The sequence below is a fragment of the Fibrobacter sp. UWB4 genome (assembly GCF_002210345.1).
Taxonomy (GTDB): Bacteria; Fibrobacterota; Fibrobacteria; order Fibrobacterales; family Fibrobacteraceae; genus Fibrobacter.
Genome location: NZ_MWQI01000001.1, coordinates 57,672 through 115,342 on the forward strand (window position 1 = coordinate 57,672; position 57,671 = coordinate 115,342).

The following is a 57,671-nucleotide window of genomic DNA, read 5'->3' on the forward strand; positions in this document are numbered from 1 at the left end:
TAAGGTTTTGCGCTTCTTTAGGATCGTTGGCCGCTATACGGGCATTACCCAGTGTATCAGGGCGGCTTGTTGGTTGTTCGGTAAACTCAAGAAGAGGTTCGGATGAAATTTTCTAGATACCTTGTCTGGAATTTCCTGAAGATGTTCCTCATCGTGGTGTGCGGGGCTATTCTCATATTTGTCGTAATTGACTTTGTCGGTAACATCAAGACGTGGCTTGCCCGTGACATGAAGTCGGTGAGCGATTATTACTTGAGCTATCTTCCGTATATCTTGTACTTGATTACTCCGGTAGCCTTGTTTATTGCGGTTCTTGCCTCGGTGGGCAATATGGCGCGTCATCTCGAAATGAGTGCCATGCAGAGTTCCGGGCAAAGCCCGTTCAAGACTCTTCTCCCGATATTCTTCCTGGGCGTCCTCATGTCGATTGGTTCGTACGAAATGAGCGAACACTGGCTGCCGGATGCAAACCACAAGCGTTTTGAAATCATGGAAACCAATGCCCAAAAACGTAAGAACCCGCGCATCAAGGAAAAGCAGGACTTCACGTTTATTGATAGCGAAAAGAATAGCTGGTATTTTAAGCATTATTCAGGCAAAAGTAAAATTGGCCGTGATGTTGTCCTCCTGGTCCGCGATCGAGGACGCTTGGTTGAACGTTACGATGTCCGTATTATCCGCTGGATTGACCAGGATTCTGTTGCTGGTACGGGGTACTGGAAATTTGAAAGCGGCTTCCAGCGCATTTTCAAGAAGGATGGCTCTGTCGAAGTCGTTCCTATCCGTCAGAAAAACATGAAGGGGAGGGTGTCTACTCACCCGAATGACTTGATCAACGAACGCCAGCTTGCCGACGAGATGGATTCCAAGATGGTCAAGGCTCGAATCAATGTGTTGCGACGATCCGGTGAAGATACCCGCGCCATGGAAACGGCCCTCCAGTTTAAGTATTCCGCTCACTGGATGAACTTGATTGTCCTTTTGATCGGGGCGGCCCTTTGTCACCGGTATAGCCGTTCTGGAGGGCTGTCGCAGAAATTTGGTGTTGGCCTGTTGCTTGTTTTTAGCTATTATATTTTGGAGAGAATCGGGCTTAAAATGGGTGAAAATGGGGCTTTGTCGCCGTTCTGGGCGGCGTGGAACAGTCACTTCATTTATGCGAGTCTCGCGTTTGTCATGCTATATCGATCGTTCCGCTTGTAGAGGGTTTAAATGTCCGTATCTGAAATATTGTTTGTAGTTGCTGGTGCATTGTTGGGGCTTGCTTTTCAGGGGGGCATGTTCCTTTTCCTTATTCCGTTTGCGGTAGTTGCGTTTTCACTTGCGGTCATGAACCGCCCGAACAGTCCGAATACATCCGTGATTCCTGTTATTAAGAGGGACAAGCGTTCAACGGCTCTTACGCCGGTTGTTTCTCCGGATATCCGCAATGAATTTACGAATGACGTAAAGCTGGAGACGAATGAACCCAATTCTTCGCTCCGTGTGAATCAAATCTGGTCCCGTGCGAATTCGGATGTCGATAAAACATTCGGTGATATTTTGCGTTGCCTTAGGCTGCTTATGCCTGATGCGAACACGTTCACGATTTTTACGAATGGCGGAAGCCCAAACGAATTTCGCTTAAGGGCGTTCCAGAGCGATGTCCAGAATTTTATTGATTCGAGCGCAAAGATTACCGAGAATACCGGCATCCTGAGTCAGCTTTTGCGCCCAGGCGTTTCCCGTATTCTGGAAGGGGACCTGCTTGTCAGTAAGCGACTCCCGTATTACATCGAAAATAGAAGGATTCGCTCGCTGATTGGCGTTCCGCTGCTTGATCGAGACGAACGTCGTCTGGGGGCGATTCTCGTGGATTCCCTGCGCCCGAATGCATTTAAGGAACCCGAAGCCCAGGCGCTCACGTTCATGTCCCATGTGATGTACATGCTGAGCTTTAAGAGCTTTGTTTCGGCACAGAACTATATTGAACAGCAGCAGTTCAGTGTGCTTTACCGTTACCAGCGCAAGTTCTTCCAGACGATGACGGTGAAGGACATTTATAAACAAATGTTTGAATACGTCAAGGAGAACATGCCGTTTGACCGCTTGACGATTCTTGCGCTCGACAACCCGAAGGAATGTTCCGGGCGAGTTGTTTATTGCGTCGGTATGGATTCTGAACAGTTTGTCGATAAGAAATTTACGTTGTCCGACAAGGGCATCTTTGTGCTTGCACTTATGAGGAACCGCCCTGTGTTCCGATCGTTCACTTCGGGCTATGCCGATTACGTGCCGCGCTTGAACGATTCCGAAAAGCGCAACATGGAACTGCGCCAGTTGTTTGTAATGCCTGTCGCTTCGGAACCTGATGCGAAGACTGCTGAACTTGCCATTTGCCTTGAAAGCCGCTATACGAACCGCTATCAGGATCACGAAAAGAAGCTGCTCAAGGCGTTTGCCGGTGTTGCCGGTTTTGCTTATGCCCGTGCTCGCCAGGTCGAAAAGGACAAGGACCTTGCCACGCGTGACGGCCTTACGGGACTCATGAACCACCGTTCTCTGCAAGAAGCGCTCCGCACGGAAAAGGTACGCGCCGACCGCAAGAAGTACAACATCGGCGTGTTGATGATGGACATCGACCATTTCAAGAGCGTGAACGATACTTACGGTCACCCGGTTGGCGATGAAGTCATCAAGGGAATTGCAACGGCAATCAGCGGTGAAATCCGCAAGGAAATTGACGTCGTGGCGCGCTACGGCGGTGAAGAATTTGTGGTGGCTCTCGTCGATACGACTCCGGAAGGCATGATTGAAACGGCTGAACGCATCCGCAAGGCGGTGGGCAAGCTCGAATTCAACGTGCATTTGACGGACCCGCTCCGCGTGACGGTAAGTATTGGCGCCTTCCTAGTGAAACCGGAATTCTCGGACATGAAGAAGGCCGTGAACAATGCTGACCAGGCTCTCTACAAGGCGAAGGATGGCGGCCGTAACCAGGTTGTCCGTTTTGAAACCGTAGAAACTGGAACGGTGGGAGATTAGTAGACGGTAGGCAGTAGACAGTAGGAAGGGTTGCAAAATGAAAAAGTCTTTTCTTACTTGACGAATTTAGACGCAAAAACGTCGTTGCTCACTTACTGCCAAACATCTAACCATCAACCACTAACCACTTCCTACTTCCTACTTCTAACTTCCTACTAACCTATGTTCACTGCTCTCGATTGGTTTGTCTTATTTGCTTACTTGCTCCTCTCACTTGCCATTGGCTTGTGGGTTTCCCGTGGCAACAAGAACCTCAAGGAATACATGTTCGGCGGCGGCTCGATGCCGTGGGTGGCCGTGGGCATTAGCCTTATCGCGACTTCCGTGAGCGCGACGACGTTCCTTGGTGCGCCTGCCGATGTCTTCGGCGACGACATGACTTTTTTGATGTTCCAGATCGGAGCCTTGCTTAGCATTGTGGTCGTGGGCTTTGTGTTTATCCCGAGGTTCCGCACGTCGGGCATTTCGAGCGCTTATGAACTTTTCGAAGTGCGTTTCGGGAGCCGCTCGGTGCGCCGTTTGGCTGCAGTCTTTTACTGCTTGCATCTGCTCCTCCGCACAGGCATTTTGCTTTACGCGCCCTCGCTAGTGCTTGCGCAGATTTTGCACATCGACTTGAAATTGGCCATTATCGTCTCGGCGGCGATTGCAATTTTCTACACGTGGTTTGGCGGCATCAAGGCGGTCATCTGGACCGACGTGATGCAGTTCTGCGTGTTCTTTGGCGGTGGCGTTCTCGTGCTCTTGATTATTGCAAGTCAAGTGGGCGGCTTTGGAGAAATGGCGACACTCGCAAGCGAAGCGGGCAAGACGCGTTGGTGGAATCCGTCGATGGACATTTCCGATGCGCGTACGCTTATTTCGGCTGGCTTTGCATATGCAATTCTTGAAATTGCGATTCGCGGTTGCGACCAGCAGTTTGTACAGCGCTACCTCAGCTGCAAGGACGTGAAGGCGGCGAACCGTTCAAGCGTGCTTTCGATGGTGCTTGGCTGCGCGGTCTCGATTCTCTTTTACTGGGTGGGTGCAGCACTCTTTGTGTTTTACAAAAAGGCTCAAGTCGCAACGCTCCCGGAAGGTCTCGGGCAGAATGACGTGTTCCCGTACTTTATCGTAAATGCGCTCCCGTCTGGAGTGACGGGCTTGATTGTCGCTGCCATTTGCGCGGCGGCGATGAGCAGCCTTTCGGGCGCCATCAATTCTCTCAGCAATACGTCTGAACGCGACTTTCTCGGCTGGGACGAATCTACGGGAATGGGCGGGCTTAAACGCGCGAAAATCTGGACGGCTGTCTGGGGTGTACTCGGCGTGTTCTTTGCTCTCTTTGCCGCGACACAGCAGGGGAGCCTTCTCAAGAACGCCCTCTTCTTTACAGGACTTTTCACAGGGCCGCTTCTTGGCATGTTCCTCCTCGCGTTCTTTGCAGACAAGATTTTTGGAACGGCAGAAAAAGCGTTACGCGCCTGGGTTGTGATTGTCGCCGTCCTTTGCGGTATGGCTAGCCTCGTCTTGATCCAGGGAATCCCTGCGTTTGGCGTGAAAGCAGTCTTCGATGGCATCTTTAGCTGGCCGTGGATGCCTTTCATCAGCATGACCACGACGATTGTCGTAGCGATTGTCGTGAACTTCGTGGCTAATCTTGTTTGCGCAAACCGCCTTTAATTTTGCGTTTTCTTGCTAAGGGGTGCTGGCGTTCGCTATCACAACAGTTTTTCGTTATTATAACAGGAAAATGATTGGGAATTATGGCTCCTCTTATGAATGGTAGGGCAGAATGTTTATAAAAAAATTGTTTTTACTTCTTGTTGTTTTGTTATTTTGGGGCTGCTATCATCAATGTAAAAGCCGCAGATTTGTTGCTGATGATCCGTGGATTAAAATTGCTGAAAATTGGGAGGTCGGTTTTTCGGTATTCAATTGGGATCCTTGCGAGAACGGTGATTATTTTGAATGTGCTACAGTATTTCATCTGGAACAAAATTTTTTAGATAAAGATTCTTTGAAAAATATGTCTATACATATAGATTCATTATATCTTGAAGTTGGTGATAGAGTGTATAAACGTATAAATGAAAATAAAAACTTTGATCGAGCCATTCGTGCGAATGAAAACAACCCGCCATATTTACAGCTATACATTAATTCATTAAGTATTGTTAGTCGGGATTCTGTGAAAACAGGAAAAGAATGGCCGTTAATCCCCCGAAAAATAAAAAAGGTGATTGCAACTGCTTATGTTTCGTTCAAGTATCCTGATGACGATCGTGTTGAATCAATGATGATAAAGAAAGAGCTTCACGAAAAAAATGAGTCTGTTTATGTTGATGGGTGCATGATGCATTGATTAAGATTTTGTGGTGAAAAGTTTTAAAATGTTTATAATGAATACGAAAAAATTTATTTTTATTGTTTTTATCCTGCTGTTATCAGGGTGCTATTGTAAAACTCGTTTTTTCGAGGCTGATACTACATGGACTACCATTGCTGAAAAATGGAAGGTCGGTTTTCTTGTCAAAGATACGGAAAAATGTGGTAACTCAGATCGTTGTTTTTGTTCTGTTGTGTTTCGCATTGATGAAAAATATTTAGAGAAAGATTCTCTAAAAAATATGTCTATTCACATAGATTCTCTGTATTTAGCTGTTGATAATGAAATATACAAGCGTTTAAATACTCAAGTTGAGTTCAAACGGGCGTTGAGGCAAAATGAAATGAATCCTCCTGAGTTACGTGATTACATGGTTTCTTTGGATATCGTTAATTGGGATACTGTAAAAACTGGAGATGAATGGCCTTTAATTCCAAGGAATATTAAAAATATAACGGTGACCGCTTATGTTTCGTTTAGGTATCCTGATGATGACCGTGTGGAAACATTTGAGGTAAAAAAGGTACTTCATGAAGAAAATGAGGTTAATTGGATTCGTTGGTGGCTGTTTGTTCATTGATAGTTTTTTGAGTATATTAAATTTTAATAATGGATAAAACTATCAGAGAATAAAAATTTTCCAATTGCATAGGTGTTCGTTATCGAGGTTTGCATGGTAAGGTTTTTCTTGTTTGCAACATTTTGTCTAGTACTTTGCTGCTGTTATAGGAATATTGATGGCTATCGTGTAAATGCGTTTCATAATTACGAGAATCTTTGGGAACATCCTGTTGATTTAGATTCTGATGAAGAACAAATTATAGATGTTCCTTTTGTCAAGTTTGGCTATTATTTTTCATTATGTTTTGATCGTGAACGGGAAAATCCTGTAACTTTGCCTGATAGCGAATTATATCTTGAACATGATTCACTTGAAGTTTCGTTTCATATTGCTGATACTGTTTTTTGGGGTGGGGCAATTTCTTCGTCTTTACCTGATTATAACTGCCCGATAAATGGGCGTGATCTACTCTTTTTTTCAGTACCAAAAAATTTTAATCGTGAACAAGGGGGGCAATTACGAATTAGGGTTCGTAAACGCCATTACCTAAAAAATATTCCGAATGCTAGAGTTGTTCTTGGTTGGGGACGAGGCTCTGGGAAATGATTTCCCTGACGAAAAATATTTTGTTAAAAATCTCGTATTTTTGTTTTTTAACGTTAAAAAAAGTATTTTAAATCCATAACATTAAAAAAGGGGTAAAAAACGATGATGCAAAAATTGCTCAATATCATCTATCTCATCGTACTTGTTGTGTGCGTGTGCGTTCTCATCCGCGTCGTGAAGGCGGAACCGGCTGCTGTTCCTGTGGCTACGTCCAATGGCTCGGTTGCGCTCGAGGTCCCGCGCATCGAAGTTTCGGCATCTGAAACCAAGAAGTTTGCCGCCGACAAGTTCGAAATGGGCTTTAGCCTCGAAATCCGCGGCAAGGACAAGGAATCGGTTTCCAAGCGCTTGGCTGAACGCCGTTCCGTGATTTTTGAAAATGTGAAATCGCTTGAAATTCCGCAGTCCAACGTGGAACAGAACAGTGTAGAAATCCACAAGGAATGGTCTTATCGCAATAGCAAGCGTGAACTCGTCGGTTACGTGGCCACGCAGAGCTTTGTGATTACGGTGAACCGTAAGATTGATGCTGCCGCTCTCGTTCAGGCGCTTTCTTCGGAGCCGGATGTCGAAATCCAGCGTACGTCTGCCCAGCTCAAGGATGTGGACGCCGTGCAGTCTACGGTCATCAAGGCGGCTGGCAAAAAGGCAACTGCAAAGGCTAATGATTATGCCGCAGGCGTTGGCGCCAAGCTCGGTCGCGTTCTCCAGATCAATGGCGAAGGTGGCGGAGTTGTCTACAGCCAGTACAACCGCGTCTACCGTGCCAAGGCTGTCATGCTTGCGGCAAATAGCATGATTGATGCCGCGCCTGCTCCCGACGAAACGGCGATTGCCGACTCCGTCGAGGTGAGCGCTTCGGTCCACGTCGTTTATGAACTAAAATAGTTCTAACAAACTTTCTTCATATTCCTTGGCCGCCTTTTCGAGGGCGGCTTTTGTCATATCCGGACTGCAACCGTAGAATCCGAGCGGCTTAAACCACTTCATGCCTGCTGCGTTTGCGGTCATCTCGAACGGGATGAGCATTTCGTCGGCGGTGTAGCGGTTGAGTCCTTCGTGGGTGTAGTGCTCTGCGGCGGCGCCCGCCGTAAATACGACACGTACGGGCATTCCCTTCAGGAAGTTGTCGGCGCTGTACACGATCGGGCTCATGACCTGGTCTTGCCAGTCGCGCAGGCTAGCCGGGCTGTTGTACCAATATATAGGGAACTGCCACACAATGGCCCTGGACTGCCTCAACAATTTTTTTTCGGCTTCCAGGTCGAAATAGCCATTAACCCGGTTTTTGTCAAGGTGGTGGAGCACAAAATTGGGATTTTTTCTGTTGATATCCACTAAGTGCTTGTTGAACATTGAGTTAGAAATGTTCGGATGCGATAGAAGAATTGTGATTTGATTGTTCATTATTTTTTCTTGTTGATAAGTTGAGGATATATTACAAAAAAATTACATCTTACGTGCAAAAAGTCTTCCAAAATGGACTAGGATTTATTATACTTGTAGTGAGGCTGACCTACATCTTGTGGGTGTGGTTCGACTTCGGACACAAGATATAGTAAAAACGATGAGTTTTGACTATATTTGAGGAAACGGGAATTGAAGGTTTTTTTTAGATGATTTTTACTGTCAAAAAGCGCGACGGCCGCGAGATGCCGTTCAACATCGAGAAGATTGCAGACGCCGTAATCAAGGCTTTTAGAGCCTCCGGCGAATTGGATGAACAGATCAAGGCTGCCCAAGCTCAGATGAATTTGCTTGGAAACGATGACCTTCTGACAAATGTCGCTCTCAAGGTTGCTGCCGAAGCTGTTGGACACTTGGAAGCCGAAAATAAGACCAAGCCGGACATCGAAGAAATTCAGGATGCTGTTGAAAAGGCTTTGACCGAAGGTGGTTACGCCGATACCGCCAAGAGCTATATCTTGTACCGTGCCGAACGTACCCGCGTCCGTGAAGTCAACACTCGCCTCATGCAGACGCTTCATGACATTACGTTCAGCTCAGCCAAGGAATCCGACCTCAAGCGCGAAAATGCCAATATCGATGGCGATACTGCCATGGGTACCATGCTCAAGTACGGGAGCGAATCCGCTAAGCACTTCTACACGATGATGATGCTCAAGCCGGAACACAGCCGCGCCCACATGGATGGTGACATTCACATTCATGACCTTGACTTCTATTCTCTTACGATGACCTGCTGCCAGATTGACCTCATTAAGTTGTTCAAGAACGGCTTCAACACGGGTCACGGTCATTTGCGCGAACCGAAGGATATCCGCAGCTACGCCGCCTTGGCCGCTATCGCTATTCAGAGTAACCAGAACGACCAGCACGGTGGACAGTCCGTGCCGAACTTCGATTACGCCATGGCAAACGGTGTTCGCATCACGTACCGCAAGGCTTACCTTTCGAACATGGTCAAGGCTCTCATGCTCTTGACGGGCAAGACCGAAGAAGAAATCCAGCCGGTGGTGAAGAAGCTCCACGGCGAAATGGCTGAAATGGGCATGGTCGCAACGCTCGTGCCGAATGAAAAGTTCCAGACAACTGAAGTTCACGAACTTTCCAAGACTTTTGACGCCGAAACGGTGAAGAATGCCCAGAAGTTTGCCGAAAAGATGGCTTACGAAGAAACCGACAAGGCAACGTTCCAGGCCATGGAAGCTTTTGTCCACAACTTGAACTCCATGCACAGCCGCGCTGGTGCCCAGACTCCGTTTAGCAGCATCAACTATGGTATGTGCACGGAACCGGAAGCCCGCATGGTCATGAAGAACTTGCTCCTCACGACCGAAGATGGCCTCGGCGGTGGCGAAACGGCTATCTTCCCGATCCAGATTTTCCGCGTCAAGGACGGCATCAACCTCAATCCGGGCGAACCGAACTACGACTTGTTCAAGCTCGCCTGCCGCGTGAGTGCAAAGCGCCTGTTCCCGAACTTTAGCTTCCAGGACGCTCCGTACAACCTGCAGTACTACAAGCCGGGTCATCCGGAAACCGAAATTTCGTACATGGGCTGCCGTACCCGCGTGATTGGCAACCATTACGACCCGAGCCGTGAAATCTCTTACGGCCGTGGCAACTTGAGCTTTACCTCGATTAACCTCCCGCGTATTGCTATCAAGATGAAGTCTGTGGACCTGTTCTTCAAGGAACTCGACCGCATGCTTCAGCTCGTGAGCGACCAGCTCATGGAACGCTTTGCCGTGCAGAGCCGCCGCAAGGTTAAGAACTTCCCGTTCCTCATGGGACAGGGTGTGTGGATTGATTCCGACAAACTCGGCTGGGAAGATACCGTGGGCGAAGTCATCAAGCACGGTACGCTCTCCATTGGCTTTATCGGCCTTGCTGAAACATTGGTGATGCTCACGGGCAAGCACCATGGCGAATCCGAAGCTTCCCAGGAACTCGGCCTCAAGATTATCGGCCACATGCGCGAATTCTGCGACAAGGAATCCGAACGCCTTGGCCTCAACTTCAGCTTGCTTGCAACGCCGGCTGAAGGCCTCTCGGGCCGCTTTGTGCGCATGGACAAGAAGAAGTTTGGCATTATCCCGGGCGTTACCGACCGCGATTACTACACGAACTCTTTCCACGTGCCGGTCTACTACAAGATTTCTGCTTTCAAGAAGCTCTCGCTCGAAGCCCCGTACCACGCGCTTACGAACGCTGGTCACATCAGCTACATCGAACTTGATGGCGACCCGACGCAGAACCTGGACGCTTTTGAAAAGATTGTGAAGCACATGGCAAAGGTCGGTATCGGTTATGGTTCCATCAACCATCCGGTGGACCGCGACCCGGTTTGCGGATTTGTGGGTGTGATTGGCGATGTGTGCCCGCGCTGCGGACGTAGTGAAGGCCATGCGATTTCGTGCGAAAAGCTCGAAGAACTTAGAAAGAAATTCCCAGGAATGCCCGCATTCAGAGGGATTAGGTAAATGAGCTAGTGGGGTTGTGAGGTCGGCTCTTCGAGCCTTTGGGGTATGAGGAATATGCTCAAAGGGACCGTAAGGGACCGAGCCCATACCTCAGAGCAACGAAGTTGCGACCCCATAGCTAGCGTAAACAAATAAAGTTTTTATTAAGGAGTGCAAAAAATGTCTGAAAAAGAAATGTCTCAATATGGCGAAGGGATCGGATTCGAACGTATCCGCCGCATCACGGGTTACCTCGTTGGTACAATTGACCGTTTCAACAACGCCAAGCGCGCTGAAGTCAACGATCGCGTAAAGCACGGCGTATAAGATGGATGAATATCCTCCACTGCGGATTGCAGGGATTGAACCCGAATCATTCGTGGACGGTCCCGGAATCCGCCTGACTGTGTTTACCCAGGGCTGTCACCACAACTGCCCGGGTTGCCAGAATCCGCAGACTCATGATTTTGAGGGCGGGCACTTTATCGAGCGCGAAGCGATCATCACGATGATCAAGGAGAATCCGCTGCTCGATGGAGTGACGTTTAGCGGAGGCGATCCGATGGATCAGGCGGCGGCGCTTATTCCGCTTGCCCGCGAAATCAAGGAACGCGGTCTCAATCTCGTGATTTTCACGGGATATACGTACGAACAGCTGATGAAGCTTACGTCCGAAAAGCCGGAGCTTTTTGAACTGCTCACGTTTGCGGACATCCTGATTGACGGTCCGTTTGTCATGGCGAAAAAATCCCTGGATATCAAGTTCAGAGGATCCTGGAACCAGCGCATTATCGATGTGCAAAAGAGCCTTGTCGAAGGCCATGTGGTCATCCACCAGATTCAACTGGACGAGATGGCGGAACACCCCGACAGGGAATACAATACGTAAGTGCGGTAAATGCCTGCGAAAATTGCGAAAGCAAAAAGGACGAGTTTGAACTCGTCCTTTTGTGTTAGTGTGTAAATATTTTTTATAACAAAATAAAAGAGTAATGCTTTGCCATCCTGTAATTAATAAATAGAAAGGCCTTAAAGCCTTGATTGCTATTAAATTACAAGGAGAAAATGAAATGGCAGATAATGCAGCTCAAAAAATCGTTCCTGGTGGATGGATTGTCCATGTCATCACTGAAAATTTCCCAGAAGCATTTAAACTAGCTTTTTTAAAACTAAACAGAGATAACCATTATGAATACACGCCAATAGCCCTGTTGGCAACTCAGCTTGTCAATGGTGAAAATTACGTTGCTCTCGCCGAGCAAAAAATTTATGGCAATCCAATCATCAAAAACTATGTTCGTATAATATTTTACGCAAAGTTTGATGCAAAAGAACTTTCTGATGTTGAAATAAGTTCCATTACTCCGCTTCCTCATGATTGCGTATGGGTAATGATTCCAGATGGACAAAGGGTATATGTCGCCGACATCATCAGGGAATACGAAAAATCACAGCAAAATAGCAACCAGGCAATTGCAGACGAATGGGAAAAGGATGCTATTGTCGCAGATTGGCCAAAGGACATTGATGACGCCATAGCTGTATTGAACGAGCGCCTGGGATTATCTTATAAAATGATAGCCTGTGTTGGCAAACGTGTTTTAAATGGTGTCGATTATGCCATTGTCGCAGAACAGTCGGTAATGAGATGTCCGGATGAAAAGAATGTCGTTTTTGTACAGTTCCATGCTTTCGAAGGAAAAATTACAATTTATTCCGTAGAACTCATTCTTGAAGGTCATGCAAAGCCAATACCTGGCGGAATAGTAATAGAACCCTGCGCAGGACTTCCCAAGGATGTACAAGAAGAATTCGATTCCGTCATGAAACACTGTGGAGGCATGGACGTCAAGCCGTTCGCTTACCTCGGGTATCAGGTTGTAAATGGAACGAACCGATTTATCGTAGCCGAAGTAACGCCAAAGTACATGTGGGCGAAGAAGCGAATCTCGCTTGTTACCATTAACGCCCAGGATAATTCAATCAAATTCGTTGACATCCATTAAAATCATCAAAAAGGAGCTAACAAAATGCCAGAAACAAGAAAATGTGGTGGATGGATATTCCAAATAAGTCTGGATTCCATGCCTGAAAAAGTCGCTACAGCTTTCGGTGAATTAAACAAACTGAAAGGCGTAAGATACAAACCTGTAGCTTATCTCGGTTCCCAAGTCGTTAACGGAACAAATTATGCCGTTCTCGCCGAACAGGTTATCTTCGATGCTGAAAACACCAAGAACCTCGTTCTCATCGTTTTTAACGTCGCCCCAAATGCGCCAGAAGCAACTGTCGTCTATATCAAGCCCGTTCTTGACGGCTTTTCGCAAGAATTTGGCGGAATCGTCTTCCTTGACGATTTCAAGATTACCGAAGACGCTCAGAAGGATTTCGATTCTGTCCAAAAAGAATTTGTCGGATCGAATGTTGAACCGTTCGCACTCGTTGCAAAACAAATTGCAAAGGGCGTCAATTACTACTTCGTGGCCATTGTCACCCCGCTTTATCCTGGTGCAGAACCAAGTGTTGACTTAGTCATTATCAATGCCATGTGCTATACTATTGAATTTAAGAAGATTCTTTAGAATAGAACATAAATAAAGCGATAAGCCGTTTGATGCAAGTCAAGCGGCTTTTTTTACGGTTCCGGTTGTGATTTATCACGTCAACTCTCTTTCTTGAATTATATTTACTTCATGGTTATGAATATGTTTGGGAAGATTGTTTTGACGGCTACGGTTGTAGCAGCTTCGGCGTTTGCGGCGGGCAAGGTCGCTTGCGTTGGCAATAGCATCACATACGGTTACGGGATTGAATCCTGGCCTGACCAGACGAGCTATCCGCATCATTTGCAGGGGATGCTTCGCGAGAATGCGCCGAGCGATACGGTCGAGAATTTTGGCGTGAGCGGGCTTACGGTCCGCAAGGACGATCAGGCATCGTACTGGAAGGGTTACCGCTTTGCGCCGGCGATTGAATTTGCGGCGGATACGGTTATCATCGAGCTGGGTACGAACGATTCGAAGGCATACACGACTTGGAATACTCTGGCGCAGGATGCGGCGGTAGATTCTGCAATCACGGCGGATTTTGAAGCGCTAATCGATACGTTCCAGGTGAAGTCGAAGCCGCATGTTTTCATTTGCTTGGCGCCTTACGTGAACAACGTCGAATGGAATATCCTTGATACGGCGGTCGTGAATCGCGTGAACCCGGCGATTTTGCGGGCGGGGCTTGAAAAGGGCGTGAACGTGATCGACTTGCATTCACGTTTTAGTGCTCTTGAAAATCCGAGCTGGTATTTAGAAGACATGGTGCATCCGAGCGTCGAGGGCGCAAAGCACTTGGCAGAAATTGTGTACGCCCATTTGCAGATGGATACGTTGCATGTAACGCAGGACGGTACGACGCTCAAGGCTCCGAAGGGCTTTGGTTATCAGTGGTACAAGGACGGGAACCTCCTCGAAGGCGAAACGCTTGAAACGCTTGCGGTTACGGGCGAGGGCGAGTACAAGGTCTCTGTGAAGGTGGATGAGAATACGCTTTCGCGGATTGTGACTTCTCCGTTGAAAGTCGAAAAGACGACTGCCTTGAAGCCGGGGGTTCGTGTCGTTCGCGAAAGATCGGCTGGTGATGCGAACATGGCTAAATCGGCGCGACGCTTTGACGCTCAAGGCCGTGCTTTGAATGCCCGCGGACCGTCGCACCAGAAAATCTATATCAAACGCTAAAACTGAAAAGGGAACGACCGGAGTCGTTCCCTATGGGTTTGAGAGATGGACCTGTTCTTGTTGCACCGCTAGAGCTTGTTTTGGTGTGGGGCTTTTATAGCTCAGTCCGATGCTAGAGCAAACTTCCTTTTTTTATAAAGATAGATGCGTGAACCCTAAATGTCGAGGGAAATCTGGCACTGCGGAAACAATGTGTCTTCGGTAGACAACGATTTTGAGGCTGTTTCTTGGGCTTTTTTACCAAAATTTGGCTTTACAATATATTTTTAAAGTATGAAACCCTGTGCGGAAAAATTGCAGTCTGAAGAGCGTCTCGGTTCTATCCCTCCGAAGCGCATGTCGGTTTTTGAATTTAATGATTACCGCGCTTATTTGCGGCACTATTTTGAAAGTGCGCAAGCTCTGAACCGCCGTTATTCGCTGCGGAGTTTTTCGGACAGGCTGGGATTTTCGTCCAAGGATTTTATTTCGCGCGTGATGAAGGGCGAAAAGAGCCTCACTCCGGCGAGCATTGCAAAAATTGTCGGAGGCTTGCAATTTGATGAAAGCGAAGCCGCCTATTTCGAGGCGATGGTGCTGTTCTGCCAGGCGTCTAACGACGATGAGCGTGAAAACTACAAGAAGCGCATGGAAGAAATCACGGCTGCTTACCGTTTCACGCAGCAGATGCTTTTGACTCGTGCGTACCAGTATGAGGTTTATTCGCACTGGTACTATTCTGCGATCCGCTCGATTATCGGGATGATTGGCTTTGACGGCGACTACGATACTCTCGGAGCGCGGCTCACGCCGCCGATTTCGGGAGAGCAGGCGAGGCAGGCGGTGGATTTGCTGGAACGTGTCGGACTCATCAAGAAGGATGCCAAGGGCAACTGGATTTTGAACAATCCGGCGATTAGCACTGGCGACAAGGTCATCCAGCAGGCGTTTGTCAATTACCACAAGGAATTTATTGATTTGGCGAAGGAGTCCATTACCAATGTTCCTTCGAACGAAAGGAACGTGAGCAGTGTGACTCTCGGCATTTCGGAAGCATCTTACAAGAAGATTGTCAAGTGCATCAATGAGTTCCGCAAAAAAATTTCTATGATTGCTAATGAGGACGAAGACGGTGGCCGCGTTTTCCAGATGAATATCCAGATTTTCCCGTTGTCCAAGTGAGGATGCAATGAAACGAAATACTCGATTTGCTAAATCGGCGGTTTCTGCATTGTTTGCGTTGCAGGCGTTACTTGCAATGGTTTTCCTCGTATCTTGCTCTGACAACAAGGTGGCGGGCGGGAACAGCTCCGAAGTCGGTTCCCCGGAATTGATGGGAACGCTCGCTTATGCTGACGGAACGTCAAATCCGGACTTTTTAAGGCGCGCTTCTTATGCCCGTGTTTACTGTGTCCCGACGGATTACGACCCTGCAAAAGAAGATAGCACATCGTACTACACGACGACTGCGGATTCGATGGGATATTACGCTTTTGAAAACTTGCCGAGTGGCGTTTACAATTTGGAAGCGTTTTATGAAGATTCGGATGGCGAAACATTTGCTGTTCGCGAATCTGGCCTGAAAATTGCGAAGGATTCTGCGCAATCTGTCGATTTGGGATTGAATCAAAGTAACGACATCAAGATTTATTTGCAAGATACCAAGGACTCGGTTGCTAGCCTTTCTATCGTGGGTTCAACGTACAAGTCAACCGCCAAGATTATAACAGATGGAATTGTTCGTTATGCGATTTTTACCGGTGTACTGGCATCGTACTATGATTCGGTGCAAGTGAGTACTTCGGAGGGCACTAATAGCATCAAGGCCGTTCTTGTTGAAAATACGGATGCAGAGCAGGCCTTTTACTATGATAGTTCTGCCCGCACTTTGGAAATCCCGCTCAATACATCGGCGACAGGCATAGACCTGCGCGATACTATTGAAGGGTTTCCGCTGTATGTCCGCTTGAACGATTTGAATGCGGATGATCGCAAGTCGCTTGTCAAGAATCTTTATTCGCTAAAAGTTTATTTAGAGCCAGCTTCGTTCTGGACAACATTTAAGGTCGTTTGTGGCAAGGACTCTATTCCGACGGGGCTGTGGGTTCGCTTGTCTACGCTTTACCCGCAACGGGAAACGCAAAAGCTCGTTTTCGCCTGGAATGAAACGGATTTTATTGAGGAACCTAGTGTGACGGAGGCTTGTGTCGTGAGAGACGATGCTTTCGGAAGTGCGCTTGCCTTGATTCGCGCTGCAGATCCGTTCACAATTTCGGATGGCTTTATGGCGGCGTGGAACTTTGACGAACGTGAATTCCCGGATTCGATAGTCAAGACTTCTGGCGATAATCCGTTCAAGGGGCGCGTCACTGACGTCACTGCAGGCAATGGGATTATTGGCGGAGCATTTGTATTTAACGGGAGAACTTCCATTATTGAAATTCTGGAATCCGCAGACTATTGGGGCTTTGCGCTAAAGGATACGTCTAGCTTTACATCGTCGTTCTGGGTGAATGCCGAAGATACTTCGACGTCTCGATTCATCTGGGGCAAGTCCGAATCGGAATACCACTTCAAGTATCAGGCTGGCGATAGCGACCGCTCGAGTTGGATGTTCAAGGAACTCGATGAATCGGATTTGGATCATTGGTATGAGGCGAGCATCGCGACTGCGCCGAAAGTGGATTACAAGCAGTGGGTGCATTTTACGGTTGTAAAGTCTGGTGATTCCACGGCGATATACAGGAACGGTGAACTTGAAGAAACTATGGTTAGCCGCAACCATACGGATGATAAGCGTACATCGGATGGCCCGTTTATCATTGGCGCCCGCAAGCAGTCCAGCGGAAAGGTAGACCGTGTTTTCAAGGGTTCGCTTGATGAACTTTACTTTATGGATGAAGCGAAAACTTCTGAATGGGCTAAACTCATTTACCTGAACCAAAAGCCGACCGGTTACTGGCCGAAATAAATTTGGTCGTTAGTCATTAGTTATTAGTCAATAGTGATGAGAATCGTCGAATGCTCGTGCTGAAATGCTCGCGTATCTCGAAACTACCCTAATTTCTCGGTGAGTCTCGTATATCGTCTTGTGCTGCGGTTGTTGCGCACGGCTTGGTAGAACGCACCCGGTGCAGACAAAATCCACACATGGCCTTTTGCACGTGTGATGGCGGTGTAGATGAGGTTCCTTTGCAGCATAATGCTGTGGCTCGAATCTAGCACGACGATGACGGCGGGGTATTCGCTACCCTGGCTCTTGTGGATGGTGCAGGCGTACGCAAGGATAAGTTCATCGGCTTCATCGGGTTCGTAATCCACGGTCTTGTCGTCGTAAAAGACCGTGATTTTTTTCGTGTCTTTCCCGATTTTGTAGATGATGCCGACGTCTCCGTTGAACACGTTCTTGTCGTAGTTGTTACGGATTTGCATCACGCGGTCGCCTGTGCTCCAGTTGCCGCTGGCAATTTTAATGCGTTCCTTGCCGGGGTTCAGGAGGTCTTGCAAGAAGTTGTTCAGCTCGTAAATGCCGAGCGGTCCTTTGCGCATCGGCGTGAGAAGTTGCATCTCTTGCGTGTCGATGTCGATTTTTTCCTTGATGCCGCGTGTGACGAGGCGGGCGATGATGTCTTTAGCTTCATCGGCCGACTCGTAGGGCAAAAAGTGGAAGTTCGTGCCTTCGATGGGCGAGGGGCTAATGCCCTGATTGATTTTCGATGCTTTGTCGGCGATGTCGTTTCCGCCGGCCTGGCGGAAAATGTGCTGAAGCCGAGTGCTTGGAATCTTGGGGCAACGCAGCAAGTCGTTCAGCACATTGCCAGCTCCCACGCTGGGGAGCTGGTCGGCATCGCCCACGAGAACGATTCTTGCATTGAGTGGCGTCGCTTCGAGGAGCGAGGCGGCAAGCCACGTATCGACCATACTGAATTCATCGACGATGAGCAAATTGCATTGAAGCTTGTTGTCACCATCGCGGTGGAACTTGCCCGAAATCGGATCCACTTCGAGCAATCGGTGAATCGTGCGGGCTTTCTCGCCACAGCATTCGCCCATGCGCTTGGCGGCGCGCCCCGTCGGGGCCGTGAGGCTTACGCATTCTTCCATTTGGCGGGCGAGGTACAAAATCCCCTTGAGGATTGTCGTCTTGCCTGTACCGGGTCCACCCGTGATGATGGAAATCTTTCGCGATAGCGCCATCTGGATGGCGCGTTTCTGGATGGGGTCAAAGCTGAACTTGTGTTCGCGTTCCCACTGCGCCAGGGCATCTTCAAAGCCTTCCGTTGAAAGCTCGTTGTATCGCAAGCGGAGCTTGATGTTGTCTGCGATGCGCTGCTCGGCATTGTAGAGCGGCGGAAAATAGCAATCGTCGCCTTCGCGCTTGATGCGTCCGCTTTCGCTTGCTTTTTCGAATTCATCGAGGAGCGTGTTGATGGCGCCTTCGTCGTCCTGCATTAAACGCAAGTTGCGAAACGTGCGTTCTAAGAGCACATTCTTCGGCAAAAACACATGGCCATCGCTGACCGAGGCTTCTTGCAACGTGTAAAGCAATGCCGCTTGGTATCGCTCGGGGCTGTCTTTCGGGAAACCGACTTTCTGCGCAATTTCATCGGCCTTCAAGAATCCGATGCCCCAGACTTCTTCGCAGAGCATGTACGGGTTCTGTGTGATGCGTTCAATCGTCGCTTGCCCGAACTTGTTCCAAAGGCGCTTTGCCACACTGCCGACAATTTCGTGCTGGTACAAGAACAGCATTGTTTCGCGGCTGTGACGTGCTTCTTGCCAACGTGCCAAAAAAGCTTCCACCTTGCGGGCGGGGAAGCCTTTGATTTTTACTTCGCGGAACTTGTCCGGATCGTTGTCGAGAATGTCGGCGGTTGCATCGCCAAACGCTTCCACGATGCGTTCGGCAATCTTTTGCCCCACGCCCGGGAATTGTCCGCTCGCCAAGTATTCAAGGATATCGTTATCGTCTGTGGCTAGGTATTCAAAAGAAGTCGCCTGGAACTGCTTACCGTATTTCGGATGCGAATCCCAGTCGCCTTCCACGGCAATCGTTTCACCGGGTTGCAATGCGGGGAATGTTCCCGTGACAACAACGACTTTCTTGCTTTCGATATCGTTCAGGCGCATCACGGTAAAGCCATTTTGCTGGCTATGGAACGTGATGGATTTTATGCTGCCTTTGACGACCACAACAATTGTCATGCCCGATTTAATCGGGCATCTCCTTTATTTGTTGAGGCTTGTTTATGCATTGATTGTGTCTTGCAGCGCTTGCTTACTGAGCTTTCGGGATCTTGTTTTCGTCAAGAGCTGCGTTCCAGCGGTCGGCGTCATAGCCTTCCATCTGGGAGAGCGACTTGCCACGAACACAGAGGAAGAATCCGAGAATGGCGGCGTCGTGGAGTGCAATCACGAGAGCTGTCTTATAGTCGAGGCCAAAACCGAGCGGAGCGCCCTTGAGGTTTTCCGGGCTTACCCAGAGAATGTAATCTGCCGTAATGAACGTCATGAACATGCACGGGATAAGCGCAATCCAGAAGTTCTTCTTTTTGCTGCGGAGGTAAACGGTAGCGACGCAGAGGCTGCAAACGGCCATGAGCTGGTTGCTCCAGCTGAAGTAGTTCCATAAGATGTTGAAACCTTCAGGGTTCATATTGCTCCAGAAGATAATCACAGCGCAAAGGGCGAACATCGGGACCGTAAGGAGGAGGCGGTTCTTGACAGAAGTCTGTTCAAGGCCCGTGAGTTCTGCAACGGTGAGGCGGAGGCTGCGGAGGCTGGTGTCGCCACTCGTAATAGCAAGGATGATCACGCCCACGACCACGAGAATCGAAATCGGAGCCCAGGGAATCACGGTCGAAACGAGAACGCTCAAGACCTTCACGCCCGAAGCGCCTGTCAAAAGTTCCGGCATCTGGTGGTAAATGAACATGCCTCCTGCGGCCCAGATCATACCTATCAAACCTTCGATAATCATCATGCCGTAGAATGTCTGGCGGCCGGTCTTTTCGGTGACTTCAGTACGGGCGACAAGCGGGCTTTGCGTACTGTGGAAACCGCTGATGATGCCGCAAGCAATCGTCACAAAGAGCATCGGGATGATCGGCTGGCCTGCCGGATGCTTGTGGAAGTTGCTCATGATGTCCGCAAAGCAGAATTCATCGAGGACGTTCAAGTTCGGGATGATGCCCACGAAAATAGCGAGGGAGGCGAGAATCAGGAGAGCACCGAAAATCGGGTAGATGCGGCCGATAATCTTGTCAATCGGGAAGAAGGTGCTAATGAAGTAGTAGGCAAAAATGCAGGCGACCGCGATCCAGAACAGTGTCGGCGAAACATGGCTACCGACGAGAATCGGTGTATTTACGAGAGCTGCAGGAGTCGTGGTGAACACGGCGCCAACGAGAATGAGCGCTACAGAGATAAGCGTCATCACGAGCTTTGCCGGACCCTTGCCCAAGAACTTACGGGAAAGAGCCGGAACGTTGTAGCCGTTATTGCGCATGCTGATCATGCCGCTGAAGTAGTCGTGCACGGCACCGCCGAGGACGTTTCCGAGCGGAAGCAAGATGAACACGATGGCGCCAAACTTGATGCCAAGAATCACGCCAATCACAGGGCCGATGCCTGCAATGTTCAAAAGCTGAATGAGAACGTTTTTCCAGTGCGGCATCGGGACGCGGTCAACGCCATCCGGGTTTGCGAGTGCCGGAGTCTTGCGGTCATCCGGTCCGAACACGCGTTCAACGAACTTGCCGTAGGTGAAATATCCAAGGATGAGGATTGCAACACCGATTAGGAATGTTATCATTTTTTGTGCCTTCTTTAGTTTTTAATTAAAACTGAACCATGGCTCCGATGGATATGGCGATGTAGGTCTGCCAATAGTAACTGATATCGACATCGTGGAAATCGACGGTTCCACTGTTTTCTGTATGAACCGACTTATACCAGTTCTCGTAAATGCGCATAGAAGAAGTGAGCCCAAAGTTGTCTGTGATGAAATAGCGTATTTGCGTAACAAGGGCTACGGCAGAACCGTTCAGCTCGGAATCGAAATCCCCCTTGGCGTTAGAAACATTTTTTTCTGTGGACAATTTGGAAAATGAATATCCAAGACCGACGCCTACCTGGAAAAATTCAGGATAGAAAAAGTTGTAAGTCGCTTCAAGTCCGAATCTCCAGTAACGCATATCCCGAACGTTGAGGTCGTCGGGGAGATTGGCAATTGTACCCGTGTAGGACCAGTATTGAAACGAAAGTGCAAATGTGAATTCGCGAACATTTACGCCGAGATTGTAGTCCGGGGCGATAAAAACTTTTGTAATGGGGAGATTAACCGTTTCTTCGTCGCCTTCCTTGTCTGTGATTTTCATGGAACGTTTAAACAAATCACCACGGTTTGCGATGACGTTAAAACCTATGCTTGCAAAATAAGAACGTGGCCAATAGCTGAAATCGCTATCTTCGGGCTGCGCAAAAATTGCGGAACACAACAAAGTTATTGCCAATAAAATTTTCTTCATCTTTTTATCCCCAAGAGGTTTCTAACATCCCAAAAAACGATGTAGCCGCAAAGATAGAATTTTTATGGCCGCTTGTCGTGAACCGCAGTTCGTATTGTGAACTATTCGGCGTATTTGAACATGGCGTCGATGCACTTCTTGGCCTTCACGCGCACACCTTCGTCGAGTGTGATGTGTTCTGCCTTTTCGGGGTGGCGGAGCGCTTCCAGGATGTTTTCGAGCGAGTTCGACTTCATGTACTTGCACATGCAGCAGCTACCGATAAAGTTCATGTCCGGATGTTCGTAGTGCATACGGGCATTGAGGCCGCATTCCGTGAGGAGCAAAATGCAGCTGTCCTTGGGCTGCTGGTTGATGTAGCTCACCATCTGGCCCGTGCTTCCGACGTAGTCGCTGAGCATGGCGACAGACGGGTTGCATTCCGGGTGGCTGATCACCTTGAGATTCGGGTTTTGGCTACGGAAGAACTGGATCAAATCCGGGTCGTAGTTTTCGTGGACGTAGCAGCAGCCGTTATAGAGCTTGATGTCCTTCTTGACACCGCGACGCTTCATCTCGTCGATGATGTTCTGGCCCATGAGGGCGTCCGGCACAAAGAAAATCTTGTCGGACGGAATCGTTTCGACGATGTGCATCACGTTACCGCTTGTGACGCAGACGTCGCAGGCTGCCTTCACGTCGGCGGTGGTGTTGATGTAGCAGACAAACGTGTAGTCCGGATTCTGCTTGCGGAGTTCTTCGACGTCCTTGCCGGTAATGGAATCGGCGAGACTGCAACCCGTGAGCGGGCCTGGAATGATCACGTCCTTCTGCGGGTTCAAAATCTTGGCGGTTTCGCCCATGAAACGCACGGCAGAGAAGAGGATCGTCTTTTGCTGGACGGTTGTGGCGTCCTTGCTGAGCTTAAAGCTATCGCCAGTGAAGTCGGCAACGCCCAAAAGAATTTCAGGAGCGCAGTAGCTGTGGGCGAGGATAACGGTATCCTGTTCCTTTTTGAGCTCGTTGATTTCGTTGATGAGCGGGAGCATCTTTTCCACCTTTTCCATGGTGTAGGTGCAAAGGGCTGCGCCCGGCTTGACGGACTTGAGACGATTGTAAAGTTCTTCTGCTGTCATGTTGATTCCGTGAAATGTAATTTCCTAGATGAAAGATAGTAATTTTAGTAGGAAGTAGGATGTAGGAAGTAGGAAGGGTTTATAATCGCGGCTTTGCCGCCTAACTATTCCTGTTTACTGTCTACTGCGCCACAGGCACTAATACCCAGCCCATTCGGCGCTGATGGAGGGGCTTGCCTTGCGGATGTTCGATTCTTCGGGAGTTTCTTCCTTACGGGCGATGTCGCCGCTTGCGATGCGTTCCTTGATTTCGTCGAATGTCTTGGGCGGCACGGAATCGGGGGAATTGTCGCCGAGCACTTTGCAGGGGGCCGCTTCGGATTCTTTTGCCTTGTCCTTGACGGGCGTGTATTCGCGCAGTGCCGGGACGCTATAGAACTTGTCTTCTTCGGGGCACCAGGCGGTAAGCGCCTTGCCGTAGACGCAACCGGAATCAAGACCTATAAATCCAGGGATGTTCACGAAACCGTTTTTGGCCCAGTGTCCAAAGACGACCGTCTTATTCCATGTCACTTGTTCATACCAGGGCTTGTCATTCCAGTAACGCACGGAAAGGAGCACTTCTGGACTCATGTCCTCAAGGCGTGTCTTGCCCGGTTCAAGGCCTGCGTGCACGAGCAAGGCGTACGGCGTGTCGCGCCAGAGCGGCCAGTTCTTTACGGTATCACGGATGTAAACCCATTCGTCGAGCGAAAGCGCCTTGAAACGCTTCTTCTGCTTTTCGGTCCAGTTGCTTTTGGGCGTTTCCATCATGCGGATGAGATGTTCTTCGTGGTTTCCGCGGACGGTTAGAATGCCGAGTTCCTCGACGATTCGCATGGCGCGCATCATGTCGGGACCTTTGTTGATGATATCGCCGGTCTGGTAAATGGTGTCGCTACCGCGCACAAAGCCGAATTGGTCGATAATCGCAGCGAGTTCGTCTGCGCAACCATGAACATCACCGATATATAAAGTACGTTTCATTTTTAGTAGACAGTAGGAAGTAGGCGGTAGGAAGTGCGGCGAAGCCGCTACAGATGCACGGCCTGACGCAATTTGTTCATTTCGTTGGGCGTGAGTTCGCGGAATTCGCCTGCGGGCAAGTCGCCGAGCTGAATCTGGCAGTAGCTTACGCGCTTGAGGTCGCGGATTTCGTAACCGATGGCTCGCATCATGCGGCGGATTTCACGGTTCTTGCCTTCGATAAGCACAAGTTCTGCAAATCCGTTTTCGAGATAGACGTCTGTTGCAAATGCAATTTCTTCCTGGGCGTCCGGGTCTTCCGGGTCGCGGATGTCCACGCCATCGACCAAGCGCTGGGCGGCCGATTCGCTGAGCGGGCGCGTTGTCCATACATAGTAACTGCGCGGCACTTCGAAGCTCGGGTGCGTGAGGCGGTAAAGCAATTCGCCGTCATCGGTGAAAAGCAAGAGACCACGGCTCTGCAAGTCGAGTCGTCCAACGTATTTGAAGTTGTGGTATCCCGGCGGCAAGTAGTCATAAACCGTGCGGCGGCCTTGCGGGTCGTCCTTGGTGCAGACGCATCCAGCCGGCTTGTGGAGCATGATGACTTTTGTTTTCTTGTTTGTCGGGAGCTTCAGCAACTTTCCGTCAACCGTCACCTGGTCCTTGGTCTCGTCCACTTGATGGCCGAGGTCGGAAATCGTTTCTCCGTTCACCTGTACGCGCCCGTCGGCGACGAGTTCGTCTGCGGCACGGCGGCTAGCAAAACCACTGAGAGAAATGTACTTGTTTATACGCATTTTTTTCATCCCCGTCTTTTATTTGTCATCCCCAACCTGTTCGGGGATCGCCGTCTCGGATGTGGCATCCGTCTTTTTTAGGAATGCCGGGCGCTTCTTTGGCTTGGGTTCCGGTTCTTTTTCAGGCGGGTAGAGGAGTCCGAAGCGGAGTCCTGCCGTACTGATCTTGAACGTTTCTACACGGAGCTTTTCAAGGAGCGAACGCAACCAGAACAAACCGCAAATGATCACTTCGTGACGGCCGTTTCCAAGTCCTGGGAGCATCGCGCGGAGTTCTTTCGAAAGGTTCGTGATGCGCGTGGTGACTGCTTCAAGGTCGGCAAGGCTCATTTCGAGACCTTCAATCGCCTTGTAGTCAAACGTTTGGCTGTTCAAGAAGACCATCGCTAGTGCGGTGCCTGTACCACCGATAAGGTAGACAGGCTTTTTCGTCATGCCCTTGAACGACAAGTCCTTGAACGTTTCCTTGATAAACTTCTTGTATTCCGGACCGGGAATCGGGCCCATCGCCTTGAACATCTTGAGCGCACCAACGGGAATCGAAAATGTCGTATCGCCGTTGCTGAGTTCTGTGGAACCGCCGCCGATATCAATCGTGATGTTTCCTTCGCCGTGCCATTCCTTGACGGAACGGTAGGTGAGCTTGCCTTCTTCTTCGCCGGTGATGACGCGCGGCTTGACCCACACAGCTTTTTCGACAGCTTCAATCACTTCGTCCGGATTTGTGGCCTTGCGCATGGCTTCGGTCATCGCGACTGCCTTGAGGTCTGCGCCGAGGGCGTGCAAGTCCATGCGGAACTTGGTCATGATGTTGACTAGTTCCTGGATGCGTTCGGGCGTGATTTTTCCGTGTTCGTAAATGTCTTCGCCGAGGCGGCAGACTTCGACCTTCTGGAGTTTTGGCACGAGAATCTTGCGCGGTGCTACTGGCGCTTCACTTGATGCGGCGGGCGTCTCGACTTCGGGATTCGCGGTTTCAGCGGGAGCTGTGGCAGGTGCGTCTTCGAACGCTGCGATTAGTAAAATGCAGCTGTGACTCCCGATGTCGATTGTTGCCTGGAGTTTATTTTCCACTTTCGGCCTCGTCCTTTTTTTCTTCTTGCTGATTCATCTTCTTCAGCATGATGTTCTTCATCTTTTCGGCGAGGGCGCCTGGATTTGTGAGGAACTGCTTGGCGTGAGCGATTGCTTCTTCGACGACGGATTCCGGGTACTTGGAACTCCATGCGGCGACGATGTCGCCAGTCGTGCTGCCGAGCGGTTTCTTTTCGCGGATTTCCTGACCCATCTTGAGAGCGAGCAAAAGTCCGAGTTCGAATGCTTTCGGTTCTGTTTCGGCTTCGATCATCCTTTCGATGCGGGCGATGCGTTCTTCAAAGGGGATGTTCTGCGAATTAGTCAAATCATTTTCTGAAATCATGCCACAAAAATAGTAAACGTGGGGCGTGGCGCCAATATAAAAAAGACCCGCAGAAGGTCTGCGGGTCGAAATCGTTGGGTCAAAAAGAAGATTACTTCTTGGCGGCCGGCTTCTTAGCAGCGGCCGGCTTCTTGGCAGCGGCCGGCTTCTTGGCAGCGGCCGGCTTCTTAGCAGCAGCCGGCTTCTTAGCAGCGGCCGGCTTCTTGGCGGCAGCTGGCTTCTTAGCAGCAGCCGGCTTCTTAGCGGCAGCTGGCTTCTTGGCGGCAGCTGGCTTCTTGGCGGCAGCTGGCTTCTTAGCAGCAGCCGGCTTCTTAGCGGCGGCCGGCTTCTTAGCGGCAGCCGGCTTCTTAGCGGCAGCGGGTTTCTTAGCAGCAGCGGGTTTCTTTGCAACAGTTTTTGTAGCCATTTTTTTCTTCCTTTTATGTTATTTATTTGTTGATATCAGAAAAATAACTTCTTTTTCACAAATAATCAACATGTATTTATAAAAAAATGATTTTTTTTTTCAAAAATTTTTTGTATTAAGTGGCTGCTGGTAAAATACTGTTTTGGATAAAATAAAATCGACTTCTCTTGAAGCCGACTTTTTTATTAGTAATTGTTATTAATTTATCTTAAATTTGATGTTCGGTAAATGTTTTCTAGACTCTAGCCTTCACACTTTCGATGTATTTCTTAACTCCTTGAACACCAACGGAATACATGTCTACATACTTTGTGGCGAACGGCGGAATTTTGTTCGGATGCATGCCGAGAGCGTCGTGCATCACGAGAACATGACCGTCAGTGAACTTGCCTCCACCGATGCCAATGGTGGGAATGCTGATTTCGTCGGTGATTTTTTTGCCGAGTTCTTCGGGAATGTGCTCGAGAACGGTTTCGAAGCAAAGCCCTTCCACGAACTTTGCGGCCTCTTCAATAGCGCGAGCTTCTTCTTCGGTGCGGCCTTTCTGCTTGAAGTTTTCTGCGGTCTGCGGTAAAAGTCCGAGATGCCCGCAAACGGGAATTCCTTTTTCGTGCAGGAACTCGAGAACGCCAGCGGGTGTGCCTTCAATTTTTACGCTAGAGGCTCCCACATCCATGAGACGGCGGGCGTTGTCGTAAGCGGTTTGCGGATCTTTGTCGCTCAAGTAGGGCATGTCGGCAACAACGTGAGTGTTTGGGGCGCCACGGCAGACGGCTGCTGTGAAGATGAGCATTTCGGTCATGCCGATTTCACGCGTGCTCTTGTAACCGAGCATGGTGTTTGCGAGGCTATCGCCTACGAGAATCTGGTCAATTCCGGCGGCTTCTGCAATGTTTGCGAAAGCGAAGTCGTAGGCGGTGATCATGGAAATCATTTCGTGCTTGGATTTTTTTGCTTTGATATCTTCTGGAGTTAACATGATGACCTCTTCACATTTTTACATTTTCCGAAAATATAAAAAATGTGTTTGATTATGGCTTGCTTGCATAAATGCTCTTTTTGAATTGTAAAAGTACTTCATGCGGGCGGGGCCCCAGCTCGGAGTTGACGCCTCCGGCGTCAGCGGCTTCACTCGGTTATGCCGGTCTGCAAGCAGCCCGTCGCAACACTCGTTTTGCACGCTACTGCGAAGCATTGACGGAATTCAGTGCTTGAATCAATGATAATCAAACAGCTTTCGTGTCTCGTTCAGGAATTTTATAGAGTGGATTTCCTTGAGGAATCCGATGTGATGGCGCAGGTAGGTGAGTAGCGCGTTCTCGGTGAATTCGGGATGCTCGATTTTATCGCCGGTTTGTAGTGCCCAAAGCCCATTGAGCGTTTCTAATCGGGCGCGCGGGTGCTCGACGCCGAGGCATGCTTGGCATACGAATCCGCCAGTTTCGGGGAAAAAGTCTGCGGCAGGCTTTTCGAGCGTGCGACCGCAGCGGCTGCAAGTAGTGAGGTCAAGGTTGTAGCCCCACATATCGCAAGTGTCCAAGAGCCACTCTGCAAAAATACGCGACTTGTCAGGAATACTCGATGTTGACGAGTGCGCGGAACCTTCTGGAGTCGGCGAATCTTGCGGTGAATCGGAATCGAATTCGCTGATGGCTTGCTCTAGGCGTTCAAATTCTTCTTGCAGGGGGACGCCTTGCGGGGCGTAGCGCAAAATCATCTCGGTGATGACCTGCGCTTTTGCGAGACTCAGCAAGTCGTTTCGCAAGTCCTTGTGCCAATCGAGAAGCGTTGCTTCCTTGATGAACTGCAATTCGCTATTTGGATTCTGGCGAAAAACGACTTCGCTTAACGCAAGCGGATCCAAAGCCCCCCGGAACGGAGATTCCTTTTTCTTTCCGCCCTTCACGATAAACGAGACAATCCCGCTTTCTTCCGTAAGCGCCTTGACGATAAAGCTAGAATCGCTGTACGGAAAGCGGTGAAGAACTATAGCGCGAGTTTTTATCACTACTTCGCCGGGAACGGAGGCCAGCCCATTTCCTGTCCGCCAACGACGTGCAGGTGGATGTGGAATACGGTCTGACCGGCATCAGCCTTGCAGTTGAATACAAAGCGTGCGCCTCCTTCTTCGAGGCCGAGGTCTTTCGCGATGAGCTGTGCGCGGTAAAGCATCTTGCCCACGAGTTCGCAATCTTCCGGCTTCATGTCCATGATGGTTGCGATGTGGCGCTTCGGCACGACCAAAAAGTGTACCGGGGCCTGCGGGGCGATGTCGTAGAAGGCGAATACGTCGTCGTCTTCGTAGATTTTCTTGGAAGGGATTTCACCCTTGATGATTTTACAGAAAAGGCAATTTTCACTCATAGTATTATAATAGTAGTAAAAGGGGTTAGGAGTTTTCTTGTTCTTGAATGGTAGAAAGCGTTTTTTCGTTCTCGATCATGACATTCATCGATTTAATGTAGAGTCCGCAAATTGGGAACAACAGTAATAAATTGATGAGCCTGCATACGAAGAACTCGCTGAATATAGATGGAGCCAATAAGATAATCGACAATATGAGAATCCACTTGAGAATCCTGGGCTTTGGTGCTACAAACGTGGCATTGTGGGATTTGAGAACGTTTTCTTGGCGGGCGAGGATGTCTTTAAAAATGAAGTAATCGAAGATTCCGCATACCCACGGGATCAATGTGCAAATGACGGCCGCGATGGGTGAAAATTCCGTTGTTGTGAATTTGCGCAATGTCTTGATGCTGATAAACATCCATTTGCAGAATTTGAATATCGAAATAAACATTACTATTCCGAATATTAAGAGCAGGAACGTATAGGATAGGAATGCGATTGCTGATGAGAATTCCATTGGAGGTGCAGCATCTGCACTTGTTAAATTCATGTAGGGCTTAAAAATGACGATTATATATTCAGAGAAAAGCCCTATGATAAAGGCGAAAATGATGAAAATTTTTAACCAGACGATGGCGCTTTTGCCGCGCTGGACGTTTTCGGGTTCTTCTTGTGTAGATATTTCTTTTTCAATCATAACAAACCTCAGGGAACTAATATAGAAATACTTTTTTTAAAGCTTGTATAATTTTCGTATCTTTATACCGTGATGTCTTTTATGCGTAAAATAATGGCGGCGGTTTTTGCACGGGTGGCTTACTCAGTGCTTAAACTTGCAGGCTGGAAGCGGAAAACCGTTCTTGCCAATGCAAAACATGTGGCCGACGCAGTTCCGTTAGACGCAGTCTCGTACGACACGCTCTTAAAAAACTTGACGCGCCATGTGAGCGAACTCTTGTTTTGCTTTGGAACTTTCAAGAAGCTGCCGCACGATTTTACCGCTTACCCGTGTTGCGTGGACGGTTGGGATTTTGATATTGCAGAAGGGGCCGCGCCGGTACTCGAAAAAATGCGCAAAGGCGGAATCTTCTTGACGGCGCACTACGGCAATTACGAGGCGATGGGGCCGTGGCTTTGCCGCCTTGGAATCCCGCTGGTGGCGAGCTATATTCCCGTGAAGCCCAAGTGGCTCAACAACATTCTTGAACGCAAAATCCGTGCTGTCGATGGTCGGAGTTATTCTGTGGATGCACGGACGCCGCGTGACTTTTTACGCATCTTGAACGAAGGCCATCTATTCTGCCTGCTCTCCGATCAGGATTCCCGCATCCCGAGTGCACTTTCGGGAACATTCCTGGGGCGGCCCGTGAACGTGAATCCGTTGCCGGACTTTTTGCTCAAGCATCGTCCGCAGACACCCGTTTTTATCTGCTGGATGGAGGAACGCGACGCATCTTCGAAAGGTGCATCTCCGAAAGGCGCTATTCCGAAAAAAGTTCGCGTACTTCACGCTATCGAGGTGGCTGGCGTGCAGTCAAAAATCGCATCCTTGGCGGATTCGGGCGTGGTGGACTCGCAATTCAACAAGTGGCTCGAACAGCGCGTTCTTGAAAATCCGAATCTCTGGTACAGCTTCACGCACCGCCGGTTCTATAGCCAAACGCCGGAAATTTACGGCGAATAGCGACCTGCGGCGCATCTCGTTATAATCGCGGCGCATCTTGTCGCAAAGATTACTATCGTTATTTTTATGACCTTTGTCCCTCACAAAAAGAAGCCGCTGCTCGCTCGAATCTTGGAATGGTTGAACGATTCCGAAGAATGGCCCGTCTGGGTGCAGTTCTTTTTGCTGCCACGACCGCTTGGCCGCGAAAACTTCTTTGCTGCGCGAGTCGTGCTGCTCGTGGCGATGGCTTTCTTTACATTGCAGGCAATCGCAGGTGGTTATGAGTCTTGGATTGCTCAGTTCTTGCACAACTTAAATTTACCCGTACATGAAACCGGCCACATCGTTTTTGGCATTTTCGGGAAACCCGTGCTCACATCGCTTGGTGGTTCGCTGTTTCAGACAATTATGCCGCTCGTATTTTGCTTTGCGCTGTGGATTAAGCCCCGCGACTTGTTCGGTGCCTCGATTGCGCTCTGGTGGGCGTTCGAAAACTTGATAGACGTGGCGCCTTACATCGAAGACGCTCTCCCCATGAAGCTTATGCTTATCAGCGGCGGCACGGGCGCCGAAGCTCCTTATGGATTCCATGACTGGAACTTTATCCTCTCGGAAACGGGGCTGCTCTTAAAATGCGATTCGATAGCCTCGGCGGTTTACGCCGTAGGCTATCTCGGCATGGCGCTTTGCGTTTTGTGGGGTACCTGGAGTTTGCTTTATTATCTGGTTTATCAGCGTAAATAAAGGCTAAAAGTCGTTTGGTAAAATTCCAAATTTACGAACGGCTTCGATTTCAATAAGCTCCGATGCGCCTGAGGTGAATGTTCCGGCCTTGACTTCTTCACTGTATTTTTTTATTCCGCTATTGAAGGCGTCGGCTGCGGTTGCCTTTGAGTTGCCGATCAATGTGGTTTCAATAAAGTCAAGGGTGTCGGATTTCTTGTTGACTCTCCAGCCTACGAACGAATGGCTTGGTATGAGAACGAGGAATGGCTGGAATCCTGCCGCTTCCAAGATGGATGCAAATAAGGTAGATGTCTCAATGCAGATGCCTTCTTTCTCGCGAAGAGTCTCGATAGGATACTGTATTTTTTGACCTACGCTTCCGATGCTTTCGTTTTGGACGTACTTGATTCCTCTTTTCTGCAATAAATTGAATATTGCAGAAACTACACGTCTAGAACTTTGTTCGATGCTTGTGTCCGCGCTGTATTTTTGGTATACCTTCAAGGTTGAATCAGGAAGCATGTGGGCCAGTTCTGTTAGAATCTTGGGGATTGAATCCATGTTGGGTGTAATCCATACTCCATACCACCAGGAGAAATTTTTTACCCCCTTGTATTCACTGCCGAAAAGTTGCATGGGGTGAATTGTTACGGGTGTAGAGGAACTGTAAAATAAAATCTGGTGGTCGTTTTCGAGAGCGTATGCGCGAACTTCGTATTGAGCTTTTTCTGAATTCGTTAATTTTGAAAGAGCTTCTTTATCGAATGTGAACTTGGGATTTGTCTTTATGGTTGCGTTGGGGTTTACAGCGCTTGTGACGCTTGCGGTATCTGTAAATCCAGGAATCCAGGCCTGCACCATGATCTTTTTGTAGTTACAGGGAGTCTTGACGGAAGTCTGACATAAATTCCTGATGGCAACGGAAAGAGGAACATATTCGGTCCCCTCTTCATCTGTAAATCCCTTGTACATCAAAGGGTATTGGTTTGCAAATGCTCCATTGATATTCTCTTTGGCATGGTAAATGAATCCGTCAAGAGAACGGATGATGTTTTGTGAATAAATGTCGTTGTAAACACTGTCGTAGAGCTTTGTGTAAAGGCTGTCGTAATCGGATTCCTTTAAACTGTCTAACAGCGCGTTACGAACGGAGTCCATCCATTTGGATGCAAATGTGTTGTCAAAAAGTGTGTTGTATACAGAGTCAATGTAAGGCTTTGCATAAAGAGAATCCCAAAGCGATCCCGTAATTTCTTCGCGGAGAACATTTGCTAGGGAATCGATGTTGATTTCGGCATCTTTCCCGTCTCTGCCATCTGCGCCATTTTCCCCGGAACAGGCGCAAAAAAATAATGATGCGGTCATTAATCCGATTAAAAATTTTTTCATGAATCATTCCTTCTCAAATTCATTAATTGAATTATTAATTTGCAAATATAGAAATAGTTTAACTTGAATGCTATGCTTTTTAGATAAAATTGTTGAGTCTCTTTTCCCATTTGTAGGTGTGACAAATGTTAAAAATGGGTTGAAAAATGACTTTTTGGAGTGGACTTTAGCAGAAAAAATAATTAATGGTCAAAATTAAAATATATTATAGGAATATACAGGATTTATAATTTTGAGGGGCGCGAGGTCTTATGAATACATCTCGTCAGACAAAAATACGTAGTATTGTTGTACTCGTTGTGGCCGCTATATTTTTGGAATTGACCACGGCTGTGCAGTACATTTCTACACGCCGAGCCATTACCGCCCAAATTAAGGAAATGGCTAAGCAAGACCTTACTTCTGCGAACCGGACCTTTGAAGTCAAGGAAATTGCTGAGGCTGCTATTGCGGCTGTTCTGCCCGAAGTTGAACGCTTTATCGATACACAACAGCAAGATTCATTGCATATGGCGTTGCAACGAGTGGTTGCGAACCATCCTGAAATTGTCGGCGTCGATTTTGCCTATCGCGTGGGGAGTGATGGCCTTCGCGATGGATACTTTACTTTTAAAGATGATGCAACCAACGAAATTAAGGACACCGTTATTGGGTTTGATTATACGGAACGCACTTGGTACCGCGAGGGCTTGCATGGCAACGGTTCCTGGAGCGAACCGTACATGAGCCGCTATTACGTGGCGCTGATGTCTACATTCTCGCGACCAGTCCACGATCCTCAAGGACGTGTCGTTGCCGTTATTGGCGCCGATGTCCCGATGCGCGAACTCTCTTCGATGGCAGTGCAGTTGTACGATAACCAGCAACGCTCGCTTATTCCGGTCATAATCTTCCAGCTGATTGGACTTGTGGTGCTTGGCTTTATCATGTATCGTAGCATTCTCAGCGTTCGTAAGCTGAGCAAAGTCAGTGCCGAAAAAGATCTGATTAATAGGGAACTTGGGATTGCAAACGCAATCCAGACCGCAATGTTGCCGCCCCCGATGCCCGAAAGTCAATCCCTGGATATCATCGGAAGTCAAGTCCCGGCAAAACAAGTGGGTGGCGATTTTTATGATTATTTTGTGCGTGATGGAAAGCTATTCTTCAATGTCGGTGACGTCTGCGGCAAGGGAATCCCGGCGGCACTTGTCATGTCGATGACGCAGGCCGTGTTCCGCACGATTGCAACTAAAGTCGATGATCCATCTCACATTGTGATGGGAATGAACACGATGGCCAGTCGTGGAAATACGACAGGAATGTTTGCAACGCTTTTTGTTGGTGTGCTAGACCTTGCAACGGGGCGCCTGAGCTACTGCAATGCCGGCCATGAAAAGCCCATTATCATTACTGGACGTAATATGCGATATCTCGATGTTACCGCAAATATCCCTATTGGGGTCATGGAAGAAAAAAAATACAATATCCAGGAATCGGTCATCGCTGCGGGCGATATGATTTTGCTTTATACGGATGGCCTTACCGAAGCGATGAATGCAGGCGCAGAACTGTTTGGCTTAAAGCGAGTCGAAAGCGCAATTTGTGGCGACGGTGGAATGAATGCTGATGACAAAAATCGCGAGTTACCTGCGTTTGCGGGACCGCAGCAATTGCTGGATACCATGTCGCATGTAGTGTCCGAGTTTGTGAATGGCGCAGAGCAGAGCGACGACCTTACCATGCTTGTGATAAAGTACAAAGGGTAAGGTAGGGCGTATTTTAATCTTTAAGATCTAGTGTAATTTGTTATTGGTCTTGGTTTTGTTTGAGATTATTTCTTTTGCGAAATATTCTGGTTTTTTCTTATCTTCAGAGTAATTGTCTAAACCTTGAAGTAGTTTGTCAAGTTCTTTTTCACAGACTTTGCCGTGAAATCCTTTTGCATCGGCGATTATATTGCCGTTTTCATCTATTTCTATTTCAACATTAAATTCTTTCATTTTGGATATCCTTGATATCGTTGATTAGTTCTTCTGTAGGGAATCCATTTATGTTGATATCCCCGTCGTTGTCTATATCTATTTCAACATCGGTGTTGTTGAATTTCCAGGAATCGTTTCCTTGTGGATTATGCCATACTTTTTGATTGTTGTTTGGCTTGGTTTTGTCAAAACGACCATAAACAAGTGTGTCAACTAAATTTAAAAGCTTGATTTGCTTTGGCTGTTTTATCTCCTCTAGCTCAAACCCTGTGAATATGTGAATTGTTAATTTTGTATGTTCTTTTATAGCTGCTGCTAGTTTAGAAAGCTCTTCTGCTTGTAAAAATGGTTCGCCCCCGCTAAAGGTTACTCCATCTAAAGAAGAATCCTTGATGATCATAGACAATAATTCTTGAACACTATAATATTTATTTTCATCAAAAGACCATGTGTCGGGATTTCCGCATCCTTTACAATGAAAGCCGCATCCTTGAACCCATAAAACGAAACGCTTGCCAGTCCCATTGACGTAGCTTCCTGCTTCTATATGGTTTACATTAATCATTATAATTCTCTTAGCTGAAGGATGAGCTTTATCTTGTTGTTTTCAACAATTTTCTTTTTTACGATATATCCTTTTTTTATTGCGTTTTCTGTAATTCGATCAAGTCTATTTTGACAATACTTTTGTTTTTGCTCTTTGATTTTATCTTCTTCTTCTTTTTGTTTTGCAATTTTTTGTTGTATGTTTGAACTTTCCTGATGATTTTGCTGTTGTTTATTTTCTATTTCGGCAAGTTGGCGTAGTATTTCTTGCTGATTCCTTGTAATTCTTTTTTCTTCTTCTAGCTTACGACGTTCTTCTTCTAGTTTCTTTTTTTCTTCTTCTATACGTTTACGTTCTTCTTCTAGTCTACGCTGCTTTTCGCTTAGTTTTTGACGGTATTCATTTTCAATTTCTTTAAGTTGTGCGTTATTTGAATTGTTAATAAAGTCGTCATATGCTTGAATAGAAAAATGGTTGTTTTCTATTTTTATGGATGGATATTTTTTAAGTATTTCGTTGGCGACTTGAAAGTCGGTGATGAATACTTGTCCGAATATGGTTCTTTTAAGACTCATTTTAAGCTCCTGCTACAACCTTGTAATCTTTTCCTATATATCTATTTTTTAATTCATTTGCTTTTTCTAGATCATTATAATCCGTTATTTCTAAGTAGAAAGAATCCTTTGTTTCGTAAAGGGTTCCGACTTCCGGTAAAATAAATGAAGGCTTTTTTAATCCTGCAAAGGCGTTCTTTAAACTGCGTTCTCGATTTTGTGCTTCATCAAAATCAAACCTTTGCTGTTCTTTTTTTTGAATTTCTTCATTTAGATTCCTTATGTCAGCCTCTAATCGTTGTTTATTCTTGTTTTCAGTCAATAAATCGGACTCTATTTTTCTCTTTTCAGACTTGTTGGAATTTTTTGGATAGTAATCCTTTAATTCTTCTTTTAGACGATTCAGTTCTTTTTGGCTTTCCTCTAAATCAAAAGAATCGTTATCTTCTTCTTTATCTTCGGATGATTCTTTATGACTGTTTTTTTCTATCTCGTTTTCTATTTCCTGTATCTTGCTTTGAATTTGCTTTTTTTCATTATCATCTTGTTTCTTGGGTTTATAATCTACAAGTTTATCTTCCAATTCTTTAATTTTTTCATCTGTTTTTGGAATTTGATTAGTTTTATCTTTAATTGTTTCTTTGTTTTCATTGATTTCATCTTTGTTTTTTTCGTTGAAAATAAGTTCGCTTACACCGACTTTAAGATCTATTAAAATTTGGACCCAATTGTTCTCTTTACTCTGATCCCATTTGCTGAGATAGTCTTCTAATTCACTCATTGATAATTGATTGAAAATTATGTTTTTTTCTTTTTCAATTTCGCTTTTTGTCTCATTTATCTTTTTCTTCAATCCCGGGGCATTTTTTAAAACATCCTTTTCTAAGAGATCTTCAAGTTCTTTAAGCATTCGCTTAATATTTTGGTTTTTATGGTCTTGGTCTAGTCGCTCAAAATCTTTATATATTTTTGCCTTTTCTGCATTCTTTGGTTTTTGTGGAGGGTTGACGGTATATTTGAATACCGTTTCTAGTGCATAAGGTTCGGGAATGAGCTCGTTGCTTGGTGGCTCCGTATTTTCCATATCTTCAATTCTATCCACAGTGAGTGGCAATTTTACATCTTTAGAAATGGAATCTAATTTTGTTATCTGCTCCCAGCGATTGTTGTCAAAATCAATAAATGTTTTTGGGGTATCTTTCAATGTTCCCTGTTTTTCTTCCCAAACGTTTGTCGGTGCCTTGAATACGCCTTTTTCAAAGATGAAATTTCCAATTTTCCAGAATTGATTGTCTTCATAAACAGGAGCTTTTACCCGATCTGAAAGGAATACCTCAAAAGTGCTATTTTCTTTCTGGTCCTCTATTATTGTGCTTTTGAATTGGTTGTTTATGGGGTAAAATCCCCGTAAAGGTAGGAATGCTTGCGGAATAGAATCCGTTGTATTAAGTTTATCTTTGGCGATAACCGGAATAGAAAATGGAGCCTCTTTGCACGGAGCTATTTTCCCAAGAAGATGTTCTTTCGCATCAGCATCATTATTCCAAAAAAAGTATGTAAACCAATAGAATAAATCTTGCATATGTTCGTTTTTCATTATGAAACATTTATTGCTTTCAATATCTGTCAAGGAATTAATGAAAAAGAATGCAAGTTTGTTGTCTATAATTATAAAATTATTCTCTAATTTGGCATTACTTCGAATAAGTGCAGGATTCTTTGCGTCAAACCAAGCTATGGATTCGGAACATTTTTTCATATCTTGGAATAATCCGTAAATTCGGACTCTTTTGCTTGCGGCTTTAAGCAAATTTTCACAAATAGACTTGTTGATGTTGGATGTCGATGCGATGCAGATTTTTTCGGATGCGTTGTCAATTTCTTCTTTTAACTGGTCTAGAACATTTTCGACCGCAGAATTCTTTTTACAAGAGAAATAGTGAAGTTGTTTTCCGGAATTATCAATGTGTTTTTCTTTATGTAAAGGCGAAATTTTTGACATAGTTAATGGCTCCATTTGACGATTTCTGCGGGAAGGTTTTCAGGTTCAATCCTATTGATGTTGATTTGCTGTTTGATTTCAATATGGTCTTTGCGAATCCAAATTTCATTGGGGCTAACGCCTACGGTAAATATCTTTTCGTCAATAAACCAATAACGGTCATGAGGAATTTCCTTTTTACCGTGCAAGTCAAATTTGACATTATATTTTTCCTTGAAATAGTCAATATACTTCCTTTGTTTTTCCTCGTAATATTTCTCATCTCTCTGTGAAACGATTACAATCTCTTCGGGGGTGGAGTCCATTTGACTGAATAATTCTCCTAATGCTCGTAGGGAATAGTAATTATTTGCATAAGGGTCGATGATTGTAATTCTTTTTGCTGAATATAACTCTATCCATTTATCCAAAATATCGTCCTTTATTTGACCGTTATCCGTTTTAGGAATGCTTATGGAGCCTGAGTCTATATTCCGCTTGGTTTTTGTTAATGGTTGCGAATAGGGATTTAAATCTGTTGCTGCTTGCAAAAGCCAATATTCTTCCTGCTTCGGCAGGTATCGCTCTATCAATTTTTCGTAATCAAATGGCTTGATTTTTTTCTTGTACTCATCTCTTTGGAGGTATTCTTTATCTCTTAAGATTTCATCCCACTTAAATTTCAAGTCTTCTTGAGAAAGGTATCCTTCAACTTTCAAAGTGGTGTTAAATATTTCGTTATACCAAAGGTTTACCTCATTTTCTTGTGGCAGTACATTGACATTTTTATATTCTGCGTCAAATTTTCCCCAATCTGTGTCAATTTGTTCCCTAAAAGACGTGTTGAAATCTAAGAGGGCATTTTTGTATTTCGATTTATCCTTGGCTTTTTCTAGAGGCAGTTTTAAATAGTAATTTGAGTTTTCCTCTATGAGTTCTTCATTGAATAGCTGATGATACGCTAATTGCTTTTCTCTAGGGATGCGAAATGAATTGTCCGATATTTGTAAATTCCATTCGTCGTTGTTTACGTCAATATTAATTGCCATGTTTTCTTCATCATGGGCTTCGCGTATTAGGGTAGGTGAATCTATTTTAAATATGGAACAAACAGGCTTTTCTGCAACTAAATCTTTCGATCTGTTCAAACTACTGAGAAATTCTTTTGGCGAAATATGAAAAGAGGTGTTTGTTGTATGTTCTTCTTGTATGCTCCTATCCATTCGAATCGGTAAAAAGTTATAGGGTAAATCTCTTATATTTCCGTCAAATATAAAAGTTAGGAAATACTCGCCATATTCTCCTATTAGCGGTTCCTTGGAAATAGCTCCTTCATTATCAATGATTTTTTGCTTTCTTAGTGTTTTGCAAAATTCATTGATTGCAGTCTCCTTGATTCCTTCTTTTAAGAGAAGTTCTTTCAGTTCGTATTCGCTATTGGTGTTTTTGAAGATGTTTTTATATACTTCAAATTTGTTCTCGTCTCGATAAGCGACTTCTCCAAGAAATCGGATTTTCTCTGTATTTATATTTTGTTTCAATACAATTTGCATAATATTACCTGTTTATATTGAAAGGGGTGCTTGACTTTGCCAAATCTTGAAGTTCTTCAGAAAAATGCTGTCTTGCGAAGAGATTTTTATCTCCGACAATTACGCGTTGATATTTTGCTCTTGTCAAAGCTACATTCATTCGGTTTGTGTTGTCCATAAAACCAATACCCTTGTTTCGACACATGCTGATAAATACAACATCAGCTTCTCGTCCTTGAAATTTATCTACGGTGTATAGCTGGATTTCTACATTATCTTTTTTGAAATGTGAAAAATTGTTTGGTTGGTTTGTATATTGTTGTAACATTTCTCGAAGTAATCCTTCTTGAGGACGATAATAGGATAATATAGCGACTGTCCACCCGTCTTTTTTATTATCTGGTTTATTGCCTGGAATTTTTGCCCATTGAATGAAATGGTCCAATTCATCTTTGATAACATTTTTTTCTGTGTAGTTTTTATTCACTTTTTCATTTTTTCGTTCAATTATTGCGTTGCGTTTGACGTCAAGCCACACGGCTCGTGATGGGTATCGGGCGTAGCTCCATTCTCGGTTGATTTCTTCACCGTCTTTTAACTCTGCAATGCCTCTTGTTGCACCATAAAAGTGTTCTCGCGAAAATTTTGAAATATCGGGATGCATTCGATGTTGGTAATCAAGTCTTTCGAATCTTTGTGCAAAAGTACTTTCTTGAAAACCGTTTTTAAAGCCGGAGGTTAAAGTTGTCTTATATTTTTGACTTTCTTGATTTCCTTTTTGCAGTAATTCAAGAATAGAAGGGAAAAAGATATGTTCAACAATATCAATTGTATCTCTTGTTTTATCATCATTTTCTGGGATGAGCTTATCTAGATCTTTTTCGTAATTAGATTCTTTGAGGTTCCTTCGTTCAAATTTACGAACTAGCCTCCAAGAAACTTTTTCAACCCATGACTGAGAAATGAATTTGTTTAAATCTTTGAGATCCTGAGTACGATTGTCACGTTCTTTTCCGTCAAGGAGACTTTTCCTTCGAGAAAATGCTTCATTGGAATAATTAACTGTTTGTAGAGATGCGATGTTGAAAGATTCAGGAATATAGTTGATGACGCTTTTGAGTAAACCTGGTTCTATAATAACCAAATCTTTTAAGTACAAATCTAACCATGATATTTCTTTGTCAGAATCATAGTTAAAAGGAGTGTTGTTTTTTATGTAAGCGATTTTTGAGGGAATTGCTTTAAATTTTTCTGTATTGTAGTTTTTAAAATCCTTTACTGAACAGTTTGGAGGAAGTTCTATGGCTAAAGGATATAGTTTACATTCAGGATTGGCGAAACCCTTCTTTTTTGAATTGTTTAAAGAATCCAGTGCTTCTATCAAGGCACATAATGATTGCGTTTTCTCATCAATGCTTCTCGTTAGATGGGATTTTAAATATTCATTTTCCGTATAAGGGGATAGCTGCTGAATATCTCCAATAATTATCCATTTTTTAGCGAATAATGCAGGAACTAGAAACTCTTGAAAAGTTGTTTTACTAGCTTCATCAATAATCATTACATCGTATATTGGCTGCGTAATTTTGTCATCGTCTTGTTTGCGCCTAAAATCAGGATGATTTTGGATGCCCATTGTTGTTCCGCATACGAGATTTGAAGAATCAAGAAGAAACCTTTCTGCGCAATCCTTTTCAAATCCTTTTTCTTTGAGTTCTTCAACTTTGTTGTCAAGGAGAAATTCCTTGACTGATTCTCCAATTGAACTCTCTCGGCCAATTCGTAGTGGGGTCACTTCAGAATATTCTCTGATTTTTTCAAGGATATTGTCTATGGCAACGTGGGTGGATGCTGTTAATAGGATCCTTTTGCCTTCTTTAACAAGTTGAAGAATTAGTTCAAGAATGGCTGTTGTTTTTCCACTACCAGGAGGCCCCTCTAATAGCATGAAATCTTTTGCGCCCAAGGCCTTTTCTACAAAGCTGCGTTGTGCTTCGGTGCCTTGATATGAGGGATTATTCAGGACAAACCATTCTTCTATTTTATGGATGTCGTTTGTAGGCCAAGAACAACGTTCTTTATCTTCAAATAGCTTTATGAGATTGCGCTGCTCTTTTACTGGGGCTTCTGAAAGCGTGTTGATTGCATCTCTTTGGCGATAAAGATTGTTTAAGTCAACAACCATTTTTATTGGAAAATTGGGATTCAGTCTTTCACCGGTTTTGGATTCTTTTTCCACGTATAGTTGATGATCGTCTGCTTTTATTCTTAAGACCTTAAAAGCGTTTGCTTTATTCTCTTGATAAACTTCTTTCAGCATTTCATTTTCTACAAAATAATCACAGGGCGATTTTTCTCCTTCTTCTATATTGGCGTCATCAAGTAATTGTATTATTACTCTATTGCGTCCCTTTTTGCTGTTGTTGTATGGCTTTAATTTATAGACTGTACCATTTTCATCTTTAACATCTGTTGATATAGGATTTTCGTCGGAAAAATATTCATCATCTTCTTTTTGAAAATCCCAAGCCTTGTTGTTACTTATGTAGTATAATTTTTCGGGCTTTGGCTTGATTGGGGTTATAGAAAAAGATTTATGTCCGATAGCAATGCTTTCTTTTGTAGAAATAAAGGGCTGTTGCGGCTCTAGTTCAAAGTCGATACAGATTTCATCTTCTTTTATAATATTACGAATGGTATAGGTTATCCCGTTTTGAAGGATTTTTGTTCCTTTGATAATATTGGTATTGGAATATATGTATTCAATGGAGTTGTTGTTTAGTGTTATTGTTTCATTGGGGTTGAAATTTTTTATGGCTTCGTTCCATTTAGGTGCATTTTTGATAGCGATAATTTTTTTAGCATCCTTGGACAATTCGACATCATCTTTTGTAAAAGTAACCATGATATCGCTAGTTTCAAAAATGATTCGATTCTTTCCCTCTTTCAGTTCTATCCCTTCTATGTTTAGATAAAGTTCTGGAGTTATTTGTGCTTTTAGGATAGAATAACGGGGATAGACCCAATTAACTGTATATGTGTCATGACTTTTTAGTATTTTAAAATTGCATTCATAATCAGTTTTTTTTCTTTCTGCTTCAATAGAGTTTTTTATAAAATCTCTATAGGGTTTTAAAGAAGATCTTGTTGCGTTGAATATGGCGTCACGCTTTCCTGCAAGCTTTTCAATGTTTGAAATTTCACTCCTAACAAGAGCACTGAAATAGAACTCGGCTTTAAGTTTTTGGAATAGACTAAGAACGGTATCATTCTTAGTCTTGTTGGATTGTGAATTATTACGTGGATGAAAAAAACTGGACGACATAGGCTTATGAATGTTTTATGCGAAAATATTGTGTCTTTCTTGAATGAGCTTGGGTGTCTTTTCGTCAGCGTCTATCTCTTCGGTATTCGCTTCTGAAGCGAGCTTTGCGCGTGCCTTTGCCCATTGACGTAGTTTGATGATTGATTCTTGCATGGTTTTAGATAGAGGCCATGTTTCTTGGATTGCTTTTAAGATGTCGTTTTGTTCAGGTTCTCTTCCGTCATTATATGCCGTAAATAGAGCCTCATTAACGGCTTCTTCAATTTCTGCGCCTGAAAAACCTTTCGCTTTTTGGGCTAGTTCTGCTAAGTCAAAATTGTTTGGATCGCGGCGTTTATTTCTGATATGTATTTCAAAAATCGTTTTTCTCTCTTTTTCTGTTGGAAGATCAACAAAGAAGATTTCGTCAAAGCGTCCTTTTCGAAGCAGTTCAGCGGGAATTTTTTCAATGTTATTGGCGGTTGCTATAACGAAAACTTCATTCTTCTTTTCTTGCATCCAAGTGAGCAAAGTTCCAAAAACTCGGGAGCTAGTACCACTATCGCCATTGCTTCCAATGCCACTTAAACCTTTTTCTATTTCATCTATCCAAAGGATTGACGGTGCAATCGTTTCCGCGAGAGAAAGAGCCTTGCGGATGTTAGATTCGCTTTCGCCGACAACACCGGCAAAGACCTTCCCGAGATCAAACTTGAGTAATGGAAAATTCCATTCGTTGGCAATTGTTTTTGCTGTTAGGCTTTTACCGCAACCGGGAATACCTAGCAGAAGAACGCCTTTAGGCGTTGGCAATCCGTAATCTTTGGCGTCTTTGCTAAATGCGTTTCCACGATTTTGAAGCCATGTTTTTAACTTTTCAAGACCTCCAATGCTGTCTAGGCTAGAGTCTGGATGGAAGTATTCAAGAATGCCGCTTTTCTTTATGATGGCTTCTTTAGCAGCGACAATTTGATTAATTTCTGTTTTAAGGATTCTGCCTTTACTTGCAATGATTTTTCTATATGTCCATTCTGCTTCTGAACTACTGAGGCCGAGACTTGCATTTATTATTTCGTCATAGTCGGATGACATGCTGCGAGGCTTGTTGTCATAGGGGAGATCTTCTGTTATGGAGTCAAAGATCTTTCTTAGAACATCTTTATTGGGGAGTGGTAACTCTAGAATGGGAACCTCTTTTTCGAGGTCCTTTGTTGTTGAATAAGAAAGGGTCTGGATAATGAGGGTTTTGTGTGTATCTGGATTGACTCTGATACATTCGCGAATGCGGCGCAAGATTAGTGCATCTTCAAGATTGGGGTGGAAATCTTCAAGCAAAAGAATCAAATTTGTTTGCTCTGAATTTTTAAACCAATCAAGTATTTCTGCTGGATCCACTTCATTGTCTGGCTCACTAAACCTACCTGAAGCTGAATCCCATTCTTTTTTTCCTTGGGTGGAACTCCAAACAGCAAATGTCTTATTTTCGTCTTTTGCAGTTTTTATGCAAATAGCCTGTAAACGCTCCCATTCGAATGTGCAAACTTGGATGACCGGCGTGTTTGCCTTTATGTTTATTTTGAATTCCTCATTAAAATCCATAAAATTTTCCTTCTTCATAACCTGTGGGAAACGTGAATCTTTTTTTACATATATATAATTTTTTTTAACGAAATGATGCTTTTGATCAATCTTTCTACGATATGTAGATGCGTTTAGTGTTTGTTAAGAATAATGTTAAAAGAAAAAAGGCAAGCATAGCCTAAAAGATGTTTTATAAGGCTATGCTTGGGGCTTTTAAACGTAAATCACTCCTGTTTGAATGAGAAACGCGCGAATGTAGCGGTTGTATTCTCTCCGCATCATCGCGTATGCGTAATTGTCACTTGGTGTACTTGATATGACTAAAGTCTTGAAACCTCCTTTGGCAATGTGCTTGAGTGATGGATGATTTTTTCCCTGTTCGTAGACCCAGCGCTTCGTGCTGATGAGTCTGTTACAGAAATCGTTGATACGTTTGTCTTTGGAAATGTGTTCCATAAAAACCTCTTTTTTAATGTCGCGATTGCGATGATTTAACTTTGCCGTGTGGGAGTTTCCCGCTGACATTTACAGATGTAGAAACCCCATACGGGACAAAAGGGGACAAAAGTGGATTGCCCGTTTTGGGTAAAAACGGAATTTTAGGCTTTTGAAGCAGCGGCTTATGGTTGCTGGCAAAACCCCCGAAAACCTCCTATTAGTTCAATAGGAGTCTGCTAAAATTATCAATGGATAGCTGTCATAGAAACCTCCCTCTCAACGTCCAGCAAATCGTTAAGAGCGCAATTGATTTCTACTGGATTTGGGTATCAGTACTATGACGATTACAATATATGATAATTTCAATAGCAAGAGAGAACTCTAGCAAGTTCAGGTGCTTGCTAGAGTTGACTATGTGAATAGTGTTATTTATACAATGCGGTCAATTCAACTGCGATTTTTATCAAATATACGGCCATTTCATATTTGTATGCGTTCCAAAAATCAGTGGAGTATTCTGCATGGCATTCTTCGACTATTTTGCTGTTTTCTGTAGTGTATTCCGGATGCCACTTCATGAGATCGGAGTTACAATATAGAATGTTCAAGCAATCCTTTAATTTATCCTTTTGTATAGAACTAGATGCCCAAAATTTTTTTCCGAGTTCCTTAAGTTCTTTTCTATTGAGCGTTAGCTCCCCTTCATCATCAAATACGGGGTGTTGGTTGTAACTATTATTTAATACAAACGTTTCCATTTCTTCCAGGCTTTCAGCGAGTAAAATTTTGTAGTATGGATATGGTGCTATTTTCTCAAAACGTTTTCCTCTCAATGCAAACCATTGCAGGTTTAATTCGTTATGTGTGAGATCGTATAGGGCTGCGAGTAAATCAGGGAAATTACGTGGGTCAAATAGATCTTCAACTTTTGAAAAAGCTGCATAATGTGTAGTCATATTTCTGTCAAAGTAGGCGTATTTTGCTTGAATGAGACTGCGATATTGGTTACGAAAAAATATGTTATCGCTACACAGTGTATTAACATCGGAGTCTATGAATATTTTTACAGTGAGTTCTCTGCTAAGGACGAGATTCTGAAAGGCTGGAATTTTTTGCATAAAGGATGAAACCTTGAAGCCGGAATCAATCTCGTGCAGTTTCTTTTGACGTTTTGAAATTTTGCTTTCTCCGGATAGTTCCTCTGTTTTTTCATCTTCTTTTAATTTTGTGTGTTCGGGAATACGGAGATGCTCGCTCTGTAATTCCTTTATATAGCTAATTTCGTTTACTAGCCATCGAGAATCCTGTCTTAGAAATTTTGAAAGGTTATAAACGAGCAATACCATTGATTTTGTTGTTTTATCGTTTTGCACAAAATCTTTTAGCATCTTTGTTAATTCAGTGTTTAGATTTATATTCTGTCCTAGGTGATTGTACATATTGAGAAGGGCTTTGCTATTATGCCATGTTCCTTCTTTGATCGTTTTCATGAATGGGACTAGTGCGTGCTTCTTTTCATCATATTCTGTTTCAAATTTAGACGAAAGGTCAAACAGAATGAAAAAGAGAATCATTTGAAGTACTTCAAGAGAATTTTGTTCATAATGACGTTCTTTTACGGGTATAATACCATTCTCCATGCAATATGCATCGTTGGAATCGATAGTTTTTTCTTCTTCTAAAAATACTTCGTTGAAATCATATTCGTTCATGAAGTGAATCATCCAATATAAACAGAAAACGAGACCTGGTTTGCTTTTTAGATTGCTTAGATTTTGGCGGATGACGTTCTTGAAAAATTTTACAAAGTATGTTGAATCTGTACTGGTGGGTGGTGCAAATAAGTATCCGAAGCACCTTTGTACGATAAAGGCTTCGTCAAGGGAAATGAGATTGAAAAATCCCATTAGTTGAATCCATGAGTTAAGTTCATCATTTTTTCTGATGTTGGTATAAAAATCTCCTTCATAATTCATGTGGCAACTGCTGTGAAAAAAATGACCACTTACACCGCCCCAAGTATCAAGATCGGTTCTCCCTGGCTGTTCTTTACGGAGAAACCAGTAAAAATAATCAGTCAGATAGTTGTTGACATTGGAGAATAGTTCTTCTTTGTTGTCTATGAATGCAGCGAATGAGGCCAGGGTGACGATTGCGTCGTATTCTTCTTTGATGGACTCATGCACTGTTGGTCGCAGTAATCCCAAATCACGTTGTTTTAACAATAAATACAATGCATAGGCAAAGTGCTTATCTTCGCATTCACCTGTCCCAATAAAATCCTTGAGAGCCTTTAGATGACCATCGAGCCAAGCTGTTTTTTCAAATGGCGTTTCTTTGGCGAATTCTGGATCGCATTTTTTTTGGTCATAATCTACATCTGGATCAAATTTTTTAACGGCGGCTTTGGCTTGCGCAATCCATTCGTTATGACGCTGTTCGCGTTTCTTACATTCTTCTTTGTCAAAAAGTTGTTTGTAGTATTCCTGATATGCCTCTTCTTCGGTCAGCTTTTTCTTCGGGTCTTTTTTCTGCTCCTCCAAAGGCGCTTGGGCATATTGCCAATAAATCCAGTCGTCGCTAAATGGAACGTTGTTTTTTTTCAATATTTTAAAGAGTTTGCATAGCGTTGTCTTGAGCCAGTTTCTTTCTTCCGACAAGTTGTTTAACTGAAGTTCTGTATATATGTGGCACAGAAAGAAATAGGCTGAATAATCCCAGAATACATTTACTGCGTCGCCGACTGTTTTTATGTTGATTTTCGTAGCTTTCAGAATTTGAACAGTTTCTTTTACGTATTCGTCAAGTTTATCAATGTTTCCGCAAGGTCCCCAAATGACCTTGTCTTCCATTGCTGTTGAATATGAATTTGTCATTTTCCAAATGATTTCGGAGATGTCGTACATGATTTTCCCTTTATATTCATCGTTTAACCATAGACTTACACTCGTAAATCTATCCTTTTTGTGTGGGGAGCGTTGAATAAACACAAATAACTACATCACAAATGTGATATAGCTCCGTTAAGGTTTTGCTTGAAATTTTGTCCATTCTGAACTCCTTGTCAAAAAAAATTACGCATACACGACTTAGAGTTTCAAAGAATGTACCATGAATATACAAACAAAAAGCTAAAGTGTCAAGTAATCTTTCTAAATAAGCCTTTTTTCTGTTTCCTGATCAAAAATACGGCATAAAGCGTGACGGATTTGATTCCGTTCTTAAAAAATGCCAAAAATGAGGCTTGTATTTTTTTATATTGCACCTCCGTCTAACGAAAGGAATACATGACCGACAAAGTTCTGCAATGGCGAAATCTGCGAAACGAACTTGACGATTTGCTTAAAGCTCGTAACATGAAGTACGCCGAAGCGGTCAAGGAATACTATAGAGAAAATCCTAAAGACGCTAGCGAAAAGAAGTCCTCTAGCAAAAAGTTCAGCGTAAAAAGCGATTACGATGAATTTTCTTATGACAATTGCGTCGAGAAAAAATATTGGAAGAAGCGACCGAAAAATGAAACGGCGTCCGAGCTTTTGAAAGACCGACCGGCCCCTAATAGGCTTGAGCCCGCAATAGCTTTCCTTGAAAAATTGAAGCTGTTTTTAGCGGCGAAAGATTGCCAAAAACCGGAACAGTGGATTTCTGAAAAGTTTGGTCAGGATTTTTTGAACAGCTTCAGAAAAGAAGTAATTGAACCCATTAAACAAGAAAAGGAGAATCAGCTCTTTTCCGGGATAAAAGATAAAAACGGAAAGGATGAATTTGATTTTTAGATTATGAAAAAATTATTGTTAATTTGTTTTATCTTGGTTGTAGCCTTGCTCACCTCTTGCGACTATCAAAAGAGAGAATGCGTTGTTAGTGCCTCTCGATGCCTGACGGAAGAAGCGTATCGAGATTCGCTTTACAAGGGCTGGAAAGCTCCGGTTAACAAGGATTCCTTGGTGGATTCTCTTTTTGCGATATTGCGCGAACAGCGTCAAATGTTGCTTGACATGAATGTTGTGCCGAAAACTGAATTGTCGGACCCTGCGAAAAAGCCGGTTGTCGAAATTCAGCCTGTCGTTGAAAAGCCTAATGTCGCTCCGATTATTGAAAATATAGAGGAACCCGTGGGTGAGGAAAACGCCAATAGCGTTTCAAATGTGTCTGCCGAAAATGCTGGAAGTCAGCCTGAAGAGCGTAAGTGGGGTAAGCTTGTGACTGGAGCCGGAGCTGCTATAGTCGGAGCCGCTGTTGGTGCTGCTGTTGTGGATAAATTGCACTGCAATGAACGCTTGGACATAACGGTTGAGTACAAGTTGATGGTGGCTTGCCTTAATAGCTGTGGTTATGATGAAGAAACTCTTGAAAAATGCGGTGCTGGCATAATGCAGTGGCTTTGCAAGGAAAAAGAAAAAGCCGAAACGATTATGAATCGTGTTCGGACTTCTTGCTCAATTAGATAAAGTTATTTATTCCACGTATTTCTTGATGAGTCTAATCATCAGTTCGGCTAGGCTTTCCACTTGGTAATTGCCAACGGTTGCCTTGATGTGTGAATTGCCGATGCCGCTGTCGTCGGTGAGGAATACGTATGTACCGCCTGTCGCCAAGTCGAAGAATCTCAACATAAATTCAGTTTCTTTGTCTACACCGCTTGCCGCTACAGGGATAAGCTTGATGCCTTTTTTGGCGAAGAGGCGGATCGAATTCTGGAGACTTTTGATGATGTCTTCTTCGTAGTGGGCGGGGGCATCAAGGATAAGGAATGCGATGCGTGCGCGGGCGGCTTCGTCCCAAGAGAGATTTTCCAGCGAAGCTTCAAGCGCTGTGTGGACGGCTTCGGGGTAGTCTCCGCCTCCGCTTGCTCTTTGGTTTGAAACGAATTCCTGAGTCTTTGCAACGTCATTGGTGAAGTCGTCGTGGCGCGTGAGGTAGGAATCGCCTACGTCGCGGTAGAAGAGAGCCGCTGTGCGCAAATCAACATTGCTTTCCGAACTTGCGTGGTCGATAATGTAATTGAGGTCGGATTTGAGGAATCGGATTTCGTCGCTCATTGAACCTGTGGCGTCTACGATGAAAGCGATGTCAGCCGTCATCTTGGCGTGTTTGGTATCTTTGTCTACAACGGTATTGATGTTGAGTTTGCGATCTCCTCTGGAAGATGTCTTGAGTTGTCCATTGACTACAACTCCGTCAACAATTAACCAGAAGTCTCTTTTTTGATATTGGTGCTTGTTGAATAAATTAATCCAGCAATAAGCGTAACCTGCATTATCTGTTTTGGTCGTGAATTCTACTTGCCTGCCGTTGAGGAGTGTCACAGGAATGTTCGCGATGCCAACGTCATTTCCGTCCACGACTTTTACCGCCACAAGTTGCTGGGGGTAGAATTTCCAGTAGCTCATCTTTTCATTGTAATCATTGTCGTTGATGATGTTGGTCCAGAATTTCCAATGCTCCAGATCGTTCCATTCGCCTGCAGTGAGGAGTCCTGATACTTGTTCATCCGAACGCCTTGCTCTTCTTTTTCGCCTTGAAACGGGTTCGTCATCGTCCCAAGAACTGCTTTCGTCGCTATCGGAAGCGAGGTATACAGTTTTTGATGAAGCTGGGCGCTCAGAACTTCTTCTAGGAGACGCTTTGGCTACGACTGTTGATTTCTTGGCGTACGTTTTTGAAGCGCCGGTGGCGAGCATGGAAGAAGAACCTCCGAGCAGTCCTGCCAAACCGTCGCTAACTCCTGCTGAACCTGCGGCACCTTCGGAAAATCCCGCAGAAGATTTTCCGCGCCTTCCTCCGAGAACTGTTTTCCCAGTTGTATGTAGGCCACTTACGCTCTTCATGACTTTGTCAATGTCCTTTGTGAATTTGACATCCGCCGTTGAAAAAGAAGGTGACGGCCTTGACGATGCTGCCAAATATTTTACCGCTCCTCTATTGTCTGGTGCTTTGGGCGATCCTTTGTGTTTGTATTCGGGTGTTGTAGATGGAGAAACGGTCATTACCGTTTCGATTCGTGCTTCGTCGTCTCCTGTTGTTTTGGTGGTTTCTTTGTTTGTATTATCGCTGCAATTGATAAACATAAAAGCGCATGCGATTACGGTTGATAAAAAGAATTTATTTTTCATGATGTACTCCTTTTTTTTTATTAAACTAGCACATTCCATGTGGCTAAAACCAACGAACAAAAGCCTAATATGGATAAATGTTTTTTACGAATAAAAGGAAACGATGTTATATTTCAAGTATGTCTAGGTTGTGTCATATTTTGCACTATACTTCTGTCACATTTTTGTGCTGTATTTCTTTGTTTACAAATAAAGGCGTTTGTGCGGCGGAACTTAATGGTGTATTTGATGCGGGGTGGACAACGGCGTACCAGTCGCAGGATTCCTTGACTCGCATGCATCAGCGTTTGCAATCACTCGGAATGGAATATATCGTGTTGCAATACGCTGCTGTTGAAGCGACGCATTTGTATTACCCATCGCAACTTGATTTTTTGCAGAATACGCAGTACAAGAACAATCAGCTTTTCCCGAAGAGTATTGAGGCTGCGAAAATTGCGGGAACAAAAATTTGGCTCGGTCTTTATTACGATGGTGATGGTTGGTTTACTCCACCGACGATTACACAACTTGATACTTTGTCTGCGAGAAATGTTCGCGTTTTAAATGAACTTTATGATTTCTATGGCCGCGAAAAAGTGATTGAGGGCGTGTATATCCCGCAAGAAATTGCGCGTTATTATTGGGATGGACTCCGCGAAGATGCGACTACAGAATCGCTGGTGCTGCATTTTCTGAAGCCGCTTGTAGATGCGGCGAAGGCGGTTGGCTGGAAGGTCTTGGCAGCTCCGTTCTACAACCAGAATTTGGAATCTCCCGAAAAATTGCAATCGTTTTTCGAAAGTCTTTTTGCTGTGGGATTCAAGCCCGATGTGATTGCCGTTCAGGATGGCATCGGTGCTAACGATACGGGAAAGATCCATGCCGATATAGCAACGGTCGAAAATTACGAACGTGCGGTGGCCCAAGCTTGCGCAAAATACGGAATTGAATTCTGGGTCGATGCGGAATTGTTCCGCACGGATGATTCTAAAGCACTTGCGGATAGTGCGCGAATTTCGGCGCAACTGGATACAGCACGTGCTTCGGGTGCTGTGAATGTCATCGGTTATGATTTGGCTGTTCTTGGGAACGCTGGGCTAGATTCGTTAGAAAAGTGGAAATCGCAGACTGTCGGGCTTAAAAAGTCGCGCAATCCCAACAAGAATCCGCAAAAACTATTGAAGTTTTACAAGCTGAACGGAGCGCGAGTCTATCTTGATCGTCGTTAAAATTTTATAATTCAAGAAAAAAAGGAGCGTCTATGCGCAAAAATCTCGGAGTAAAAACTTATCTGTATCCGCAGCCGACTTTGGTCATCGCCACCTATAACGAGGATGGCTCGGCAAACGCAATGGTGGCTGCTTGGGGCTCTATCAGCGACAACAACCAGGTTGCAATTTACGTGGCGAAAACCCACAAGACCATCCCGAACATTCTTGCTCGCAAATCTTTTACCGTGAGCATGGCGACTGCTGATCACATCAAGGCTATCGACTATTTGGGCATTACCAGTGGTAATCGCGTGGCGGATAAGTTTGCAAAGGCTGGTTTTACATCTGTCAAGAGTGAAAATGTCGATGCCCCGCTCGTTGCTGAATTGCCGCTTGCGCTTGAATGCAAGCTCGTGAGCTACGACGAAGAATCGGAACTCCTGCTCGGTGAAATCGTGAATGTCACTGCCGACGAATCCGTGCTCGATCAAGACGGAAAACTCTCTGTCGAAAAGCTTGCCCCGGTTTGCTACGATTCCGCAGGTCACGGCTACTATGTGATGGAACGCCGTGTCGGCAACGCCTTCAGCGACGGTAAAAGCATTTAGGAGTTGCTTGCGTTAAAGCCTGCTTCTATCAAGTTTACCATCTTGGTGATGTCTGCTTCATGCATCAGATGGTAATTAGATAGAATCCGTTCAAGTGGATATTGGGCAAGAATCGCGGAAAACGACTTGCCCGTTTTCCATTGGCAATAGGCGAGGACTGTTCCGCTCCAGTATTCTGCTTCGGGGTAGAACGGTTCGCTAATGGCTTGCTTAATTATATCGTCTGTTAAAATTTTCGGGAACGCTATAAGTGCTAGCTCATATCCTGATTTGCCGCACAAAAAATCAGGATTTCCCATTTCGATTTGTTTGGATACTTCAGATGCAAGAAATGTATTTTGAACATCCTGCGGCAATAAATTTAGATTGCGGAGCGATATCTGAAAAAAGAATCCCAAATTTTTTTGGACTGATTCCAGATATATTTCATCATAGGGATAAGCCATTCAAAAGCTCCGGGTTTCGTACTAGGTCGATCAAATAAATAGATTCGCTCGGTTTTAGATTGCGCAAGCTTTCGCGATAAGCTTTACGTGCGGTTGTATCGCGCTCTTTATATTGCATGTAGTATTTTTCTTTCTCTGCTTTTTCTGCTTTGATGAATTTCAATCGTGAAAAAGCTTTTGGTGATTTCAAGACAATCTGTAATCCGAGACTCCCTAATTTCATTGAACTAGCGAGGCTTTGTATCGGGATAATGTTCTCTAGAAAATCGCTGGCAAAAGAGAAATAAGAATCATTGGCTCTATAGCCGTAAATGACATCGTATGATTGGTAATCTAATTTGAAATGTTCTGTCAAAAATTGCAGATTTTGATGCCCGATAGGTGACTTTGGTGCAAAGATTCGGTTCGGCATCAGAATGGTTAGCCAATGCAATAAGCTGAAATTATCTTGTGATAGATCTAAAATATTAAGGTCTTGACTGTCGAGTTCGTATTGGTTGGCAAATCCGTCTGTATTTTTTTGACAAGCCCATTCTTTTGCCAAATCAATAGATTCCGTGCAATAAAATCCCAGCCCGTAATCATTACGGGGGTTCCCCGCACCGAAAGTGGGGGCTGAAATTTGCTTATCGGAACCATGGAATAGAATCATGAAATAGAAGATACATTTTTTGTGTGAACAGAAGGATGGATGGTGCAAAAAAGGTGGCTTGCTGGCCACCTTATTCCTTGATAATGATTGAACTCATTAGTACAAGTACCATTCCCATTTGAGGGTGCATTGCTTGTTTTCTTCATCAGTTTGATACCAAACTTCGTAATCTTTAATATATCCGATGCTATGTACTCCGTAGCCATAGCCTGAAGAATAATCATCGTTTATTAAGAGGTCGGCGTCAGTAATTTTGGGGTAGATGTAGATTGAGTCGGTGTATATGGGAACTGTTGTTGTGAAATCAATGCGTCCTTCCCATTCTCCTGTGTCCTGCTTTTCTAGCAGATTCTTTGTCATTACAGAATCTCTAGTACCGTCATTTTTTCGAAATTGAATCTTGAAAGAAATGCGAGGGTCTGCGTCTGCATAGTTTTTCATGCTTAGTGTATTGTCCCAATCTGGCGTTTCTTGCTTGAAATAAGTCAGCGTGAGCTTGATATTTTTGCTTTTGGTAAGGTATGTTTTTTGTGTATTAGAGGATGTCTTTGATGAGCTAGAGTAATAGTAGTTTATGGTGCTGGATGAAGAATATTTCTTCGAAGAACTTGAATATTTGTAGCTAGATGAACTCTTTGCGGAAGAAGAACTTTTTGCTGTGTTGCACTGATAGCCGTAATTGGAGCAGCACCAAGATGCGGAATTGTAGCTTGTACCGTAATAGCAATCGTCTTTCTCTCGTTGCTCATTTTCTTGCTGTTCTTTTTCGCTGATGTTTTCCATCACAGAAGATGTGGGGCTTTCTTCGGCACATGCAATGAAAATTAAAGATGCAAAAAGAATTGAATTAAGTTTTATGAACATATAGAATCCTTTAGAACATTGCTTCGAATTTTAGACGCCAACTGCTGCCGTAATCGTATGTTTTGTGGAAGCCTCCATCGTAAATACTGAAACTTCCTATATACCATTGGAATTCGAATGCAAAGTGACGGCTTAATTCTAGGCCGACGCCCAATAGGGGGACAAATTCCCATTCGTCGATAGCGGCGGCCCCATCTCCAGATTCTTCTATCCAGCTATAATAACGTCCGACTTCAAGATCAATCCAGTGATAAATAGGTTTACGAATGTGGAAACTTGTGCTGATAAATGGTGAAATTGGTAATGGGCCTAAAGGAATGCCGAAACGGAATCCCAGAGGAATTTCGGCCATTATTGTGCTGTATTGTATATAAAAAGATTCTTGCTCATACTCTGCTATGTGATATATTGCGTTTAGGCCGATGTTGAATGAAACAACTTCATTGAAATAGCTTCTAAAAAGGAATCCTGCGTTTATTCCGAAATCATAGTTTTGTGGTGCACTATAAAAATAAATGTCATTGAAACTTCGACTTTCCGGGAATTCAAAAGCGAGTGCTAATCCAAAGAAAGAGCTTCTGCTTTTGTTTGGTTCTGTATTCTGGCTTGAACTACTTTGATTGGCTTCGTAATAATTAATCCAAATGTTATTCTTTTGTACAGAGGGCGTTGTAGCATCTTCCTGTGGCTTGACTGGTTTTTCTTCGATTGTTTTTTCTTCAACAGGCTTTTCTTTGACGATAGCTGCTTCGATAGGTTCAGGCTTTTTTTCGACAATTTCTTTTGCTCTTTGAATATCTAGCGCTGTCATTTCGCTATTGGCGAAAACGACGGTGAGTGTGCATGCGGAATCGTTACTGCAATGTTCTTGAATTTGCTTGGCAAGTACGCTTGAGTTTTCAATGCGTTGCAGTTTGCGATCAAATTCGGCGACGCTATCGGCTTTGGCTTGTTCTTCGAGCTGCTTTTTGTTGATGGCGTAATCGATACATTTGCAGGATTGCTCAATTTTTTTACAGAATTTGTCTTTAAATTTAGGTTGCTTTGCTTTCAGCATTTTGTCAGTGACAGGGCAATCTCCGCAAAAACCGGAGCATTCTTCTGTCATTGGCGGCAAAGGCTCGATGCGGGACATTTCAGGCTGGGTGCTGCTGAACTTGGTCTCGTAAAGTGATTGCATGGTCTTGTTAGAAACGGGCGATGAGCCCAGCTTGATTTCTTTGAATTGTCCGTTTTCAAAAGCGATGTTGCGAGCGCAGACTTTTTCATCGCATGTTTGTAGCAATTCGTTAGAAAGTCTGTTTATGCTTTCTGCAAATGCGGCTTCTTTGCTTGCTTGTGCTGCGCTGATGCTGTCGAGGAGTGCTGTGCAGTGGCAACGTTTATCGACTTTTTTGCAGGTCTGGTCTTTTTTGTTTTGGCAGGGGGTACAAAGTTCGATGCACATATTCTGTGCGAAAAGCGAAACCGTTAATAAAAGAACTAACGCGAAAATCGCTTGAATGTTGTTTCTCATTTTAACTCCTTGATGGCGAGGCGACATCGCTGAATTCAAGGAGCTTTTTAAAAGAAAAAAGGCGTGGAGTTGCCCATTGTTTGCTTACAGACTGAGGCTCGGCAAAGCCATTACGCATAAACAAACAACAACAACCCACGCCCCAAATGGGACGTGAGCAGCTTACTTCTATTCTCTGCGTTGTGAATTTTGCCGATTTACAGTCTAGAGAATAGTCGCAAAAGCTCGAAAATCCGGTCGCAGGTTGCCCCGCTATGTAATGTAAAAATAAAAAAATATTATGATATATTCAAGGTGTTTGCCCAAAAAGCCCCCAGTTGACAAGCTCGCTGTGCTTGATAATTTTTGCCGATTTCAGTCTGGCGACGCTTGCACTGGAGGCAGGGGCGTGGGGACTGTCGGTAACAGATTTAGATTATGCGAAAGGGACAATAGGGGACTTTTTATTATGGCTGAATTCCTAGCTTTTCCACCCAGTCTACGTCTGCCGTTACGGTAAGCGTCTGTAATCCGCAGGCGGCTGCGGCGGCAGTGTTGACGGGACTATCGTCAAGGAATATTGTTTCGGCGGGGGAGGCTCCGAGCTCGCGAATCGCGGTCTTGAATATTTCGCGATCGGGTTTTTGCAAATGGAGCTCCTGGCTCAAGAAAATCTTGTCGAAAAAGTCTTCGAGCTTGTTGCCGTTTGCGTTGAACCAATTTTGGCAACAGTATTCCCAATGTAATTCGTTTGTATTGCTCAAAAGCGAAACGCTTGCAACACCTTCCATTTTGCGCAAGCGACGGAGTGCTTGCAGTTTGCGGTCTGCGACTCCCAGGCAAATGGAATTCCATGCTTCTTCGATATCGCGTGGCGTTGTCGGGGTCGCGGCGCACTTGTCTACATTGCGGCATTTTTCAGCGACTTGCTGGCAGAACTCTGCGGTCGTCACGTATCCGAGCTGGTAATCATCCATCAGCTTGTAAACAGAACCGCCCGGCTCAAGTTCGGCGGGCGGCAAACCGAGTGCGACAAATCGTTCGTAAGCGTTTTTCATGCGGATGTCCAAAAGGACTCCGCCTAAATCAAAAATGTAGTTCTTGAGCATGTCGCAAAAATAGAAAACAATACTTGTTTTCTGTTATGCGATTGTTGCGACTTCCGGAACGTCTTCTTTCTTTGCCTTCAGCTGTAAATAGAATTCGCTGAACGCTGCTGTTACGTATGGGCCAACCCATAAGAATGCGATTCCGCAAGTGATGATTCCCAGGAGAACCCAGGGGATGAATCTCAGGTAGAGTACGAACAGTTCCATACGGTGGCCGTACATCATTTCGCTACTCTTGCGCAAGAGCTGGCGGCTTGAATATTCAGGATGGTCTAAAAGGATGAAGTAAACCATGGAGTAAGAAAAAGCCTTCATGATGCCAGGGATGATCAAAAGCAAGGACCATAGGAAAACGAATAAGCACATCAAAAGCTGGGTGCAAACGAGGTTGAAATAAAAACCCCATCCGTTTGTAAAACCGACAACCAATCGCTTTAATGAAAGTTCCTTGTTACGTGTAAGGTCCAGGAAGTAGGCATAAATGCCAATGTCTAGACCGAGAGCGAACGGGGCCTCTAAAATTTTCCAGATGCATTCGCCCATGGAATCTTCTTCGAAGAAAGCCGAGGGAATGTCGATCACTATAGAAATGAGTATGAACACGAGGAGAGCGGCGATAGCCTTGCTCCATTTGCCGCCGAGTTTTTCCCATGCGGTCTGTTTGATTTTTGCGGTATCTAATGCGTCCATGTTTTCTCCTTTTTTGCATTAATATAGTTTATTTTTCCTTAAATTCCAGCTGCGATAGC

The 57,671-nt window shown here is 44.8% G+C and carries 56 protein-coding genes (2 of these 56 cut by a window edge); 24 read left to right on the forward strand and 32 right to left on the reverse strand.

The genetic code is table 11. The annotated features are described in order from the left end of the window. From B7990_RS00255 to B7990_RS00290, 8 genes are all read left to right on the forward strand, one after another. Nucleotides 1–106, forward strand: partial view of an LptF/LptG family permease gene (locus B7990_RS00255; RefSeq protein ID WP_254917243.1) — the end only. It extends 1,334 nt beyond the left edge of the window; the window shows 106 of its 1,440 coding nt (coding positions 1,335–1,440); its start codon lies off the left edge, out of view; it ends in the stop codon at nt 104–106. Further along, nucleotides 103–1,203, forward strand: a complete 1,101-nt coding sequence (locus B7990_RS00260) for an LptF/LptG family permease (protein ID WP_088639085.1) — start codon at nt 103–105, stop codon at nt 1,201–1,203. The genes B7990_RS00255 and B7990_RS00260 overlap by 4 nt, the downstream gene beginning before the upstream one ends. Nucleotides 1,204–1,212: 9 nt before the next feature. Then, nucleotides 1,213–3,024, forward strand: a complete 1,812-nt coding sequence (locus B7990_RS00265; protein WP_088639086.1) for a sensor domain-containing diguanylate cyclase — start codon at nt 1,213–1,215, stop codon at nt 3,022–3,024. Nucleotides 3,025–3,186: 162 nt separating this feature from the next. After that, entirely contained in the window at nt 3,187–4,686 is a 1,500-nt protein-coding gene (locus B7990_RS00270) for a sodium:solute symporter (protein ID WP_088639087.1), read from the forward strand. Between the two features lie 112 nt (nt 4,687–4,798). Beyond that, the gene (locus B7990_RS00275; protein ID WP_088639088.1) at nt 4,799–5,368 is read left to right on the forward strand and encodes a hypothetical protein; all 570 of its coding nucleotides are present in this window, start codon (nt 4,799–4,801) and stop codon (nt 5,366–5,368) included. 37 nt (nt 5,369–5,405) lie between these two features. After that, on the forward strand, nt 5,406–5,972 hold the full coding sequence (locus B7990_RS00280) for a hypothetical protein (protein ID WP_088639089.1): 567 nt from the start codon (nt 5,406–5,408) through the stop codon (nt 5,970–5,972). Nucleotides 5,973–6,065: 93 nt separating this feature from the next. Next, nucleotides 6,066–6,560, forward strand: coding sequence for a hypothetical protein (locus B7990_RS14795; protein WP_141099183.1), 495 nt, complete (start codon nt 6,066–6,068; stop codon nt 6,558–6,560). A 102-nt stretch (nt 6,561–6,662) separates the two neighbouring features. Continuing rightward, the gene (locus B7990_RS00290) at nt 6,663–7,448 is read left to right on the forward strand and encodes an SIMPL domain-containing protein (RefSeq protein ID WP_088639091.1); all 786 of its coding nucleotides are present in this window, start codon (nt 6,663–6,665) and stop codon (nt 7,446–7,448) included. Here the strand turns inward: B7990_RS00290 and B7990_RS00295 are convergent. Beyond that, the gene (locus B7990_RS00295) at nt 7,440–7,967 is read right to left on the reverse strand and encodes an NAD(P)H-dependent oxidoreductase (protein ID WP_088639092.1); all 528 of its coding nucleotides are present in this window, start codon (nt 7,965–7,967) and stop codon (nt 7,440–7,442) included. The two genes, B7990_RS00290 and B7990_RS00295, sit on opposite strands and share 9 nt — an antisense overlap. Nucleotides 7,968–8,176: 209 nt before the next feature. Between B7990_RS00295 and B7990_RS00300 the strand changes: the two genes are divergently transcribed. The 8 genes from B7990_RS00300 to B7990_RS00330 all read left to right on the forward strand — a co-directional run bounded on the left by B7990_RS00300 (nt 8,177) and on the right by B7990_RS00330 (nt 17,164). Beyond that, the gene (locus tag B7990_RS00300) at nt 8,177–10,507 is read left to right on the forward strand and encodes an anaerobic ribonucleoside triphosphate reductase (RefSeq protein WP_088639093.1); all 2,331 of its coding nucleotides are present in this window, start codon (nt 8,177–8,179) and stop codon (nt 10,505–10,507) included. Nucleotides 10,508–10,666: 159 nt separating this feature from the next. Next, on the forward strand, nt 10,667–10,813 hold the full coding sequence (gene nrdD, locus B7990_RS14800; RefSeq protein WP_141099184.1) for an anaerobic ribonucleoside-triphosphate reductase: 147 nt from the start codon (nt 10,667–10,669) through the stop codon (nt 10,811–10,813). Nucleotide 10,814: 1 nt separating this feature from the next. After that, entirely contained in the window at nt 10,815–11,375 is a 561-nt protein-coding gene (gene nrdG, locus B7990_RS00305; RefSeq protein ID WP_088639094.1) for an anaerobic ribonucleoside-triphosphate reductase activating protein, read from the forward strand. A gap of 181 nt (nt 11,376–11,556) precedes the next feature. Then, complete coding sequence (locus tag B7990_RS00310; RefSeq protein ID WP_088639095.1) at nt 11,557–12,492, forward strand: hypothetical protein; 936 nt, start codon at nt 11,557–11,559, stop codon at nt 12,490–12,492. 24 nt (nt 12,493–12,516) lie between these two features. Further along, on the forward strand, nt 12,517–13,068 hold the full coding sequence (locus tag B7990_RS00315) for a hypothetical protein (RefSeq protein WP_141099185.1): 552 nt from the start codon (nt 12,517–12,519) through the stop codon (nt 13,066–13,068). Nucleotides 13,069–13,185: 117 nt separating this feature from the next. Next, on the forward strand, nt 13,186–14,214 hold the full coding sequence (locus B7990_RS00320; protein WP_254917244.1) for a GDSL-type esterase/lipase family protein: 1,029 nt from the start codon (nt 13,186–13,188) through the stop codon (nt 14,212–14,214). 273 nt (nt 14,215–14,487) lie between these two features. Further along, the gene (locus B7990_RS00325; RefSeq protein WP_088639097.1) at nt 14,488–15,375 is read left to right on the forward strand and encodes a TIGR02147 family protein; all 888 of its coding nucleotides are present in this window, start codon (nt 14,488–14,490) and stop codon (nt 15,373–15,375) included. A 7-nt stretch (nt 15,376–15,382) separates the two neighbouring features. Next, nucleotides 15,383–17,164, forward strand: a complete 1,782-nt coding sequence (locus B7990_RS00330) for a LamG-like jellyroll fold domain-containing protein (RefSeq protein WP_088639098.1) — start codon at nt 15,383–15,385, stop codon at nt 17,162–17,164. Between the two features lie 83 nt (nt 17,165–17,247). Here the strand turns inward: B7990_RS00330 and B7990_RS00335 are convergent, their stop codons facing one another. From B7990_RS00335 to B7990_RS00395, 13 genes are all read right to left on the reverse strand, one after another. Continuing rightward, nucleotides 17,248–19,398, reverse strand: coding sequence for an ATP-dependent RecD-like DNA helicase (locus B7990_RS00335; protein WP_254917245.1), 2,151 nt, complete (start codon nt 19,396–19,398; stop codon nt 17,248–17,250). 73 nt (nt 19,399–19,471) lie between these two features. After that, entirely contained in the window at nt 19,472–21,007 is a 1,536-nt protein-coding gene (locus B7990_RS00340) for a carbon starvation protein A (RefSeq protein ID WP_088639099.1), read from the reverse strand. Between the two features lie 25 nt (nt 21,008–21,032). After that, nucleotides 21,033–21,722 carry an outer membrane beta-barrel protein gene (locus tag B7990_RS00345; protein ID WP_088639100.1) on the reverse strand — a complete coding sequence of 230 codons (690 nt, stop codon included), beginning with the start codon at nt 21,720–21,722 and terminating at the stop codon, nt 21,033–21,035. A gap of 101 nt (nt 21,723–21,823) precedes the next feature. Further along, nucleotides 21,824–22,837 (reverse strand): quinolinate synthase NadA, encoded by a 1,014-nt coding sequence (gene nadA, locus B7990_RS00350; RefSeq protein ID WP_088639101.1) that lies wholly within the window; start codon nt 22,835–22,837, stop codon nt 21,824–21,826. A gap of 138 nt (nt 22,838–22,975) precedes the next feature. Further along, entirely contained in the window at nt 22,976–23,803 is an 828-nt protein-coding gene (locus B7990_RS00355) for a metallophosphoesterase (RefSeq protein ID WP_088639102.1), read from the reverse strand. A 47-nt stretch (nt 23,804–23,850) separates the two neighbouring features. Continuing rightward, nucleotides 23,851–24,582, reverse strand: a complete 732-nt coding sequence (locus tag B7990_RS00360) for a pseudouridine synthase (RefSeq protein ID WP_088639911.1) — start codon at nt 24,580–24,582, stop codon at nt 23,851–23,853. 18 nt (nt 24,583–24,600) lie between these two features. Then, entirely contained in the window at nt 24,601–25,656 is a 1,056-nt protein-coding gene (locus tag B7990_RS00365; protein ID WP_088639103.1) for a phosphatase, read from the reverse strand. Then, nucleotides 25,646–26,002 (reverse strand): hypothetical protein, encoded by a 357-nt coding sequence (locus B7990_RS00370; protein WP_088639104.1) that lies wholly within the window; start codon nt 26,000–26,002, stop codon nt 25,646–25,648. Before B7990_RS00370 ends, B7990_RS00365 begins: the two co-directional genes overlap by 11 nt. Nucleotides 26,003–26,093: 91 nt before the next feature. After that, on the reverse strand, nt 26,094–26,408 hold the full coding sequence (locus B7990_RS00375; RefSeq protein WP_088639105.1) for a histone H1: 315 nt from the start codon (nt 26,406–26,408) through the stop codon (nt 26,094–26,096). Nucleotides 26,409–26,643: 235 nt separating this feature from the next. Further along, a complete protein-coding gene (gene panB / locus B7990_RS00380) occupies nt 26,644–27,387 on the reverse strand; it encodes a 3-methyl-2-oxobutanoate hydroxymethyltransferase (protein ID WP_088639106.1) in 744 nt (247 codons plus the stop codon). A 237-nt stretch (nt 27,388–27,624) separates the two neighbouring features. Continuing rightward, nucleotides 27,625–28,416, reverse strand: a complete 792-nt coding sequence (recO, locus tag B7990_RS00385; RefSeq protein ID WP_088639107.1) for a DNA repair protein RecO — start codon at nt 28,414–28,416, stop codon at nt 27,625–27,627. Beyond that, nucleotides 28,416–28,772, reverse strand: a complete 357-nt coding sequence (locus tag B7990_RS00390; RefSeq protein ID WP_072827496.1) for a histidine triad nucleotide-binding protein — start codon at nt 28,770–28,772, stop codon at nt 28,416–28,418. Before B7990_RS00390 ends, recO begins: the two co-directional genes overlap by 1 nt. Nucleotides 28,773–28,797: 25 nt before the next feature. Further along, nucleotides 28,798–29,454, reverse strand: a complete 657-nt coding sequence (locus B7990_RS00395) for a hypothetical protein (RefSeq protein ID WP_088639108.1) — start codon at nt 29,452–29,454, stop codon at nt 28,798–28,800. 81 nt (nt 29,455–29,535) lie between these two features. On the opposite strand from B7990_RS00395, the gene B7990_RS00400 reads away from it, so the two are divergent. Beyond that, nucleotides 29,536–30,441, forward strand: a complete 906-nt coding sequence (locus B7990_RS00400) for a lysophospholipid acyltransferase family protein (RefSeq protein ID WP_254917246.1) — start codon at nt 29,536–29,538, stop codon at nt 30,439–30,441. 66 nt (nt 30,442–30,507) lie between these two features. Further along, on the forward strand, nt 30,508–31,167 hold the full coding sequence (locus B7990_RS00405; protein WP_088639110.1) for a hypothetical protein: 660 nt from the start codon (nt 30,508–30,510) through the stop codon (nt 31,165–31,167). Between the two features lie 3 nt (nt 31,168–31,170). Here the strand turns inward: B7990_RS00405 and B7990_RS00410 are convergent, their stop codons facing one another. Next, the gene (locus tag B7990_RS00410) at nt 31,171–32,538 is read right to left on the reverse strand and encodes a hypothetical protein (protein WP_141099186.1); all 1,368 of its coding nucleotides are present in this window, start codon (nt 32,536–32,538) and stop codon (nt 31,171–31,173) included. 251 nt (nt 32,539–32,789) lie between these two features. Between B7990_RS00410 and B7990_RS00415 the strand changes: the two genes are divergently transcribed. Further along, nucleotides 32,790–34,286 (forward strand): SpoIIE family protein phosphatase, encoded by a 1,497-nt coding sequence (locus B7990_RS00415; protein ID WP_088639112.1) that lies wholly within the window; start codon nt 32,790–32,792, stop codon nt 34,284–34,286. 27 nt (nt 34,287–34,313) lie between these two features. On the opposite strand, the gene B7990_RS00420 is transcribed toward B7990_RS00415, so the two are convergent. The 9 genes from B7990_RS00420 to B7990_RS00460 form a co-directional block, all read right to left on the reverse strand. After that, a complete protein-coding gene (locus tag B7990_RS00420) occupies nt 34,314–34,520 on the reverse strand; it encodes a DUF2997 domain-containing protein (protein WP_088639113.1) in 207 nt (68 codons plus the stop codon). Next, the gene (locus B7990_RS00425; RefSeq protein ID WP_088639114.1) at nt 34,507–35,067 is read right to left on the reverse strand and encodes a 4Fe-4S single cluster domain-containing protein; all 561 of its coding nucleotides are present in this window, start codon (nt 35,065–35,067) and stop codon (nt 34,507–34,509) included. The genes B7990_RS00420 and B7990_RS00425 overlap by 14 nt, the downstream gene beginning before the upstream one ends. Continuing rightward, a complete protein-coding gene (locus B7990_RS00430; protein WP_088639115.1) occupies nt 35,067–35,624 on the reverse strand; it encodes a hypothetical protein in 558 nt (185 codons plus the stop codon). The genes B7990_RS00425 and B7990_RS00430 overlap by 1 nt, the downstream gene beginning before the upstream one ends. A 1-nt stretch (nt 35,625) precedes the next feature. Further along, nucleotides 35,626–37,605, reverse strand: coding sequence for a TrmB family transcriptional regulator sugar-binding domain-containing protein (locus B7990_RS00435; protein WP_088639116.1), 1,980 nt, complete (start codon nt 37,603–37,605; stop codon nt 35,626–35,628). Between the two features lie 2 nt (nt 37,606–37,607). Then, a complete protein-coding gene (locus tag B7990_RS00440; protein WP_088639117.1) occupies nt 37,608–39,137 on the reverse strand; it encodes a hypothetical protein in 1,530 nt (509 codons plus the stop codon). Nucleotides 39,138–39,141: 4 nt separating this feature from the next. After that, the gene (locus tag B7990_RS00445) at nt 39,142–42,441 is read right to left on the reverse strand and encodes an AAA domain-containing protein (RefSeq protein ID WP_088639118.1); all 3,300 of its coding nucleotides are present in this window, start codon (nt 42,439–42,441) and stop codon (nt 39,142–39,144) included. A gap of 15 nt (nt 42,442–42,456) precedes the next feature. After that, nucleotides 42,457–44,037 carry an AAA family ATPase gene (locus B7990_RS00450; protein WP_217897530.1) on the reverse strand — a complete coding sequence of 527 codons (1,581 nt, stop codon included), beginning with the start codon at nt 44,035–44,037 and terminating at the stop codon, nt 42,457–42,459. 177 nt (nt 44,038–44,214) lie between these two features. Continuing rightward, nucleotides 44,215–44,457, reverse strand: a complete 243-nt coding sequence (locus B7990_RS00455; RefSeq protein ID WP_088639912.1) for a hypothetical protein — start codon at nt 44,455–44,457, stop codon at nt 44,215–44,217. Between the two features lie 407 nt (nt 44,458–44,864). Continuing rightward, a complete protein-coding gene (locus B7990_RS00460) occupies nt 44,865–47,429 on the reverse strand; it encodes a hypothetical protein (RefSeq protein ID WP_176407155.1) in 2,565 nt (854 codons plus the stop codon). A gap of 297 nt (nt 47,430–47,726) precedes the next feature. Here B7990_RS00460 and B7990_RS00465 point away from each other — a divergent pair, with 297 nt between their 5' ends. Further along, a complete protein-coding gene (locus B7990_RS00465) occupies nt 47,727–48,215 on the forward strand; it encodes a hypothetical protein (RefSeq protein WP_088639121.1) in 489 nt (162 codons plus the stop codon). A 3-nt stretch (nt 48,216–48,218) separates the two neighbouring features. Continuing rightward, nucleotides 48,219–48,890, forward strand: coding sequence for a hypothetical protein (locus tag B7990_RS00470; protein ID WP_141099188.1), 672 nt, complete (start codon nt 48,219–48,221; stop codon nt 48,888–48,890). A gap of 6 nt (nt 48,891–48,896) precedes the next feature. On the opposite strand, the gene B7990_RS00475 is transcribed toward B7990_RS00470, so the two are convergent. Beyond that, nucleotides 48,897–50,153 (reverse strand): hypothetical protein, encoded by a 1,257-nt coding sequence (locus tag B7990_RS00475; protein WP_254917247.1) that lies wholly within the window; start codon nt 50,151–50,153, stop codon nt 48,897–48,899. Here B7990_RS00475 and B7990_RS15035 point away from each other — a divergent pair. The 3 genes from B7990_RS15035 (at nt 50,122) to B7990_RS00485 (ending at nt 52,356) form a co-directional block, all read left to right on the forward strand. Continuing rightward, a complete protein-coding gene (locus B7990_RS15035) occupies nt 50,122–50,649 on the forward strand; it encodes a hypothetical protein (protein WP_254917248.1) in 528 nt (175 codons plus the stop codon). The two genes, B7990_RS00475 and B7990_RS15035, sit on opposite strands and share 32 nt — an antisense overlap. 85 nt (nt 50,650–50,734) lie before the next feature. Continuing rightward, nucleotides 50,735–51,766 (forward strand): DUF4434 domain-containing protein, encoded by a 1,032-nt coding sequence (locus B7990_RS00480; RefSeq protein WP_176407158.1) that lies wholly within the window; start codon nt 50,735–50,737, stop codon nt 51,764–51,766. Between the two features lie 32 nt (nt 51,767–51,798). Further along, nucleotides 51,799–52,356 (forward strand): flavin reductase family protein, encoded by a 558-nt coding sequence (locus tag B7990_RS00485; RefSeq protein ID WP_088639125.1) that lies wholly within the window; start codon nt 51,799–51,801, stop codon nt 52,354–52,356. On the opposite strand, the gene B7990_RS00490 is transcribed toward B7990_RS00485, so the two are convergent. The 7 genes from B7990_RS00490 to B7990_RS00520 all read right to left on the reverse strand — a co-directional run. After that, complete coding sequence (locus B7990_RS00490; RefSeq protein ID WP_088639126.1) at nt 52,353–52,802, reverse strand: hypothetical protein; 450 nt, start codon at nt 52,800–52,802, stop codon at nt 52,353–52,355. The two genes, B7990_RS00485 and B7990_RS00490, sit on opposite strands and share 4 nt — an antisense overlap. After that, on the reverse strand, nt 52,786–53,454 hold the full coding sequence (locus tag B7990_RS00495; RefSeq protein ID WP_088639127.1) for a DUF3990 domain-containing protein: 669 nt from the start codon (nt 53,452–53,454) through the stop codon (nt 52,786–52,788). Before B7990_RS00495 ends, B7990_RS00490 begins: the two co-directional genes overlap by 17 nt. Before the next feature lie 96 nt (nt 53,455–53,550). Then, nucleotides 53,551–54,318: a hypothetical protein gene (locus tag B7990_RS00500; RefSeq protein WP_088639128.1), complete on the reverse strand. Its 768-nt coding sequence runs from the start codon at nt 54,316–54,318 to the stop codon at nt 53,551–53,553. 10 nt (nt 54,319–54,328) lie between these two features. Further along, nucleotides 54,329–55,834, reverse strand: coding sequence for a hypothetical protein (locus B7990_RS00505; RefSeq protein ID WP_088639129.1), 1,506 nt, complete (start codon nt 55,832–55,834; stop codon nt 54,329–54,331). 446 nt (nt 55,835–56,280) lie between these two features. Continuing rightward, entirely contained in the window at nt 56,281–56,922 is a 642-nt protein-coding gene (locus B7990_RS00510; RefSeq protein WP_088639130.1) for an HAD family phosphatase, read from the reverse strand. Between the two features lie 33 nt (nt 56,923–56,955). Continuing rightward, entirely contained in the window at nt 56,956–57,612 is a 657-nt protein-coding gene (locus B7990_RS00515; protein WP_088639131.1) for a DUF975 family protein, read from the reverse strand. 28 nt (nt 57,613–57,640) lie between these two features. Next, nucleotides 57,641–57,671, reverse strand: the final stretch of a protein-coding gene (locus tag B7990_RS00520; RefSeq protein ID WP_088639132.1) for an EI24 domain-containing protein. 728 nt of this gene lie beyond the right edge of the window; 31 of the gene's 759 nt are visible here — the last part of the coding sequence; the start codon falls outside the window, past its right edge — the gene reads right to left on this strand; the stop codon is at nt 57,641–57,643.

Excerpts from the sequence above, each read along its gene's own strand:
- B7990_RS00415 (WP_088639112.1), top strand. The coding sequence starts at position 32,790 with ATGAATACATCTCGTCAGACAAAAATACGTAGTATTGTTGTACTCGTT.
- B7990_RS00290 (WP_088639091.1), top strand. The coding sequence starts at position 6,663 with ATGATGCAAAAATTGCTCAATATCATCTATCTCATCGTACTTGTTGTG.
- B7990_RS00390 (WP_072827496.1), bottom strand. The coding sequence starts at position 28,772 with ATGAGTGAAAATTGCCTTTTCTGTAAAATCATCAAGGGTGAAATCCCT.
- B7990_RS00340 (WP_088639099.1), bottom strand. The coding sequence starts at position 21,007 with ATGATAACATTCCTAATCGGTGTTGCAATCCTCATCCTTGGATATTTC.
- B7990_RS00515 (WP_088639131.1), bottom strand. The coding sequence starts at position 57,612 with ATGGACGCATTAGATACCGCAAAAATCAAACAGACCGCATGGGAAAAA.
- B7990_RS00280 (WP_088639089.1), top strand. The coding sequence starts at position 5,406 with ATGAATACGAAAAAATTTATTTTTATTGTTTTTATCCTGCTGTTATCA.
- nadA (WP_088639101.1), bottom strand. The coding sequence starts at position 22,837 with ATGACAGCAGAAGAACTTTACAATCGTCTCAAGTCCGTCAAGCCGGGC.
- B7990_RS00260 (WP_088639085.1), top strand. The coding sequence starts at position 103 with ATGAAATTTTCTAGATACCTTGTCTGGAATTTCCTGAAGATGTTCCTC.
- B7990_RS00445 (WP_088639118.1), bottom strand. The coding sequence starts at position 42,441 with ATGTCGTCCAGTTTTTTTCATCCACGTAATAATTCACAATCCAACAAG.
- B7990_RS00495 (WP_088639127.1), bottom strand. The coding sequence starts at position 53,454 with ATGATTCTATTCCATGGTTCCGATAAGCAAATTTCAGCCCCCACTTTC.
- B7990_RS00310 (WP_088639095.1), top strand. The coding sequence starts at position 11,557 with ATGGCAGATAATGCAGCTCAAAAAATCGTTCCTGGTGGATGGATTGTC.
- B7990_RS00405 (WP_088639110.1), top strand. The coding sequence starts at position 30,508 with ATGACCTTTGTCCCTCACAAAAAGAAGCCGCTGCTCGCTCGAATCTTG.
- B7990_RS00315 (WP_141099185.1), top strand. The coding sequence starts at position 12,517 with ATGCCAGAAACAAGAAAATGTGGTGGATGGATATTCCAAATAAGTCTG.
- B7990_RS00440 (WP_088639117.1), bottom strand. The coding sequence starts at position 39,137 with ATGCAAATTGTATTGAAACAAAATATAAATACAGAGAAAATCCGATTT.
- B7990_RS00425 (WP_088639114.1), bottom strand. The coding sequence starts at position 35,067 with ATGATTAATGTAAACCATATAGAAGCAGGAAGCTACGTCAATGGGACT.
- B7990_RS00295 (WP_088639092.1), bottom strand. The coding sequence starts at position 7,967 with ATGAACAATCAAATCACAATTCTTCTATCGCATCCGAACATTTCTAAC.
- B7990_RS00435 (WP_088639116.1), bottom strand. The coding sequence starts at position 37,605 with ATGTCAAAAATTTCGCCTTTACATAAAGAAAAACACATTGATAATTCC.
- panB (WP_088639106.1), bottom strand. The coding sequence starts at position 27,387 with ATGTTAACTCCAGAAGATATCAAAGCAAAAAAATCCAAGCACGAAATG.
- B7990_RS00360 (WP_088639911.1), bottom strand. The coding sequence starts at position 24,582 with ATGCGTATAAACAAGTACATTTCTCTCAGTGGTTTTGCTAGCCGCCGT.
- B7990_RS00330 (WP_088639098.1), top strand. The coding sequence starts at position 15,383 with ATGAAACGAAATACTCGATTTGCTAAATCGGCGGTTTCTGCATTGTTT.
- nrdG (WP_088639094.1), top strand. The coding sequence starts at position 10,815 with ATGGATGAATATCCTCCACTGCGGATTGCAGGGATTGAACCCGAATCA.
- B7990_RS15035 (WP_254917248.1), top strand. The coding sequence starts at position 50,122 with ATGGAAGAAGAACCTCCGAGCAGTCCTGCCAAACCGTCGCTAACTCCT.
- B7990_RS00505 (WP_088639129.1), bottom strand. The coding sequence starts at position 55,834 with ATGAGAAACAACATTCAAGCGATTTTCGCGTTAGTTCTTTTATTAACG.
- B7990_RS00265 (WP_088639086.1), top strand. The coding sequence starts at position 1,213 with ATGTCCGTATCTGAAATATTGTTTGTAGTTGCTGGTGCATTGTTGGGG.
- B7990_RS00490 (WP_088639126.1), bottom strand. The coding sequence starts at position 52,802 with ATGGCTTATCCCTATGATGAAATATATCTGGAATCAGTCCAAAAAAAT.
- B7990_RS00455 (WP_088639912.1), bottom strand. The coding sequence starts at position 44,457 with ATGGAACACATTTCCAAAGACAAACGTATCAACGATTTCTGTAACAGA.
- B7990_RS00345 (WP_088639100.1), bottom strand. The coding sequence starts at position 21,722 with ATGAAGAAAATTTTATTGGCAATAACTTTGTTGTGTTCCGCAATTTTT.
- B7990_RS00270 (WP_088639087.1), top strand. The coding sequence starts at position 3,187 with ATGTTCACTGCTCTCGATTGGTTTGTCTTATTTGCTTACTTGCTCCTC.
- B7990_RS00500 (WP_088639128.1), bottom strand. The coding sequence starts at position 54,318 with ATGTTCATAAAACTTAATTCAATTCTTTTTGCATCTTTAATTTTCATT.
- B7990_RS00355 (WP_088639102.1), bottom strand. The coding sequence starts at position 23,803 with ATGAAACGTACTTTATATATCGGTGATGTTCATGGTTGCGCAGACGAA.
- B7990_RS00400 (WP_254917246.1), top strand. The coding sequence starts at position 29,536 with ATGCGTAAAATAATGGCGGCGGTTTTTGCACGGGTGGCTTACTCAGTG.
- B7990_RS00395 (WP_088639108.1), bottom strand. The coding sequence starts at position 29,454 with ATGATTGAAAAAGAAATATCTACACAAGAAGAACCCGAAAACGTCCAG.
- nrdD (WP_141099184.1), top strand. The coding sequence starts at position 10,667 with ATGTCTGAAAAAGAAATGTCTCAATATGGCGAAGGGATCGGATTCGAA.
- B7990_RS00335 (WP_254917245.1), bottom strand. The coding sequence starts at position 19,398 with ATGACAATTGTTGTGGTCGTCAAAGGCAGCATAAAATCCATCACGTTC.
- B7990_RS00450 (WP_217897530.1), bottom strand. The coding sequence starts at position 44,037 with ATGAAGAAGGAAAATTTTATGGATTTTAATGAGGAATTCAAAATAAAC.
- B7990_RS00470 (WP_141099188.1), top strand. The coding sequence starts at position 48,219 with ATGAAAAAATTATTGTTAATTTGTTTTATCTTGGTTGTAGCCTTGCTC.
- B7990_RS00370 (WP_088639104.1), bottom strand. The coding sequence starts at position 26,002 with ATGATTTCAGAAAATGATTTGACTAATTCGCAGAACATCCCCTTTGAA.
- B7990_RS00375 (WP_088639105.1), bottom strand. The coding sequence starts at position 26,408 with ATGGCTACAAAAACTGTTGCAAAGAAACCCGCTGCTGCTAAGAAACCC.
- B7990_RS00325 (WP_088639097.1), top strand. The coding sequence starts at position 14,488 with ATGAAACCCTGTGCGGAAAAATTGCAGTCTGAAGAGCGTCTCGGTTCT.
- B7990_RS00300 (WP_088639093.1), top strand. The coding sequence starts at position 8,177 with ATGATTTTTACTGTCAAAAAGCGCGACGGCCGCGAGATGCCGTTCAAC.
- B7990_RS00410 (WP_141099186.1), bottom strand. The coding sequence starts at position 32,538 with ATGAAAAAATTTTTAATCGGATTAATGACCGCATCATTATTTTTTTGC.
- B7990_RS14795 (WP_141099183.1), top strand. The coding sequence starts at position 6,066 with ATGGTAAGGTTTTTCTTGTTTGCAACATTTTGTCTAGTACTTTGCTGC.
- B7990_RS00320 (WP_254917244.1), top strand. The coding sequence starts at position 13,186 with ATGAATATGTTTGGGAAGATTGTTTTGACGGCTACGGTTGTAGCAGCT.
- B7990_RS00430 (WP_088639115.1), bottom strand. The coding sequence starts at position 35,624 with ATGAGTCTTAAAAGAACCATATTCGGACAAGTATTCATCACCGACTTT.
- B7990_RS00420 (WP_088639113.1), bottom strand. The coding sequence starts at position 34,520 with ATGAAAGAATTTAATGTTGAAATAGAAATAGATGAAAACGGCAATATA.
- B7990_RS00510 (WP_088639130.1), bottom strand. The coding sequence starts at position 56,922 with ATGCTCAAGAACTACATTTTTGATTTAGGCGGAGTCCTTTTGGACATC.
- B7990_RS00485 (WP_088639125.1), top strand. The coding sequence starts at position 51,799 with ATGCGCAAAAATCTCGGAGTAAAAACTTATCTGTATCCGCAGCCGACT.
- B7990_RS00465 (WP_088639121.1), top strand. The coding sequence starts at position 47,727 with ATGACCGACAAAGTTCTGCAATGGCGAAATCTGCGAAACGAACTTGAC.
- B7990_RS00275 (WP_088639088.1), top strand. The coding sequence starts at position 4,799 with ATGTTTATAAAAAAATTGTTTTTACTTCTTGTTGTTTTGTTATTTTGG.